The following is a 55,495-nucleotide window of genomic DNA, read 5'->3' on the forward strand; positions in this document are numbered from 1 at the left end:
CGTCCGGCGTTTGAGGACGAGCGCGTTCAGCGCGATACGGGGGTTCGGGGGCGGAGCCCCCGAGGATGGGACGGGTAGGGGCGGCGGGGGCGAGAAAAGCCTGGTCACGCAGTCGCCGACACCCGCACACTCCGCGCCGCCCGCGACCCCAGCACCGTGATCCCCACAACCCCGAGCACCGCCAGCAGCCCCATCCCCACGGTCCCCGACCAGCCCCCCGCGTGGAACGCCACCGCGCCCACCGCACTGCCGATGCTGGAGCCCAGGTAGTACGCCGACTGATACAGCGCCGAAGCCTGCGCCCGCCCCTCCTTCGCCGTATGGCTCACCGCAGACGACGCCACCGCGTGCCCCGCGAAGAACCCCGCCGTGATCAGCACCAGGCCCAGCAGAACCAGCCCGAGCGAGTCGGACAGAGACAACAGCAGGCCCGCCGTCGTCGTGCCGCCCGCCAGGTACAGCGCACCTCGCCGCCCCAGCCGAGCCACCAGCTTCCCCGCCGTCGACGCCGACACCGTACCCACCAGGTACACCAGGAAGATCGACCCGACCACACCCTGCGGCAGGCTGAACGGGGCCTCCGTCAGGCGGTACCCGATCACCGTGTAGACCCCGCCGAACACCGTCATGAACAGCGCGCCGATCGCGTACAGCCGCCGCAGCAACGGGTTCGCCAGATGCGTACGGACCGTGCGCACCAGCACCCGGGGCCGCAGCGAACCCGTACGGAAGTGACGCGGCGCAGGCAGCAGCAGCCGGAAGGCCACCGCACAGCCAAGGGCCACCACACCGATCACAGCCACCGCCGCCCGCCAGCCCCACTCCTGCGCGACCCAGCCGGTGATGACCCGCCCGCTCATCCCGCCCACGCTGTTGCCGGCCACGAACAGACCGATGGCCGTGATCAGCGCCTTCGGGCGGACCTCCTCGGCCAGATACGCCGTCGCCGACGCCGGCAGTCCCGCCAGCGCCGCGCCCTGCACCGCCCGCAGCGCGATCAGCGCGCCCAGCGACGGGGCGAACGGCACCAGCAGCCCGACCGTCACCGCCACGACCAGGGACGCCGTCATCAACGTACGCCGCCCGAACCGTTCCGACAGCGCGCTCATCGGGAGGACGAACAGGGCCAGCCCACCGGTCGCCGCCGACACCGTCCAGCTCGCGTCGCTCGCCGCCACCCCGAACTCGCCTGAGATCAGCGGCAGCAGTGCCTGCGTGGAGTAGAGGAGGGCGAAGGTCGCGACGCCCGCGAGGAAGAGCGCGAAGCTCATCCGGCGGTAGCCGGGCCCACCCGGGGCCATACGGGAGTCGGAGACGGGGCGTGAAGGAGAGGCGGCACCCACAAGCATGGGCGCCCCGGTACTGGCAGCAGGCATGCCTCGAAGTTACGTACGCCCCCGTTCATCCGTCCAATGCACGGAAACCCCATAATCGTTCCCATGGTGCATCAGCAGAGGTCAGCAGCCCGCCTGTCACCGTCCAGTGACACAGAAGACATCGTCACCCTCCTCGCCCCACGGCTCTCCTACTTCGCCGGAGTCGCCCGCACGGAGCACGTCACGCGCGCCGCCCAGGAGATGCAGGTCCCGCAGTCGACGCTCTCCCGCGCGATGGTCCGCCTGGAGCAGGATCTGGGCGTCGACCTGTTCGCGCGCAGGGGCCGGACGGTCTCCCTCACCCCGGCAGGCCGCACCTTCCTGGCCTCCGTCGAGCGGGCCCTCGCCGAGATCGAACGGGCCGCCGACGAGGTACGCGCCGACGCCGACCCCGCCACCGGCAAGGTCGCCTTCGGCTTTCTGCACACCATGGGCGCCGAGACCGTACCCGGCCTGCTGCACGCCTTCCGCGCCGACCATCCCCGCGTCCGCTTCACCCTCGTACAGAACTACGGCGAAGCGATGATCGAACGCCTCCGCTCCGGCGAACTCGACCTCTGCCTCACCTCCCCCGTCCCCGACGCCCCCGACCTGGTCGCCCGCCGCCTCGACGAACAGAAGCTCCGCCTCGTCGTCCCCGCCGACCACCGCCTCGCCACCCGCAGACGAGTCCGCCTGGCGGAGGCAGCCGACGAAACCTTCGTCACCCTCGAACCCGGCTACGGCCTCCGCCGCATCACAGACGACCTCTGCAAGGAGGCAGGCTTCCGCCCGCGCATCGCCTTCGAGGGCGAGGAGGCCGAGACGTTGAGGGGCTTGGTCGCGGCCGGGCTGGGCGTGGCGCTCCTGCCTCCACCGGCCGTCCCCCGCCCGGGAGTTGCAGAACTGACGGTCACATCGCCACGAGCGGCAAGGGAAATCGGAGTGGCTTGGCTCGACGGCCACCCGGACACTCCGCCAGTGGCCGCCTTCAAGCGCTTCCTCTTGGCAAGAAAGGGCAACCTGCTATCCGGCTGAGGGGCATTCCCCAGGGGCGCGGGGAACTGCGCGACAAGCCCCCACCGGCCGGCACCCCGAACACAACCCGAACCACCCCAAACCTACCGCCGCAGAGACCTACCGAACCCCGCAGCCAACGGCATCCTCAACCCCAACGGCGGCGGAGCCACCAGCGCATCCTCCACCGGCCGAGAAAACCCCCGCCCGAACAAAACCCCCATCACGAAATCCTCCGCCAACGCATGCACCTCCTGCCGGTACTGATGCAACCCGTGCCCATCCGCATGCACTTCGAACCGACAGATGTCCCGATTCGCCTTCTTCGCCCGCGCCGCGAACCGGAACGACAGTTCAGGATCGGTCCGTTCGTCGTTCGTGCCGTGCACGATCAGCACGCGTCGCCCGCTCAGCTGCCGTACCGGCTCCGGCGGCGCCGCCATGTCGTCCTCGGGGAGCCAAGGCGCCAGCGCCAGTACGGAGTTGACGGCCTCGTGATCCGCCGCGCGCAGCGCCGCCCGGCCGCCCATGTCGACGCCGGCGAGGCACACGGAGACATCGCCGTACCGCCGGACGATCTCGTCGGTGGCCCAGCGCGCGTCGTGCGCGAGCTGCGCCTCGCTGCCGTTCCAGCCGCGGTAGCGGTAGTGGACGACGTGCACGGCCAGTCCGTCCGTACGGCCCGCGCGGGCGAGTCGGCGGCCCAACGCCCGTACGGAGGCCGCCGCCAGCAGCGGTGACGGCCTGCGCGTCGATACCTCGTCACCGCCGGGAAGCAGCAGAACCGCGCCGCTCACCGATGTCGGCTCCGGTCCCAGTGCCCTCCCCAGCCGGGCCTGTCGCACCGGCGTCACTTGGTGTGCCATGACAGAACAGTGTCAGAAGCAACGGTGTACGAGACCTGTCGGCGCGGTCACCATTACGTATCGGCGGAAACGTACAGGCGAAGAAACGGGAAACAGGACAGGCGATCTACGCGCGTAGGAGTTAGAGTGCGGAAATGACGAGCGAGAGTGATCGGACGACGAGTCAGCAGACGCAACAGACGACCCAGAGCGCCGGCGCGAACCCCGGTCCCGGGCCCAGCCCCACCCCGGACCAGATCCGCCGCGCCCCCAAGGTCCTCCTCCACGACCACCTCGACGGCGGCCTGCGCCCCGGCACCATCGTCGACCTGGCCCTGGAGACGGGTTACTCCCAACTCCCCGAGACCGACCCCGACAAGCTCGGCGCCTGGTTCCGGGACGCCGCCGACTCCGGTTCCCTGGAGCGGTACTTGGAGACCTTCGCCCACACCTGCGCCGTCATGCAGACCCGTGACGCCCTCGTCCGGGTCGCCGCCGAGTGTGCCGAGGACCTCGCCGAGGACGGTGTCGTCTACGCCGAGGTGCGGTACGCGCCCGAGCAGCACCTCGAAGCCGGGCTCACCCTCGAAGAGGTCGTCGAGGCCGTCAACGAGGGCTTCCGGGAGGGGGAAAGGCGGGCTCGCGAGAACGGCCACCGGATTCGGGTCGGAGCGCTGCTCACCGCCATGCGGCATGCCGCCCGCTCCCTGGAGATCGCCGAACTCGCCAACCGCTACCGCGACTTGGGCGTCGTCGGGTTCGACATCGCCGGTGCCGAGGCCGGCTTCCCGCCCACCCGGCATCTCGACGCCTTCGAGTACCTCAAGCGCGAGAACAACCACTTCACCATCCACGCCGGTGAGGCCTTCGGGCTCCCCTCCATCTGGCAGGCCCTCCAGTGGTGCGGCGCCGACCGGCTCGGCCACGGGGTGCGCATCATCGACGACATCCAGGTCCAGGACGACGGCACGGTGAAGCTCGGCCGCCTGGCCTCCTATGTACGGGACAAGCGCATCCCCCTCGAACTGTGCCCCAGCTCCAACCTCCAGACCGGTGCCGCCGCCTCCTACGCCGAACACCCCATCGGGCTGCTCCGGCGGCTGCATTTTCGCGCGACCGTAAATACCGATAATCGGCTGATGTCAGGTACCGGAATGAGCCGTGAATTCGAGCATCTTGTCGAGGCGTTCGGTTACACGCTCGACGACCTGCAATGGTTCTCGGTCAATGCTATGAAGTCAGCATTCATTCCTTTCGATGAACGACTCGCGATGATCAATGACGTCATCAAGCCCGGCTACGCCGAGCTGAAATCCGAATGGTTGTTCCGGCAGACCGCCTCCACCAGCGGTTCTGTCGAGGAGCAGGACTGATCGAGGGCGGGCGGAAAGCGGTCGGTCGGTGCGACTCGGCCGCTTTCCGCTGTTTGCGGCGGACCGCCGGGCATGTTTACGGTCTTGGACCGCTCACATCCCCGTCATCGCATTCAAGGACGCATTCACTATGAAGCAGTCTGCTGCCAAGACCCTCGGTGTCGCCGCTCTCGGTGCCGCCTTCGCCGCGGCGGGTGCGGGTGCCGCCAACGCCGCCCCGGCCCTCCCCGCCCTCCCGGACTCCGCCGCGCTGGGCACCGTGACCCAGACGCTGCCCGTGGAGAGCGTGTCGCAGGCGCTGCCGGGTGCCGCCGAGGCCGTGGCGCAGGGTCAGAGCGCGCTCGGCGCTGGTGTGGCCGCCGCACAGCCTGCCGTCGCGAAGCTGGCGTCCGAGGGCCCGACCGCGCCGGTCGCCGGTCTGCTCGGCGGCCTCCCGCTGCAGGGTCTGCCCACGCACGGCCTCCCCGTGAACGGGATTCCGCTGGGCTGAACCGTCCCGTGAACGCGCCGATGGGGCGCACCTCCGTAGCCCGGGGGTGCGCCCCATCGGCGTGTGTGCGGGACGACTACCAGGCGGCGCGGGCCTTGTCCTCGTACTTCTCGGAGGGGAGCAGGATCCACAGGGCTATGTAGAGCAGGAACTGCGGGCCGGGCAGCAGACACGAGAGCACGAAGATCACGCGCATCGTCGTCGCGGACATCCCGAAGCGCCGTGCCAGCGCGGCACACACTCCGCCGATCATGCGGCCGTTGGTGGGGCGGGCAAGGCGGGCCATAACGTCTCCTATGCGAGGTCGGGTCCGAGTTCGAGTTCGGTGAGTCACCGGGCCTGCCCGGCTTGTCCGGGCGGCTCATCTGCACTCAACGTTACGGACGCACAGGGGACGAAGCGTCGCTCTACGGGGCGATCCCGACCCTGGGAATCGTCGGGGTACGACCCTGAGTCGCTTCCTCCGTACGGATGGTCGCCCGGCGCCTGCGGTCGCTCCTGCGGCGCAGCCAGGACCGTACGAGGGGCACCACGGCGACATGGGCGAGGCCCACGCCCACCGTGTTCAGGAGCAGCGAGTCGACGTCCACGACCTGGCCGGGTACGCCGGTCTGCAGCAGCTCGATGCCGAGCGACAGCATGGCGCCCGCCATGACCGTACGGAACAGGGACGCGAGCGGGGAGACGTCGAGACGGCCGCCCGCCATCGGGAGCAGCACACCCAGTGGGGCCAGCAGTGCGAGCCCCTCCGCGATGCGCCGGGCCGCCTCCGGCCAGCCGAGGGCCAGGTCGGCCCGTATGCCCGCGAAGGGGCGCAGGTTGGCGGGCAGTTGCCACGGGACGTCGAGGGGGCGCAGCGTGAGCCAGGCGACGAGCGCGAGATGGGCGACGAGGAGGACACCTCCCGCCGCGCGGATGCGGATCGCGGCGCTTTTGCCGCCCGAGCGTTGACGCTGCACGTCCCCCAAGACGCGGGGGTCGGCACGATCGGTTCCGGGGTGTGCTCGTGCAGGGGGGTGAGTTGTGTGCCACACGGGGATCGGTGCGTTCGTTGGCTGCGGGTCGGTGGGGGCTGGTCGCGCAGTTCCCCGCGCCCCTCAGGTCAGCTGCCGTTGACGTCCGACGATGGCGGAACCTGGGCTCCCGGGCGTGAGCGGACCTCCGGCGTGCACGCGTATCGACGCAGTGGAGTGGTGTCCGGGCCGCCCAGGACCACGGAGCCGTCTCCCTCGGCTGCTGCCGAGTCGGAGAAGGTGCAGACGATCTGGGCGAGGGCGTAGGAGGCGAGGTCGTTCGGGGACGTGCTCAGGCGGAGGGTGTCCTCGGGGTCCCGCGGGCCGGGGCCGCTCACGCTCATGCCGCCGCGTACGTCCGTCGTGTAGCCCGCCTCGGTCTCGTCGGCCGACGGGGTCTCCGCCAGTTCGTCCAGGAGGCCCTGGGCCACCAGGACGCGCCGCTCGGCCTCCCCCGTACCGTCCGGGACGCGCACCGAGCGGTCGACGGTGACCAGCTGGGAGGCGCACAGGAGGAACACCTGGACGGGGACGCCCCCGGCCGACTGCGCGGCGGCGTCCGACGCGGAGGGTGCGGCGACGTCGGAGAGGGAGCACGGGACCCGGGAGGGCGCCGGGCCGAAGTCCGTCGGGACCTCGGTGGCGCGGATCCCGCAGCCGGTGAGCAGCGCGGCGAGCAGCGGCACGGCCAGCCCCCGGCGCACGCCCCGCGCGGACGGTACGCCCAGCGCGCTCTCCAGGCCCCGCGCGCCCTGTCCACCCCGTACGCTCCGTACGTTCCTCACGCGCCCTCCCCGTTGCCGTTCGCGCCGTTCGGGTCGGGTGGGGGCTCCGTCAGGGTTGACGGGTCCCTCGGCAGCCGCAGGGTGAACACCGCGCCGCCCTTCGGGGAGTTGGCGGCGGTGATCTCGCCGCCGTGGATGTGGGCGTTCTCCAGGGCGATGGACAGGCCGAGGCCGCTGCCCTCGGAGCGGGGGCGGGAGGCGCTCGCCTTGTAGAAGCGGTCGAAGACGTGCGGCAACACGTCCTCGGGGATGCCCGGACCGTGGTCCTGTACCTCGATCAGCAGGTCGTCATCGGCGGCGTCGTCGTCGGACACACTCACCGACACCCGTACCGGCGAGCCGCCGTGCTTGAGGGCGTTGCCGATGAGGTTGGCCAGGATGACGTCCAGGCGGCGCGGGTCGAGCCGGGACATGATGCCGCGCTCGGCGTCCAGGTCGACCGCGTCCAGCCAGGCGCGGGCGTCGATGCAGGCGGTGATCTGGTCGGCGATGTCGACGTAGTCGAGGACGAGGCGGGCGGTGCCCGCGTCGAAGCGGGTGACCTCCATCAGGTTCTCCACCAGGGAGTTGAGCCGCCGTGTCTCGCTGACCACCAGCTTCACCGCCGGTTCGATCATCGGGTCGATGCTGCCGGTCTCCGCGTCCAGTTCCTCTTCGAGGATCTCCGTCACGGCGGTGATCGCGGTGAGCGGCGTACGCAGTTCGTGGGACATGTCCGCCACGAACCGCCGCGAGGCCTCGTCCCGGGCGCTCATGTCGGCCACCCGGGTCTCCAGCGCCTCCGCCGTGTGGTTGAACGTCCGGGCCAGGTCGGCCAGTTCGTCCGTGCCCGACACTCGGAGGCGTGTGTCCAGTTTGCCCTCGCCGAGTCGGCGGGCCGCGATGCCGAGGCGGTGCACCGGCTTCAGTACGGTCGTCGCGGCGGCCTGCGCGAGCAGTGCCGAGCCGATCAGCGCGAGGCCGGTGGCGATGCCCAGCGACCAGGCAAGCGAGTTGAGGTCCTTCTCCTCGGGCTCCAGCGACTTCAGCATGTACCCGGCCGGACCCCCGCCGATCACCTTCGTGCCCGCGACCAGGTACGGCTTGTCGCCGTCGATGATCCGCTGCCAGTACAGGTGGTACGGGTACTTGTTGCTCGACGTGATCGACTGCTCCTTGCCGACCGCCGTACGCAGCGACTTGGGCACGTCCGTCAGCGAAAAGGTGTCCAGCGCCCCGGAGTTGCCGACGACCGTCCGCCCACTGCCGTCCTCGGCGACCAGCAGCACACTGAACCGCTGGCTGCTGGCGGCCATCTGGCCCGCCGTGTGCTGGAGTTCGTCCTGCGTGGGGTGGGCCGGCAGCGCGCCCGCGCGGTTCTGCATCTCCTGCTGGAAGTCGCGCAGCACCGCGTCCTGCGTACGCGTGAGCACCGCCTCGCGGTTCAGCCAGTACGCGATCCCGGACGCCGACACGGCCGCCGTCAGTGCCACCAGGCCGAACACCACGACCAGCCGCAGCCGCAGGCTGGTGAAGCGCAGCCCGGAAAGTATCGCCTTGCGTGCCGCGGCCCAGCCACGGAGCTTGTCCTGCGGTTTCGTCACTGAGGCGAGTCCAGCCGGTAGCCGACGCCACGGACGGTACGGATCAGCGTGGGCGACGACGGGACGTCCTCGACCTTCGCGCGCAGCCGCTGCACACACGCGTCGACCAGCCGGGAGTCGCCCAGGTAGTCGTGCTCCCAGACCAGCCGCAGCAACTGCTGCCGGGACAGCGCCTGACCGGGCCGCCGGCTCAGCTCAAGGAGCAGCCGCAGCTCGGTGGGCGTCAGCTGCAGATCCTCGCCGTTCTTCGTCACCGTCATCGCCGAGCGGTCGATGACCAGCGAACCGAAGGACGCCGAGTCGTTGGACTCACGCTCCCCGCGCCGCAGCACCGCACGGATACGGGCGTCGAGCACCCGCCCCTGCACGGGTTTGACGACATAGTCGTCGGCGCCGGACTCCAGCCCGACCACCACGTCGATGTCGTCGCTGCGCGCGGTGAGCAGGATGATCGGCAGCTGGTCGGTGCGCCGGATGCGCCGGCACACCTCGAATCCGTCGATTCCGGGCAGCATCACATCCAGGACGATCAGATCCGGCCGCTGCTCACGCAGCAGTTTCAGACCGTCCTCACCGGTGGCAGCGGTGGCTACCCGGTGGCCCTGGCGCGTCAAAGACAGCTCCAGTGCCGTACGGATGGCGTCGTCGTCCTCGATCAGCAACAGGGAAGGCACGGATGCATTCTGGCCCATGGCCGGGCCGGGCTGCGACTGCCAGGCGATTGTCGGGTCATTGTCCGGCGATTGTCGGGTGATTTCGGGGCACCGCGGGTACATATCGCCCCTCACTGTGGACTCGCTGTGGGTGTGCTGAGCCGTTCCTGCGGAAGGGGCCCTGTTGCACGCCTGTGACAGTCGGCGGACACCGTCATGAAGTGGCTTGGGCAAGCTTCTCGGCACAGGCAAGGAAGCACCACGAACCAAGCCGAAGTCCGGGTAAGTCCACGACGGGGGGCGCGAGATGAACACGCTGCACAGCACGAGCGCGAACGCAGTGATCACGCGTCTGCACGACGTCACCCGGGTCACTGAGAAGTCCGGTGCCGTGAACGGGCGGGGGTGCGTTCGCGGCACCGGGCGTCAGCACACGACGTACATGTCGGTGGTTGACGCACACACGGGGGGAAGCGGCAGCGGTACCACGGGGGGTACGGGGGCCGCGTACAGGGAGGAATCCACGGGGGAGCGCCGTTCGCTGTCGGAGGCGGAGTTCACCGCCTACGTCCAGGAGCGCCGCGCCTCCCTGTACGCAACCGCCTACCACCTCACCGGTGACCGCTTCGAGGCCGAGGACCTGCTCCAGAGCGCGCTGTTCTCGACGTACCGCGCCTGGGACCGGATCAGTGACAAGGCAGCGGTCGGGGGCTACCTCCGCCGCACCATGACGAACCTGCACATCAGCGCGTGGCGCCGCCGCAAGCTGAACGAGTACCCGACCGAGGAACTGCCGGAGACGCCCGGCGACACGGACGCGATGCGCGGCACCGAACTGCGCGCCGTCCTGTGGCAGGCGCTGGCCCGGCTGCCCGAACTCCAGCGCACGATGCTGGTCCTCCGTTACTACGAGGGCCGCACCGACCCGGAGATCGCGGAGATCCTCGACATCAGTGTCGGCACGGTGAAGTCCAGCATCTGGCGGTCGCTCCGCCGGATGCGCGAGGACGAGGTCCTCAGCTTCGGCCGTGACGAGGAGGAGTCCTTCGGGGAGCTTGTCGCCTGAAGGTCCGGGGGGGGCACCGCTCGGGGGAGCGGTGAAGACGGGGGAGCGGTAGACGGGGGAAGCACGGGGGAGCACCACCAGGGGGGAACCACCGGGGTCGGGGGGCCGCGGGGGAGCACCAAAAAAGGAGCGGGGCTGGAGGGCCGGGGGGTCCATCCAGTCCCGCTTCGGTGTGTGTCCGCGCGTTCCCGGTTGTCTATGTGGTGCGTACGTAGGTCCTGGTGCCCGCCGCCGCGTCCGCGAGCCTGCCCATCGCCTCGTCCCGGTCGCACGCGTACGCGCCCAGGGCCGTCTGGCGGGCCACGATGGAACGCTCGGCGCGCATCAGGCGCCAGCCGCGGCGCAGCAGGAACGGCACCGACTTGCGGCCCTCGCGCAGATCCCGCAGGAAGCGCCGGCGGAACGTCTTGACCGGGCCCCGGCTCAGGCAGAGCGCGTCCGCGAGGACACCCTCCTCCTGGCAGCGCTCCACGATCTCGGCGGCGAAGATGCCCTCCGCGATGAACAGCGGAGTGCGGCCGATGTCGACGCGCTCCTCGCCGGTACGGGCGCTCAGCGAGATGTCGTACACCGGCACGTCCGTACGACCCGTGCGGCACAGCTCGGTGATCGCGGCGACCGCCGTGTCCGCGTCCCACGACTCGGGGTGGTCCCAGTCGATGTCGGTGCTTCCCAGAACCTGCGGCAGCGTCGGGTCGGTGCCCTCTTTGTAGAAGTCGTCGAGCCGCAGGACCGGGAGGCCGGAGCGGGCGGCGACGAGGGACTTGCCGGAGCCGGAAGGGCCGCAGAGCAGCACGACTCGGGTGGGTATGGGCGGGTGGGAGGTCACGAGACACCAGTGTGGGGCATCGGGGGCCCCGCTGCCGACCCCGCGGGTCGGCTTTGAAAGGTGCGTCACACCTCAACTACCCTTCGTGTCGACCTGATTACCCGGCGTACCAGAAGGTGGCAACCAGTCATGGCACGACACGCGTCCTCCCAGAACCAGACCGCCCAGACCGCCCAGCGTGCCCTGATCGCCCTCGCGGCCACGGGCGTTGCCCTGGGGGCGGGTGCGGCGACGGCCGCCGCGGCCGAGGGGGGACCTGCGGTGGACGTCATGCGGGCCAACCCCAGCACCTCGCTGGGGCAGATCGACCCGCAGGCGGGGTTGGCTGCGCTCACGGGCTCGGTCGGGTATGTCACGGGGCCGGTTCAGGGGCTCAAGCCGAATCCGCTGGCGGGGACGGGGGTTGACCCGCTGGACAACGGGGTTGCCACGCAGCTGTCCGACTTCCAGCCGGTTGCTTCGCAGATGCTGACTGCGCCTGTTGCTCAGGCGCAGTCGATCGGGAGCATTCCGGTGCTGGGGCAGGCATTGGGGGTCTTGGGGGGTTGATGTGCGGTGCGGGGAAGGGGTGGGGAGGTGCTGACCGTTGCCGGGTGCGAGTGCGTCGTGGCCGGTCGCGCAGTTCCCCGCGCCCCTAAGGGGCGGCCTCCGGCCGCCTCCTGGGGGGACGGCCGGAGGTTGTTTCTAATACGACGAGCCCGATGCGCCCAGCGCGCCCGTGGGGTGCCAGACCGTCTTCGTCTCCAGGAAGGCGGTCATGCGTTCGGTGCCCGGGGTGGCGAACCACTCCGCGTTGTCCACAGTCTGTGGACGGAGGACGCGTTTGAGGTTGTCGGCTGCCGCGATCTCCAGTTCCTTGGCCAGTGCCTCGTCCGCGCCCGCCAGGTCGATCGCGTTGACGTCCTGGTGTGCGGCGAGGGACGGGGTGATCTCCGACGTACGGCCGGAGAGGATGTTGACGACTCCGCCGGGTACGTCCGAGGTGGCCAGGACCTCGCCGAGGGAGAGGGCCGGGAGCGGGGACTTCTCGCTGGCGACGACGATCGCCGTGTTGCCGGTGGCGATCACGGGGGCCAGGACCGACACCAGGCCCAGGAACGAGGACTCCTGGGGGGCGAGGACGACGACCACGCCGGTCGGTTCGGGGGAGGAGAGGTTGAAGTAGGGCCCTGCGACCGGGTTTCCGCCCCCTACCACCTGGGCGATCTTGTCGGTCCAGCCCGCGTACCAGACCCAGCGGTCGATCGCCGCGTCGACCTGGGCGGTCGCCTTCGGCTTCGACAGGCTCTCCGCGTCGGCCACCTCGCGGACGAACTGCTCCTTGCGGCCCTCCAGCATCTCGGCGACGCGGTAGAGGATCTGGCCGCGGTTGTACGCCGTGGCCCCGGACCAGCCGCCGAACGCCTTGCGCGCGGCGACGACCGCGTCACGGGCGTCCTTGCGGGAGGAGAGGGGGGCGTTCGCCAGCCACTTGCCCTTCGCGTCGCTCACCTCGTACACCCGGCCGCTCTCGGAACGCGGGAACTTCCCGCCCACGTACAGCTTGTAGGTCTTGAAGACGGACAGACGCGGGTCCGGCCGTGTGTCCACTCGGGGGTCAGACATCGAGGTACGCCTCCAGGCCGTGGCGACCGCCCTCGCGGCCGAAGCCCGACTCCTTGTAGCCGCCGAACGGCGAGGTGGGGTCGAACTTGTTGAACGTGTTGGACCAGACGACACCGGCGCGCAGCTTGTTCGCGACGGCGAGGATCCGTGAACCCTTCTCCGTCCAGATGCCCGCCGACAGGCCGTACTGGGTGTTGTTGGCCTTGGCGACGGCCTCGTCCGGGGTGCGGAAGGTGAGGACCGAGAGCACCGGGCCGAAGATCTCGTCGCGGGCGATGGTGTGCGCCTGGGTGACGTTCGTGAAGAGCGTCGGGGCGAACCAGTAGCCGGAGGAGGGGAGTTCACAGGCCGGGGACCAGCGTTCGGCGCCCTCCGCCTCGCCCGCCGCGACGAGCGAGGTGATCCGGGCGAGCTGCTCGGCGGAGTTGATCGCGCCGATGTCCGTGTTCTTGTCCAGCGGGTCGCCGAGGCGGAGCGTGGACAGGCGGCGCTTGAGCGAGTCGAGCAACTCTTCCTGGATCGACTCCTGGACGAGGAGTCGGGAGCCCGCGCAGCAGACCTGGCCCTGGTTGAAGAAGATCCCGGTGACGATCCCTTCCACCGCCTGGTCGATGGGGGCGTCGTCGAAGACGATGTTGGCGCCCTTGCCGCCCAGTTCGAGGGTGACCTTCTTGCGGGTGCCGGCGACGGTCCGCGCGATCTCCTTGCCTACGGCCGTGGAGCCGGTGAAGGCGACCTTGTTGACGTCCGGGTGCGCGATGAGCGCGGCGCCCGTGTCGCCGTACCCGGGAAGGATGTTGACGACGCCCTTCGGCAGGCCCGCCTGACGGCAGACGTCCGCGAAGAACAGGGCGGAGAGGGGGGTCGTCTCGGCGGGCTTCAGGACCACCGTGTTGCCGGTGGCGAGCGCCGGGGCGATCTTCCACGCCAGCATCAGGAGGGGGAAGTTCCAGGGGATGACCTGGCCCGCGACGCCCAGGGGCTTGGGGTTCGCGCCGAAGCCCGCGTGGCCGAGCTTGTCGGCCCAGCCCGCGTAGTAGAAGAAGTGGGCCGCCACCAGGGGGAGGTCCGCGTCGCGCGTCTCCTTGATCGGCTTGCCGTTGTCCAGGGTCTCCAGGACGGCCAGTTCGCGGCTGCGCTCCTGGATGATGCGGGCGATACGGAAGAGGTACTTGGCGCGCTCGGCGCCCGGCAGCGCCGACCACTTCGCGAAGGCCTTGCGGGCGGCCTGCACGGCACGGTCGACGTCCGCCTCGCCCGCCTGGGCGACCTCGGAGAGGACCTCTTCGGTGGACGGGGAGACCGTCTTGAAGACCCTGCCGTCGGCGGCCTCCACGAACTCGCCGTCGATGAACAGGCCGTAGGAGGGGGCGATGTCGACGACGGAACGGGATTCGGGCGCGGGCGCGTACTCGAATGCGGACGACCGCTTTTCGATCTTTTCGATGGTCATGGTGATCAGTCCACCGTCACGTAGTCGGGGCCGGAGTAGCGGCCCGTGGTCAGCTTCTGGCGCTGCATCAGCAGGTCGTTGAGGAGCGAGGACGCGCCGAAGCGGAACCAGTGGTTGTCGAGCCAGTCCTCGCCGACGGTCTCGTTGACCAGGACCAGGAACTTCACCGCGTCCTTCGTCGTACGGATCCCGCCGGCCGGCTTCACGCCCACCTGGACGCCGGTCTGCGCGCGGAAGTCCCGGACGGCCTCCAGCATGAGGAGGGTGTTCGCGGGCGTCGCGTTGACGGCGACCTTGCCGGTGGACGTCTTGATGAAGTCCGCCCCGGCGATCATGCCGAGCCAGGAGGCGCGCCGGATGTTGTCGTACGTCGACAGCTCGCCGGTCTCGAAGATGACCTTGAGCCGGGCGGACGCCCCGCAGGCCTCCTTCACGGCGACGATCTCCTCGTACACCTTCAGGTAGTTGCCCGCGAGGAACGCGCCCCGGTCGATGACCATGTCGATCTCGTCGGCACCGGCGGCGACGGCGTCCCGTACGTCGGCCAGCTTGACGGGGAGGGCGGCGCGGCCGGCGGGGAAGGCGGTGGCGACGGAGGCGACCTTGACGGTCGAACCGGCGACGGCCTCCTTCGCGACGGCCACCATGTCGGGGTAGACGCAGACCGCGGCCGTGGCGGGGGCCGTGCGGTCGGTCGGGTCGGGGCGGACCGCCTTGGCGCCGAGGGCCCGGACCTTGCCGGCGGTGTCCGCGCCTTCGAGCGTCGTCAGGTCGACCATCGAGATGGCGAGGTCGATGGCGTATGCCTTCGCGGTCGTCTTGATGGAACGCGTACCTAGGGAGGCGGCACGGGCCTCCAGGCCGACCGCGTCGACGCCGGGCAGCCCGTGAAGGTAGCGGCGCAGCGTGCTGTCGGACGCGGTCACGTCCTTGAGCGGGAGTGCGGTTGATGCAGTGGTGGGCATGGTCACAAGCCGAGCATATCTACGCGCGTAGCGGCTGTACAGCCCGAGGAAATGGGTGCGAGTGCGGGCTGGGATCGGTGGGGGATTCGAAACATTCGGGAAAATGGGTCTGGAGCATTTGCTTCGGATTCTGGGGTGGGGTGATGTGAATTTGCGGTGGTGGGTCTCTCTGCTGTTCAGTGGTGTGTTTCACTCTATCTCGGGGTTCGAATGTTTCGAAGTGAATACCGAAACTATTGACACATGACATGGTCCGGCCAACACTCCGCGCATGGACAACGCACCCGCATCCGTATCCGCATCCCGGCTCAGGCTGCTCCTCAGCGGCGTCTGCACCATGCTGCTGGTCGCCGTGGCCGCACTGGCCCTGCCGGGCACCGCTCAGGCCGCGACGGTCGTCACCACCAACCAGACCGGTACCAACGGCGGCTACTACTACTCGTTCTGGACCGACGCCCCGGGCACCGTCTCCATGACCCTCAACTCCGGCGGCAACTACAGCACCGCGTGGAGCAACACCGGGAACTTCGTGGCAGGCAAGGGCTGGAGCAACGGCTCGCGCAGGACGGTGAGCTACTCGGGCAGCTTCAACCCGTCCGGGAACGCCTATCTGACGCTGTACGGCTGGACGTCCAACCCGCTGGTCGAGTACTACGTCGTCGACAACTGGGGCACCTATCGGCCCACGGGGACGTACAAGGGGACCGTCACCAGTGACGGCGGGACGTACGACATCTACCAGACGACCCGTTACAACGCCCCGTCCGTGGAAGGCACCCGGACCTTCAACCAGTACTGGAGCGTCCGGCAGTCGAAGCGGACCGGCGGCACCATCACCACCGGCAATCACTTCGACGCGTGGGCTCGCGCTGGGATGCCTCTGGGGGGCTTCAGTTACTACATGATCCTCGCGACCGAGGGTTATCGGAGCAGCGGCAACTCCAACATCACGGTGGGTTAGCCATGACCTTCAGGAACTCAAGGCGTCTTTCGTTACTGGCTGTCGCTGCTCTGGCTGTTGCCACCGCCCTCACTGCATCTCCCGCGCGGGCCGCCGTCTGCAACGGGTATGTCGGGCTCACGTTCGACGACGGTCCCTCCAGCAGTACGACGGCTCTGCTGGGTGCCCTCACGGGGAACGGGTTGCGGGCCACGATGTTCAACCAGGGGCAGTACGCCGCCGCCAGTCCGGCGCTGGTGCGTGCGCAGGTGAGCGCCGGGATGTGGGTGGGGAATCACAGCTACACGCATCCGCATCTGACCCAGCTCGGGCAGGCGCAGATCGACTCCGAGATCGCTCGGACCCAGCAGGCTGTCGTGGGGGCGGGGGGTAGTACTCCGGTGCTGTTCCGGCCGCCGTACGGGGAGACCAATGCGGTGGTGAAGGCGGTCGCCGCGAAGTACGGGTTGACCCAGATCATCTGGGATGTGGACTCGCAGGACTGGAACGGGGCGAGTGTTGATGCGATCGTGCAGGCCGCTGCGCGGCTTGTCGGTGGGCAGGTGATCCTTATGCACGACTGGTCCGCGAATACGCGTGCCGCGGTGCCGCGTATCGCGCAGGGGCTGGCCGCGCGGGGTCTGTGTGCGGGGAGGATCTCCGCGACGACGGGTCGGGCGGTGGCTCCGTAGCGGGCTGCTGGGTCTGGGTTTTCTCGCCCCCGCCGCCCCTACCCGTTCCCATCCCTGGGGGCTGCGCCCCCAGACCCCCGCTCCGGCCCTGAAGGGGCCTTGTCCTCAAACGCCGGACGGGCTGGATGGTCAGCCCGTCCGGCGTTTGAGGACAAAGGGGGGTCTGGGGGCGCAGCCCCCAGGGATGGGACGGGTAGGGGCGGCGGGGGCGAGGGAAGGTGCCTCCGTGCGTCGGGCAGAATCGGGGGCATGACCACCCCGGACCATCCGTCGCCCGCGCAGGGGCCCGCCGCGCCCGAGTCTCCTGACCGGGTCTACCGGTCACCCTCCTCGATCGTGGCCGGCGTGCTGCTGCTCGGGCTCGCGGGCTGGCTCGGCGGCGACGCCGTGATCGTCGGGCACGGGCGGACCCCGTGGCTCGCGCTCGCCGCGCTGCTCTGCGCCGTACCGCTCGTGATCGCCTTCACCCTGCGCCCCGGTGTCTTCGCCAACGACCATCGGATGCGCGTGCGTAATCCCTTCCGAGTCATCGTGCTCCCCTGGGGGCAGGTCGCCGGGTTCCGGTCCAGCTTCTCGAACGAGGTCCTCGTCGAGTCCGGCGACAAGTACCAGCTCTGGGCCGTACCGGTCTCGCTGCGCGCCCGCAAGCGTGCCAACCGCGCCAAGATGCGTGAGGCACGAGAAGCGGGCGGCGGCCGGCCCGGACTGTCCATCGTGCCGCCGGGGCCCACCCGGGCCCAGACCGACCAGATCATGGACGACCTGTCGCAGTTGTGGGAGGCCCGGGAGAAGGCCGCCACCTCGCAGGGCGAGGTGACCGTGAAGTGGGCGTACGAGATCATGGCGCCCGCCGTCGCGGGCGCCGTTCTGCTGGCGATCCTGCTCGCGGTCGGCTGAGCCGCGTGACCTTCCCCGACGAGCCGCTGCGGCTGCCCCTCACCGCCATACCCGACGGCTGCCAGGACTGGACCACCGTCCGCGCGGCCCGCTGGTCGGCCGCCCTGCCCCCGCGCTGGACCTTCCTGCGGGTGCGCCGCTCGGTCGCGGCCGGTCTTGCCACCCTCGTGCTGTGCGTGGGCGCCCTGGTGGCGATGGCCGGCGGTCTGTGGCCGTTCGTCGCGGCCGGGTTCGCCGTGTACGTGCTGTGGGTGCTCGCCCGGCCCGAACTGGTGTGGGCCGGCGCACCCCTGCTGCTGCTCGCCCTCGCCGTCGAGGCGTCCTCGATGGCCTGGGCGTTGACCGGCTTCGGTGTGGTGGTCGTGCTGGGCTCCTGGGCGGTTGTGGCGGTACGGCTGCGGGCGCGGAGCGAGCAGTTGGAACGGGCCGTGGCCGCCGCCGGGGGCGTCGCCGTGCCCGTGCCGGGTGCCGGGGCTCCCGTACGGCGGGGGCGGGTGCTGTTCGCGCTGGGGTTCGTCGTGCTCGCGCTCGGTGCGCTGAGCGGGGGCACCGCCGGTCTCTGGGGCTCGGCCCAGGACCAGCAGGGCGCCTGGGTCGTCACCGTCTTCCTGGCCGGCCTCGGGGTGACCGCGCTGGCCTCGGCCTGGCTCGGCCGGCAGCGGGCGGGTGCCCTACGCGGGGCCCCGGTCCCGGTGCTGCGCGTGCTCGTACGGGACGACGCGCAGGGCGGTACGGAGGTGTACGCCGCCGACGATCCCGCCGCCGAGCGGCCCCTGTTCACCGTCGACCTCGCCTCCTTCGACGAGGACGACGAGGACACCGACGAGGACGAGGAACAGGACGGTGACGACTCTCTTCAACGTGTGCTTCTCGGGCTCGACGACGACACCTTCGGGCCCGTCCGCGAAGCCGTTCTCTACGGTGCTCCCTTCGACGGCGCCGAGGTGCTCGTCGTCAGCGCCGACGAGGATCCCGAGCAGCCGCCGCTGACCGAGTGGTCGGAGGGGCCCGTACGGCCGCTGTCACCGGACGCGGGCCGCCGGCGTGCCGCCCGGCAGCGCGAACTGGCCGCCGACAGTCTCCAAATGGAGCTTCAGGGGCGGGAGCTGGCCGAGCAGCAGGCGGCCGTCAGCAAGGTGCGGCACTGGCGGGCGGGGTGGCTCGACTGGGTGGCCACCGCGCTTCTCGTGCTGTGGGGCCTGTGGCTGGGCTGGCTCTGGTTCGACGAGTCCGGCTTCTCGATGTGGAAGCTGGCGCTTCTCACCCTGCTCGGGCTGTACGGGGCCGTCCGCGTCCCCCAGAAGCTCGCCTGGCGTATCACCGCCGACCGGTCCGGGCTCTGGATCGCGGGACTGCGCGGGCCCCGCCATGTGTCCTGGGACGACCTCCGGTTCGTACGGCGGCGGTCCCATCAGCTGAAGATCGACTGGCAGGACGGCGACTGGGCGGTCTCCGCACCCCGCTGGGGCTGGCTCCAGAGACGCCGGGGGCTGACCCATCCGTACGACGCCCTCGCCGCCGAACTCACCGCCATGCGCCTCGACGCCGAGCTGCGGCCGACCGGGGAGAGCGGCGCGGCGGAGCGGGGGCGGCCGGTGTGGCCGATGGCCGCGGTGCTGGCGGGCGTGTGGGTGGTGGCGTTGGTGGCGGTGCGCTGAGGGGGGCACCGGGCGGGGCAGGGCACGGCCCGTCGGCCAGTCGGCCAGTCGGCCCGTCGGCCCGTCCGGCCGCCGGTCGGCCCGCCTGCCGGTGGGCCGGTCAGCCCGCCCGCCGGTCAACTGGTCGGCCCGTCCGCCTGCCGGTCGGCCTCCCTGCCGGTCAGTCCACCCGCCCGCCCGTCCGCCCGCCCGTCGGTCGGCCCGCCCGCCCGTCCGCCCGCCCGTCGGTCGGCCCGTCCGTCTGCCCGTCGGCCGGCCCGTCCGCCCGCCCGTCGGTCGGCCCTTCCGTCCGCCCGCCCGCCCGTCCGTCCGCCGGTTGGCCCGCCCGCCCGCCCGCCCGTCCGCCTGTCCGCCCGTCAGTTCGGAGAGGCAGTCGCTGCGCCGAACGGGCGCAAGTGGGCAGGGCGATCAGGGTCCCCGTGCGGGGTTGTACGGCGGTGGCCACGGTGACCCCGGTGGGGCGGGTCGGCCGGGGAGGGCCGCGTGTGGGGTCGGCCGTGGTCGGGCGCCAGGCCCCGCCTCTGTGGGAGACCCGGCGCCGTTCGTACGGGGGTCAGCCCACCACGTTGACGAAGGCGGCCGGGGAGAGCGCGGCCGAGGTGGTGGTCGTACCGGCGTAGGACCAGCGGTAGTAGCCGTCCGTGTACGCGCGGACCGTGGTGGAGAGGGTGCCGTCCGAGGCCGTCTGGACGGTCTTGACCGTGCAGTAGGTGCTGCTGCCCCTCGGGCGGAACTCCAGGGTCGCGGGCAGGCCCGCCTCGGCGCCGACGGACGTGCCGGTCGCCCAGTTCGCGTTGGTCACACCGCCCGTGACGGTGAGCGTGCGGCCCCACTTCACCGGCTTGGGGGAGGTGGCGACGGTCACGTCGGTGGCGCGCTGCAGGGTGAACGAGGCCGCGTTGTCCCGGAAGACGGCGTCGCTGTCGGGCGCGATCGCGTAGGCGCTGACGCTCCAGCCACCGGCCAGCGAACTGGTCGCCGGGACCGTGCCGGGGGTGAGGGTGAAGGTCAGGGTGCAGGTGGTCGTCGTGGCGGCCGTCGGACCGCAGGTCGCCGCCGGGGCCACGCTGCTGTCCGGGGCGCCGAAGGAGCCGTGGTAGAGCCTCGCGCTGATCTGTTCGAGACCCGACGGGTCGGTCGCGGTGACCTCGACGGTCACGGTTCTCGCACCGGTGCCGACGACGACGGGGTCGCCGTCGTTGACGACCACACCGGTGATCTCGGTGTCGCCGAACTGCTCGTCCGCGTGCGCGGCCGGAACGGCGAGGGCGGTCAGGGCCACGACGCCACAGGCCGCGGCGACAGCTGAGTTCATACGCATGCGAATTCCCCAATGTGAATGCCATGGCCTGTCAATTTCCCACCGGCAGGCCCGAATTGACGTGTGCCGTGCGCAGCGTACTCGCCTTCGCGGGACTCAATAGGGGCCGATATCGGGTGCGCGAATTTCAAGGAAAGCCGAAGGGGAAATTCGGTTCAAATTTCAGCGGACCTGGCGAACCCCTACGCGTACCACGCCAAGGGTGGCGTTCCGGCCATTTATGGTCCAGGGGTCCGGCGTATGAACGAGGGGCAACTTCCGGGTGAAACATCCCCCACGAGTGGATCAAGTTCCTCTCCCGTCTCAGTAACCTGCGGATGCCGCATGGCCGACGAACCAGCGCCGATTCATGCGGCTTCCTGATATGGGGAAACAGGAGTGGGGATGGATGGCGACAAGGATGGGGGGCGCGGCCGCACCGGGCACGCGCTGCCACATAGACATAGGTGCAGATGGCACTTACTCGTGGCGGCTGACCGCCACGAACGGGCGGGTGATCGCCGTGGCCGCGAGGGCGTACCGGGACTACGGGGGATGTCGCGCCGCCTTCGACCGGATGTGTACCGACATCGGGGAATTACCGGGCGCGGTGCACCACACATCGGAAGGCAGTGGCTGGGTCTGGCGGTTGCGTGATCGTGCGGGGGGTGCGGTGGCCGTCTCCGCACGCTCCTATGAGCGTCATTCGACCTGCCAGGCCGCTTATGAGCGTTTTCGGATGCTGTTGGCCGTACTCGGGTCGGGTGGGGTGATTTCGTGGGACGACGCAGAATGACCCGGATGAGGGGGCCGAGCTGACGGGTAGGTCAGCTCGTATCAATTCGCGTCGAGCAGGAATTCCACGCCAAGGGGTCGGGGCCCGCCATGCCGGCGAGCGTCGGCCCTCACGTGTTTCTGGTCGCCGCGTTCACGTCAACATTGGAAGTTGCCTCGCGGGAGCGTCTCGTTCATGTTCGCGTGAACGGGCGTCCACCACGCCTCAGGAGTGTCGTCCTGTGTGACGACCCGAATGTTTGAGCGATCTGTGGCTCCGGCGGACGACCCGCCGAGACGCCTGCACCCCGACAGGGGTGTGCCCGACCGTGTGTTCAGGGGCATCCTGCGCGGCGGTGGCGGCCTGGTCCTCGCGATCATGCTGCTCGTCGGCGGCTTTCTGACGTACCGGGCCTGGCAGGCGCTGTCGCTCGTGAAGTGGGACTTCGTCACCACCGAGGTGTGGGAGCCCGAATCGGGCAACTTCGGGATCGCGGCGGTGATCGTCGGGACGGTGCTGATCGCCGGGGTCGCCATCGTGTTCGCCGTACCGCTGGCGCTCGGCACCGCGCTCTACATCTCCGAGTACGCGCCGCCGCGCCTCCGTCAGACCATGATCAGCATCGTCGACCTGATGGCGGCCGTGCCGTCGGTCGTCTACGGACTGTGGGGCCTGTTCTACTTCCAGGGGCATGTGGTCACCCTGTCGCGCTGGATCTCGACCTACTTCGGGTGGATCCCGCTCTTCAAGGTCGACGGCACCGACCCGGACGACCCGCTCGCCACCGCCACGGTCTACACCTCCTCCACCTTCATCGCGGGCATGGTCGTGTCCCTGATGGTCGCGCCGATCATCTGCTCGGTGGTCCGTGAGGTGTTCTCGCAGGCCCCGGTCGGCGAGCGCGAGGGGGCGTACGCGCTCGGCGCCAACCGCTGGGGCATGATCCGCAGCGTCGTCCTGCCCTTCGGCAAGGGCGGCATGATCGGCGGCACCATGCTGGGCCTGGGCCGGGCGCTCGGCGAGACCATCGCCGTCTATCTGATCATCTCGCCGGTGTTCGTGATCCAGCCGCACATCCTGCAGAACGGCACCAGCTCGGTCTCGTCCCTGATCGCCCTGCGCTACGGCGAGGCGAAACCCCTGGGCATGTCGGCGCTGATGGCCGCGGGCCTCGCGCTCTTCCTGATGACCCTCGTCGTCAACTTCGCCGCTTCGTCGATCGTCGCCCGCAGCCGTTCCGGCGCGACGAGCGACTCCTGAGGAGACCGCGCCCGATGACCGTCACCACTCCACAGAGCCACGTGGGTCCGACCGAAGAACCGGCCCCGGCCACCGAACTTCCCGGACGCCGGTCCGCAGGCAGGTCGACGCGCGGAGAATCGCGTCGGAACCTGTCCACCCTGCGCGCCACCGACGTCTACGCCATGACCGGCGCGGCCGCCGCGTCCCTCGCCGCCACCTGGGTGATGTTCGACCGGCTGCTGCCCTTCAACGGCGCCCTGGGCTTTCTCGTCATCGCGTACGTCCTCTTCCTCGGCCTGTACGCGCTGCTGGTCTCCTTCGACGAGGACGGCCCCGCGGTCCGCGACCGGCTGGCGGCCGCGGTCGTCCAGAGTCTCGGCCTGGTGATGCTGGCCGTCCTCGGATTCGTGGTCGTCTACACCCTCTACGAGGGCCGTGAGGCGCTGGTGCACCTGAACTTCTACACCGACTCCCTGGCCGCCGCGGGTCCGCTCGATCCGCTCACCGCCGGCGGCATCGTGCACGCGATCGTCGGCACGCTGTGGCAGATCTCCATCGCGCTGATCCTCTGCATACCGGCCGGGATCGTGTGCGCGGTCTTTCTCAACGAAGTCCCGGGCGCCTTCAGCCGGTTCGTGCGCACGATCGTCGAGGCGATGACAGCGTTGCCGTCCATCGTGGCGGGCCTGTTCATCTACGCGACCTTCATCCTGACCCTCGGCTTCGGACTCTCCGGCCTCGCCGCCGCGCTCGCGATCTCCGTGATGATGCTGCCGATCATCATCCGCGCGGCGGACGTGGTGATCAGGCTGGTCCCCGGCACGCTGCGCGAGGCGTCGTACGCGCTCGGCACCTCGCGCTGGCGCACGGTGTGGCACGTGGTGCTCCCCACCTCCCGGTCCGGGCTGACCACGGCGATCATCCTGGGCACGGCACGTGGTGTGGGCGAGACCTCGCCGGTCCTGCTGACCGCCGGCTACACCGCGGACCTCAACGCCAACCCGATCGACGGCCCGATGGTGTCGCTGCCCCTGGCAGCCTTCAAGCTCGTCGAGAACCCCGAGCCCACCTACATCGCCCGCGGTTTCGGCGCCGCGGCGGTCCTGCTGCTGGTGGTGCTCATCCTGTTCGTCGCCGCCCGCATCGCCGGCGGCCGCGGACCGGGCAAGCTGACCCGCCGTCAGGAACACCGCCGGGTCAGGGCCTCCCACCGTGACGCGCGGCGCTTCGCGGCGCGCACGGACTCCGGCCGGCCCACCGCCGGCCCCGCCTCGACCAGTCCCGCATCGACGAGGAGCACCACGTGATACGCCGGTCTGCCGCGCGACGTCCGCGCCGGTCACCTGAGCCGACCCGCCCTTCTGCCGGGGGTCCGGAGGTTGTCCCCCGGGAAGACACAGTCGCACCCGTCCGTCGTTCACGCGGCCCACGTGTGTACCAGGCCTCGATGCTGGTCGTCGCACTGGTCTGCGCGCTGCTGGCGATCCACCCGCCGGGTGCCGACGCCGCCACCTACACGAAGATCAGCGGCTCCGGCTCGACATGGAGCGCCAACGCGATCGAGCAGTGGCGCCGCAACGTCCGTCAGCAGGGCATGACCGTGAACTACGCGTCGGTCGGCTCGTCGGTCGGCCGTACCCAGTTCGCGAACGGCACCTCGGACTTCGGCGTCTCCGAAATCCCGTACGGCCTCACCGAGTTCGGCCAGCAGGACCCGCCGCCCGCGCGCAAGTTCGCCTACATGCCGATCGTCGCCGGCGGTACGTCGTTCATGTACAACCTGAACATCGGCGGCAAGCGGGTCACCAACCTCCGGCTGTCCGGGGACGTCCTGACCAAGATCTTCACCGGGAAGCTCAAGCAGTGGAACGCCCCGGAGATCAAGGCGGACAACCCCAAGCTGGCGCTCCCGGCCCGCCGGATCGTCCCGGTCGTCCGCTCCGACGGCTCCGGTACGACCGCCCAGTTCACCCTGTGGATGTCCAAGCAGCACGGCGCCCTGTGGAACGACTACTGCAAGCGGGCCGGCAAGCCCACGCCCTGCGGTCTGACCTCGTACTTCCCGAACATCCCGGGCTCCGGCTTCGTCGCCCAGTCCGGTTCGCTCGGCGTCGCGGGCTACACCAAGCAGTCGCAGGCCGACGGGGCCATCACGTACGTCGAGTACTCGTACGCCCGTAACGCGGGCTTCCCGGTGGCCAAGCTCCTCAACAAGTCCGGCTACTACGTCGAGCCGACCGCCTCCGCCGTGGCCGTCGCGCTGACCAAGGCCGCGATCAACAACGACCCGCGCTCCGCGAACTACCTGACCCAGAACCTGGACGGGGTCTACACGTACGGCGACCGCCGGACCTATCCGATGTCCAGCTACAGCTACATGATCGTCCCGACCAAGGTGGAAGGGAACTTCAACACCGACAAGGGCAAGACGCTCAGCGCGTTCAACAACTACTTCCTCTGCGAGGGCCAGCAGCAGGCCGACCGGCTCGGCTACTCGCCGCTGCCGAAGAACCTGGTCGAGGCCGCGATGGCCCAGACGAAGAAGATCCCCGGTGCCGTGAGCGCGAACATCGACATCAACAAGTGCAACAACCCGACGTTCTCCGGCGGCAGGAACCTGCTGATCGAGAACGCCCCCTACCCGGCGGCGTGCGACAAGAAGGGCTCGGACCAGTGCTCCACGGGCACCGGCGGAGCCAAGACGCCGACCGCCCCGAGCGGAGGCGGATCGGGGACCACCGGCGGCACCGGCTCGGGCGGCTCCGGCACGACGGGCGGCACGGGGACGACGGGCGGTACGACCGGGGGCACCACGGGCGCCGGGACGGCGGGCACGACGGGCGGCACCACCGGCACGACCGGTGCCGCCGGCACGGCGAGCACGACCGGGGGCGCGACGGGCACCACGACCGGCGGAACCGTAGTCGACCCCGACACCGGTGAGGTGGTCGGCACCGGGCAGGGCACCGGTGACACCTCGATCGTCGCCAGCCCCGTCGCCCTCGGCTCCGGCAACGAACTGGGCCTGCGCACCGCGCTGATGACACTGTCGGCCCTGCTCCTGCTCGGCGTGGTCGTCGGACCACCCCTGGTCGGGCGCCTGCTGGCCAACCGCGCGCGCCGCAGGGGAGGCGTCGCATGACCGCCACGACCGGATCCCGGCCCCGCGTCGTCGCGGCCGTGGGCGCCCTGCTGGCCGGACTCGTCCTCGCCCTGCTCCCCATGGCCCCCGCCACCACGCCCGCAGCGGCGGCGGACGGGACGGAGGACTCCGCGCTGACACTGACCGGGCGGAAGGGCGCGTACGACGACTTCTCCGACCTGAAGGTGACCGTCCACCAGACCAGGAACCTGCGCTCCCAGGGCGTGCGGGTCAGCTGGGAGGGCGCGGCGCCGACACTGCCGGACACCGGCTTCAACGCCAACTACCTGCAGATCATGCAGTGCTGGGGCGACGATCCGACCGGTCCCACCCGCGACCAGTGCGAGTACGGGACGGGGCTCGTCCCGGGCACCTACACCGGTACGCGGAGAGTGGACGACGGGGCGGCCTACGACCCGGGGGAGAAGCAGTACACGGGCGCGGGCGCCTTCGTCCCGTTCCGCCCCGCCACCGGGAAGCCGGCCACCACCCGCTCGGACGACTACACCTACTTCAGCCCGCTCGACAGCAACGAGCAGGCGGCCACCCGTACGTTCGCCAACGGCACCGGCGAGGTGGAGTTCGAACTGCAGGACGGGGTCCAGTCGGACTACCTCGGCTGTGGAGTGAACACGGCGCCCGAGGGCAGCACCCCGAAGCCGCGGCCCTGCTGGCTGGTGGTCGTGCCCCGGGGCACCCACGAGGCGAACGGCCGGGAGGTCGTCAACCCCAGCAGCAACAGCCTCAACACCTCGCCGCTCTCCGCGACGAACTGGGCCCAACGGCTCGTCTTCCGGCTGGAGTTCCTGCCGGTCGACCAGTTCTGCCCGGAGGGCCAGCCCGAGCGGCCCACGGTCGGCTCCGAACTGGTGACGGACGCCGTCACCTCGTGGCAGCCCAAGCTGTGCGCGTCCACGGCGAGCACCTACAGCTTCAACTCGGCCGGCGAGGAGGACGCCAGGGGCCAGGTGGCGAACACGTCGAGTGAGACACCCCTGCTGGGCTTCACCGTCGACCCGGTGCCCGGGGCGGAGGGTGCGCCGGCCGTCGTACACGCGCCGGTGGCCGTGTCCGCCCTCGCGATCGCGTTCTTCGTGGAGGGCCCGTCCGGCGTGGTGCAGGAAATGAGACTGAACCCCCGGCTCGTCGCCAAGATGCTCACCCATTCCTACGTGGGGGACGTACCGCAGGCCGTCCCCACGCCGGCGCATGTGAAAGGGAACCCGCAGTACTACACCCAGGATCCGGAATTCCAGAAACTGAACCCGGATTTCCCGAAGCAGTTGCCGGGTGAACCCATGAGCCTCGTGGTCCCGCTGGGGAGCTCCGACACCGCACGGCTGGTCTGGAACTGGCTACAGTCGGACACGGACGCCCGTGAATTCCTCGCCGGGAAGAAAGATCCATGGGGAATGCGGCTGAACTCCTATTTCACGGGTCTGGACAAGAACACGATCCTGAACAGCTACCCCAAGAGCGACGAGACGCGGGCGCAGGCCCTGGCCGCGGGCGGGGCCCATCCTCTGGACTACGGAATCCTCGACCTCGCCCCGTACTCGGCCGACCTCCACGACGGCGCCGTGCGGGCCCGCCGGGGGTCCAACGGCCGCACCATCATGCAGAACGAACAGCAGTCACCGACCCCGAAACTCATCGAGGAACAGATCTACCCGGGCCGGCACGCCGTCATGGCCTTCGTCGAAGCCGCGTCGGCGGAGCGCTACGGACTGAACGTGGCCGCCCTGCCCAACGCGGACGGCCGTTTCGTGAAGCCCTCGACCGACACCCTGCTGGCCGGCGTCGCCGCCATGCGCCCGTCGTCCGAGAACGCCTCGGTGCTCAAGCCCGATCCCGCGCGGGCCAAGGGCCAGGCGTATCCGCTCACGGTGGTCACCTATGCGGCGGCCTCCGTGAACCAGGACGCCGAATCCCGCAAGGCCTACGCGCAGTTCATCAGGTTCGCCGCGGGCTCGGGCCAGACGCCCGGCCTTTCCGCGGGTCAACTGCCGCCCGGTTACGCGCCGTTGCCGACGAAACTGCGGCAGCAGGCCGAGACCGCCGCCGACGACCTGGTGCGCGGAGCGGTCTCGGAGGACCCGCCGGCCGACGATCCCGGCTCGGGCGATCCCGGGGGAGTCACGGGCGGGGCGAACACCGGAGGAGACACCTCCGGTGGGGCGGCGGCCTCCGGCGGGACGACCGGCGGCTCGACGGCGGGCGGTGGTGACGGCAGCCCGACGCCGTCGCAGTCCGTCGCCGCCAATGGTTCCCCACCACCTTCCTCGGGGCCGCAACAGAATGTTGCGGAATCCCGGGAAGGTGTCACTCCGGGAGAGATTCTCGGAATTATCCGCTGGGTTCTTCTCGTCGTCCTATTGGTGGGCGGGGCGGCGGGGCTTTCAGGCCCGATCATGCTGTATTTCGCTCAGCGCCGGACTCCCTAGGAGACATCTAGGAAGCCTGCCCGTAACCTTTCCCTCTTCGGGAATTGGTGGTCATCGCACGGAACCTTTGGAAATGTGTGCGGTGACCGGTCGACGGGTCGGTCGCAGAAAAATCCGGATTCAGGTTGAGCGTCCAGTCTTCGAAATTCCGAAAACGAGGAGTTCAGAAGTGAACGTCAAGTCTCGCGCCAAGGTCGGCGCCGCGGTTCTCGGTGCTGCCGCCCTGGGTGTCGGCGTCATGTCCACCCCTGCCTCTGCGGACTACTCGACTCCCCCGTGGCGTGCCCTGGCGGGCGTCGGCTCGGACACCACGCAGTACGTGGTGAACGGTCTCGGCGAGGTCGCCGTCGACGCCGCCGGCAACAAGATCATCGGATCGTGGGACGCCGTGCCGCCCACCGGCGCCACCACCACGATCACCCCCAAGGACCCGGCGACGAGCCCGCACTGTGCGAACATCGTCCGCCCGAACGGTTCCTCGGCCGGCATCGACAGGCTGAACGCCGAGGTCGCCGACACGACGACGTCGGACTGTGTCGACTTCGCCCGTTCCTCGCGCGGTCCGTCCACCGCCGGTACGAACCTCACCTTCATCCCGTTCGGCAAGGACGCGGTCACCTACGCGACCGACCTGGGCAGCACCCTGCCGACGAACCTCACGACGGCCCAGCTGGCGTCCATCTACAAGACGTGCACCTACCTGGACGCCGCCGGCGCCACCCAGACCGTCTCCAAGGCCCTGCTGCCGCAGAGCGGTTCGGGCACCCGGACGTACTGGCTGACCTCCATCGGCGTGACCGAGGCGCAGATCGCCACGGCCAAGGCCGCCGGCTGTGTCGACGACACGGTGCAGGAGCACGACGGTACGGCCATCGCCAGCGGCACCCAGATCATGCCGATGTCGGTCGCCCAGTGGCTCGCGCAGGGCAAGGGCCTCACGAACGTCCCGAACCGTCGCGGCGAGTCCCGGCTGCGCAGCATCGAGGGCACGGCCCCGACCACCGGTACGGGTACGGCCATCGAGCTCAACCCGAACTTCTTCTTCTCCCGCGACGTGTACAACGTCGTCCCGACCACCAAGATCACCGGAGCGACCGCCGACGCGACCCTCGTCCGCGCCTTCGTCGGTGCCACCTCCCAGGTCTGCGCCAACATCGCCACGACCAAGACCTACGGCTTCGGCGACCTCAGCGCCGACACCGGGGCGTCCAGCTGCGGTGACACCAACCTCACGGGCAACCGGTAGTCGTTGATCACCACCTGACCTCCGCGTGACGGCCGGGCACCCCTCCAGGTGCCCGGCTCCACGCGCTGTCCCGTTCTCCGTCCGTCAACCGTCCCTCGGGGGGCAACCGCAATGACAGTGCTACGTCCGTTCCGCAGAGTCGCCGCGATCGTGGCCGCCTGCGCCCTGCTCGCCCTGGGGGTCGTGACCCTGGTCGCGGTCCAGAGCGAGCCCGCCCGGGCGGCGTCCGTCGGGGAGTTCACCCTGGAGCCCGCCGGCGGGAAGCTGAGCGATCCGCAGCCCTTCGCCGGTTCCATCGGGCTCCCCGGCGCGTGCCCCGCCGTCACGGTCGAGGAGCTCAACTGGAACAACTTCCTCAACCTGTACCTGGTCAAGGCCGACGACACCCAGGTGACGGCGCTGAAGGGGATCAGCGCGGGGGCGCCCTTCACCGAAGCGACGTCGACGGTCTCGCTGAAGCCGGCCGACAACCCGGGGATGGCCGTGTCCAGCCTGGCGGGAGCCATCACGGGCGACGGCACGTACGAGCTGCGCGTACGGTGCGTGGACCCCTTCGACCTGAGCCCCGCCCCCGAGGCGTGGGTACCGGGCGACCCGTACTGGACCCAGAAGATCACCGTCACCGGCGACAACTGGGTGGTCGGTGAGGGCGCCCAGGCCACCACCGCCGAGCTGACGTACAGCCCCTCCGTCCCAGAGCCCGGCCAGCAGGTGACGCTCAGCGCGACCGTCACCCCCACCGACGCGGCGGGCACCGTGGCCTTCCTGGACGGCGAGACCTCGCTGGGACAGGCCACGGTCGCCGACGGCAAGGCCGAGCTCAAGACGACGGCGCTGACCGAGGGACCGCACAAGATCGTCGCCCGCTTCACGCCCACGGACACCACCAAGTGGGCGGTCTCCGAGTCCGCGTCCAAGGACGTGACCGTACAGGCGCCGCGCTTCGAGATGCAGAACGCCTCCGGAGAGCGGCTGGCCGTCAACCCCGAGCTGGAGCGCGGCCAGGAGATCAAGCTCATCCTCCGCGGCTGCGTGGTGGGCACGTCGTACGCCCTCGCCCTGAACGGCAACGACACCGCGTTCCCGGCCGCCACGGCCGACGCGAACGGTACGGCGACCTGGGCGTCCCTGAAGATTCCGGACGACGCGGTCGGCGGGAACAACGCGTGGAAGCTGACCCCGAAGTGCGGCGAGGTCGACACGGTCTCCTTCACCGTCCCCGAGCCGTCCGGGTCCCCGTCGCCGTCGTCGACGACCACCGACGACCCGACCGGTGATCCGACGGACGATCCCACGGACGACCCGACCGGTGACCCGACCGACGACGGTTCGGGCGACACCTCCGGTACGACGTCCGGCACCACCGGCGGCACGACCGGCGGCGACGGTACGACCGGCGGGTCCGGCACGACCGGGGGCAGCTCGCCGCAGGGCGGCCTAGCCTCCACCGGCAGCCAGATCGCGCTGTTCTCCGGCATCGGCGCCGTCGTCCTCGTCACGGCGGGCTTCGTCGCCATCAGGTTCGGCCGCCGCAACGGGCTGCTGACCTTCGGCGAGCCCCGCCCCTAGGGCCTGTCCGGCGGATCATGCCGGGGACGCGGGGCTTGGCACGCACTCCCCCAGAGGGGGGACCCCAGCGGCGTTGTCGCTGCACGCACCAAGCCCCGCTCCCGTCCGCCGAAGAGGCACCGTTGTTTCCCTCCGACCTGATCCGCCGGACAGGCCCTGACAGCGGACCGGACGGAGCACGGGCGGCGGGCCACCACCCGCCGCCCGCTCCTGCCGTCCCTCCACCCCACCCCTCTCACAGGAGCGCAGCCCGTGACCGTGTTGTCCCCGCCCCCGCCGGCCGCCGCGCCGCCGGTGCCGGCGCCCGCACCCGAGCCCCGGCCCGCCTCCGGGCCGCCACGGGCCGAGCGCCCCGGCTTCGCGTTCGCCGGGGCGGCGATGTGCCTGCTCGCGGCCCTGCTGCTCGGCTTCGCGGCCAACCTCACCCTCGTGGGCCACCTCCAGCACGCCCGCGACCAGCAGACCGCCTACGACGAGCTCCGGCTTCAACTCGCCCTCGGCACCGCACCGGTGGGCCAGCAGACGTACGACGGCAAGATGCTGCAGCCGGGCGCGCCCGTCGCGCTGCTGCGCATCCCCGCGCTGGGCCTGAAGGAGGTCGTCGGGGAGGGCACCACGTCCGGGGTGCTGATGTCCGGCCCCGGCCACCGCCGGGACACCCCGCTGCCGGGACAGGCCGGCACCAGCCTGATCATGGGCCGCCAGTGGGCGTACGGCAGCCCGTTCAACGGACTGGGCAAGCTGCCCGTCGGCACCGAGATCCGGGTGACGACCGGTCAGGGCACGGCCGTCTACGAGGTCTCGGGCATCCGCCGCGAGGGCGACCCGCTGCCGCCCGTCCTCAAGGAGGGCGAGGGCCGGCTCACCCTCGTCACGGCCGACGGGTCGCCCTACACACCCTCGGGCGTCCTGCGCGTCGACGCCACCCTGACGAGCGACGCCCAGCCGAGCCCGCCCCGCCCGCTGACGCTCGCCTGGATCGGCGAGGCGGAGCAGGCCATGGGCACCGAGGACGGGGCCTGGCTCCCGGTCTTCCTCTGGTCGCAGGCGCTGCTCGCCGCGGCCCTGCTCACCATGGCCGCGTACCGCGTGTGGGGCCGCTGGCAGACCTGGGTCGTCGGCGTGCCCGTCCTGGCCGCCCTCGGCCTCGCGGTCTCCGGCGCCGCCACCCGTCTGCTGCCCAACCTGCTCTGACCGACGAGGAGTCCAACCACCATGTCCGACACCAACGACACGCTCGTCGACGCGGTCCCCGCCCAGACGGTGAAGCTGGAGACCGTGAGGGCGAGCAGGCCCGCCGGGGCCCCGTCGAGCAACCCGGCATCCCTGGAGGCCGACTCCATCTCGGCCTGGTTCGGCGACCACAAGGTCCTCGAACAGGTGTCGCTCGCCATGCCCGCCCGCAAGGTGACCGCGCTCATCGGCCCCTCCGGCTGCGGCAAGTCCACCTTCCTGCGGATCCTCAACCGCATGCACGAACTGATCGGCTCCGCCTCCCTCGCGGGCCGCGTGCTGCTCGACGGCGAGGACATCTACGACCGTGGCCGCCGCATCACCCACGCCCGCCGCCAGATCGGCATGGTCTTCCAGAAGCCCAACCCCTTCCCGGCGATGTCGATCTACGACAACGTCACCGCGGGCCTGAAGCTCGGCGGCATCAGGGCGGGCCGCGACGAGAAGGACGTACTCGTCGAGGAGTGCCTGACCAAGGCGGGCCTGTGGAAGGAGGTCCGCGACCGCCTCCGCCAGCCCGGCGGCGCACTCTCCGGCGGCCAGCAGCAGCGCCTGTGCATCGCACGCTCGCTCGCGGTCCGCCCCCGTGTCCTCCTCATGGACGAGCCGTGCTCGGCCCTGGACCCGACCTCGACCCGCCGCATCGAGGAGACGATCCACGAACTCTCCGAAGAGGTCACGATCGTGATCGTCACCCACAACATGCAGCAGGCGGCCCGCGTCTCCGACCAGTGCGCGTTCTTCCTCGCCGAGCAGGGCACCCCCGGCCTCATCGTCGAACACGGCACCACGGACGCGATGTTCAACAACCCCCAGGACCCGCGCACGACGGACTACGTCAACGGACGCTTCGGGTAAGGGCGTCCGAGCCGCGGCCCAGCAGACGAGGAGTTCACCCATGAACGTCAGGTCCCGCTCCAGAACGGCCGCCGCACCTCTCGGCGCCGCGGCTCCCTGTCTCGGCGTGCTGTCCACCCCGGCGTCCGCCGACCACCAGTCCCCTCCGTGGCGTCCGCAGGCGGGTGTCGGCAAGGCGGACAGGGTGAGCGGGCCCGCGATCCACGAGGCGTTCGTGGGCAGCGGATCGGACGCCACGCTCATGGGCGGCCCGTGGTCGTGACGGACTCGTCCCGCGCCCGCACGGGCGCTGCCCGGGCAACCGCCGCGGCCGTCCTGGGAGTTGTCGCGGCCGTCGCCCTCGCGGGCTGTGCCGTCCCCGGCGGGTCCGACGAGCCGCCGGCGGTCCCGCCCGCGTCCGCCCCGCCCGTACGCCCGTCCTCCGACGGCGAGTCGGCGGACGCGGCCGGGCGGCCGACCGGGGCCGCCACCGCCGTGGAGCCGACCCCCGAGGCGCTGCCGGCCGACCCCACACCCACGGCGGCCACTCCCCGCCCCACACCGTCCAGGAGCGCGCCGGCCGCGTCGCCGAAGGCGAAACTCCCGGACCTGTCGCTCAACACCTCGTCCCCGTCCCCCTCGTCGAGCCCTCGCGCCACACCTCCCGAACCGTCGTCCACCACGCCCCGCGCCGAGACGTCCGACGGGCGCAGCCTGGACGGTTCGACGACCCTCCGGATCGGCTCCTGGTCGGCGCGTGTCGTGCGGGGCGGGCAGGAGGCGGTGGACGAGTGCCGGGACGCCGTGCTGTGGACGGGTCCTGACCTCGGGACGACGGAGGACGGCTTCGCGCTGCGGACCGCCGTCGTCGTGGGCCACGACTACTGCGGGTTCGACCGGTTCGCCGAACTGCCCGTGGGCACGGTCGTCACGGCCACGACACCGCGCGGCACCTTCGCGTACCGGGTGTACGCCCGCCATGTCTCACCCGGCCGCGGCACTCCCTCCCACGGCCTCTACTGGGGCGACCTCACCCTCCAGTCCTGCGTCGGCCCGGACACGGGCTTCAGCTATCTCATGCGCGTGTGAAACACGACCGTCACCATCACCGTCACCGGATGGAGAACGCGATGTCAGCGCAGAAGAAGAACCACGAGGGCGGCCCGCCGAACAGTTTCGGCATGGGCATGGGCGGCCCGCTGCTGGCCGGCGGGTCATGGACGGTGTGGAAGAGCGGGTTCATCGGGCTCATCGGTGTCGGCGGCCTCTGGCTCGGCCTCGGGATCGGGTCGTGGGCGATCGCGGCCTTCTCCGGTCTCGTGACGCTGGTGGCGGCGGTGTGGCTGCGCGGCGCGCTGAGAAGCCACCGGGACGCGCGGCGCCTGGAGCGACGAGCGGCGGCCCGCGCCTCCGACGAATGACGACGGCGGCGCCACCAGCCACCCGTCACCTGTCACCGAACCGGCCACGGGGTGCAGTTGACTCATGTGTGACTGCACCCCGTGACCGGCCCGTGCACGGCATCGGCAGCCCGCCAGGGTGAGAGGGGCGGCGGGTGCCTGGGGGCGGATGCCCTCCAAGGGGGGCGAGGAATGCATCCGAACCGCCGTTCCAGGATGGAACGGGCGGGAAGGGGAAGGGCAGCCGGGGAGCATGCGACAGCCCAACACCCGGTGAACCAGGGCCGGACGGAGTCGGTTCGGCGGCTCAGATGCCCGCCGCCGAGGACAGGTCCCGCTTGATCGTCTCCAGCAGGCCGGCCGCCTTCGCCCGGGCCGCCGGGAGATCCGCGTGCACGGGCACGGGGATGACGACCTCCAGGTAGCACTTCAGCTTCGGCTCGGTACCGCTCGGCCGGACGATGACCCGGGCGCCGTCGAGCGTGTAGCGCAGACCGTCCGTGGGCGGGAGCGTCTCCGTGCCCTTGGTGAGGTCCTCGGCCTTGGTGATCGCCAGGCCCGCGAGCCGGGTCGGGGGCTGTTCGCGCAGCCGGCGCATGGCGTCGGCGATGACCGACAGATCCTCGACGCGCACCGACAACTGGTCCGTGGCGTGCAGCCCGTGCTCGACGGCGATGTCGTCGAGCAGATCGAGGAGCGTACGGCCCTCCTCCTTCAGCTCGGAGGCGAGCTCCGTGATGAGGAGCGCGGCCGTGATCCCGTCCTTGTCCCGTACGCCGTCCGGGTCCACGCAGTAGCCGAGGGCCTCCTCGTAGCCGTAGCGCAGGCCCTCGACGCGGGCGATCCACTTGAAGCCGGTGAGGGTCTCCTCGTAGGGGAGGTTCGCCTTCTCGGCGATCCGGCCGAGGAGGGAGGAGGAGACGATCGACTCGGCGAAGGTTCCCCGCGCGCCGCGCCGGACGAGGTGGGTGGCGAGGAGGGCGCCGACCTCGTCACCGCGCAGCATGCGCCAGCCGTCGCCGGGCACGGGTACGGCCGCCGCGCAGCGGTCCGCGTCGGGGTCGTTCGCGATGATGAGATCGGGGTTGGTCTCGCGGGCCTTGGCGAAGGCGAGGTCCATCGCGCCGGGCTCTTCCGGGTTGGGGAAGGCGACGGTCGGGAAGTCCGGGTCGGGGTCGGCCTGTTCGGCGACCAGGGTGGGGGCCGGGAAGCCCGCACGGGCGAAGGCGGCGAGGAGGGTGTCCTTGCCGACGCCGTGCATCGGCGTGTAGACCGTGCGGGCGGTACGGGGGGAGCCGGGGGAGAGGACGGCGTCCGTACGGGCCAGGTAGGCGTTCAGGACGGTGTCGTCGAGGGTTTCCCAGCCGGTGGAGGGGCGAGGGACGTCGGCGAGGGCGTGTACGGCGTCGATCTCGGCGGCGATCTCCGCGTCCGCGGGCGGGACGATCTGCGACCCGTCCCCCAGGTACACCTTGTAGCCGTTGTCGCGGGGCGGGTTGTGGCTGGCGGTGACCTCTACGCCCGCTACCGCGCCGAGGTGCCTTATTGCGAACGCCAGTACGGGGGTGGGGAGGGGGCGGGGGAGGACCGCTGCCCTGAGGCCGGCGCCGGTCATCACGGCGGCTGTGTCCTGGGCGAAGTCGGCGGACTTGTGGCGGGCGTCGTAGCCGATGACGACGAGGCCGTCGGTCTGGCCCTTCGCCTTCAGGTACGCGGCGAGGCCGGCGGCGGCGCGGATGACGACGGAGCGGTTCATACGCATGGGGCCGGCGCCGAGTTCGCCTCGGAGGCCCGCGGTGCCGAACTGGAGGGTGCCTGAGAAGCGGGCGGTGAGTTCGGGGAGGTCGTGGGCGTCGATGAGCTTGGCGAGTTCGTCGCGGGTCTCCGCGTCGGGGTCCTCGGCCAGCCACGCCTTGGCCCGTGCGATCAGCTCGTCGTCGTGCACGTCGGTGCCTCTCGGTGTGGTGGTGGTGCGGTTACGTGGTCGGGCGCGGGCCCATTGTTTCTCGCCCCCGCCGCCCCTACCCGTCCCATCCTTCTGGGGGCTGCGCCCCCAGACCCCCCTTTCGGCCTGAACGGCCTCGTCCTCAAACGCCGGACGGGCTGGATGGTGGCCCCTCGTCCTCAAGCGCCGGACGGGCTGGAGGGTGGCCCCCCGTCCTCAAGCGCCGGACGGGCTGGAATGCCTGGGGCTGGGCTGAATGATCAAGCCCCGACGGCCACCATCCAGCCTCGACGGCCACCCTCCAGCCTCGGTCGGCACCATCCAGCCCGTCCGGCGTTTGAGGACGAGCGCGTTCAGCGCGACAGAGGGGGGTCTGGGGGCGCAGCCCCCAGGGATGGGAACGGGTAGGGGCGGCGGGGGCGAGAAATGACCTACAGGCGGTCCAGGACCTGGGCCAGTAGTGAGCCCATGCGGGTTGCGCTGTCGCGGCCCGCCTGGAGTACCTCCTCGTGGTTCAACGGTTCCCCCGTCATCCCCGCCGCCAGGTTCGTCACCAGCGAGATGCCCAGGATCTCGGCCCCGGCCTCACGCGCCGCGATCGCCTCCAGAACCGTCGACATGCCCACCAGGTCCGCCCCGATCACCCGCGCCATCCGGATCTCGGCAGGGGTTTCGTAGTGCGGGCCCGTGAACTGGGCGTACACGCCCTCCTCCAGGCTCGGGTCGATCTCCTTGCACAGCGCCCGCAGCCGAGGCGAGTACAGATCCGTCAGATCCACGAAGTTCGCGCCGACGATCGGCGACGTCGCCGTGAGGTTGATGTGGTCGCTGATCAGGACCGGCTGGCCGGGACGCATGTCGGGGCGCAGGCCGCCGCAGCCGTTGGTCAGGACGATGGTCTTGCAGCCGGCGGCCACGGCGGTACGGACACCGTGCGCCACGGACGCGACGCCCCGCCCCTCGTAGTAGTGCGTGCGCCCCAGGAAGACCAGCGCGCGCTTGTCACCGATCCGGTACGAGCGGATCCTGCCGCCGTGGCCCTCGACCGCCGGCGGCGGGAATCCGGGCAGCTCGGTGACCGGGAGGTCGGCCTCGGGGGAGCCCAGGGCGTCCACTGCCGGTGCCCAGCCGGAGCCCATCACGAGGGCGACGTCGTGGGTCTCGGCGCCCGTCAGCTCCCGCAGGCGGGTGGCGGCGGCGTCGGCGGCGGCGTGGGGGTCGCCCTGGATGTCGTCCGGAAGAAGAGATGCGTTCACGCGCAAGAGCGTATCCGGTCGGAGCCTACGCGCGTAGATGACAGAGGCCACGGGATGGCGATCGTTGTCTTGTCGTTTCCAACCAAACGCGATGCGCGCTCGGCTCAACAGGGACGTTTTCTCAGTTCCATCACATAGTCGTGCGGAGCCCCCGCAGACTCCGCCGCGTCGGCGATCTCGCCCAGGTACCGCGCCGACGGCAGCCCGCCCTCGTACCCGTTGAGGACGTACACCCACGCCGGCTCCTCGCCCTCCAGTGTGTGGACGCGCAGCCGCATCCGGCGGTAGATGTCGAGGCCCACGCCCTCCCAGCGGTCCAGCGACTCCTCGTCGGGCGGGGCGATGTCGTACAGGGCGACGAAGACCTGGGAGCGGGGGGCCTCGACGATCGTCGGGAGGGCGCCCTCCCAGCCCATGTGCTCGCCGCCGAACGTCAGCCGCCAACCGGTCAGCCACCCGGTGGCGCGCAGCGGCGAGTGCGGTGCGCGGCGCGTCATGAGCCGCGCGTCGAGATTGCCGGCGTAGGCGGCGTAGAGCGACATGGGTCGAGAGTACGGCAGCGGACACGGCCGTCACTCCGACAGCACAGGCCCCTCCCGCACCCGTACAACCGTGCGCCCGCACCGGTCCCGTACGGCCACGCATGCCCCGGGGCGCGGGCACCTCCGGGCATGCGGGACAATGGAGCATGTGACTCGGATCGTGATCATTGGTGGCGGACCCGGCGGGTATGAAGCTGCGCTGGTGGCAGCGCAGCTCGGCGCGGAGGTGACCGTCGTCGACTGCGACGGTCTGGGCGGGGCGTCGGTGCTCACCGACTGCGTACCGTCGAAGACCCTGATCGCCACGGCCGAGGTGATGACCACCTTCGACTCGTCGTACGAGGAACTGGGGATCATCGTCGCCGACGACACCCCACCCGACCAGCAGGCCGCCCGCGTCGTGGGTGTCGACCTCGACAAGGTCAACCGACGGGTGAAGCGGCTCGCCCTCGCCCAGTCGCACGACATCACCGCCTCCGTCACCCGGGCCGGCGCCCGTGTCCTGCGCGGCCGTGGCCGGCTCGACGGCATGCAGGCCATCGACGGCTCCCGGAAGGTCGTCGTACGGGCCGCGGACGGCACCGAGGAGACCCTCGTCGCCGACGCCGTACTGATCGCCACCGGCGGCCACCCGCGCGAGCTGGCCGACGCGCAGCCCGACGGCGAGCGCATCCTCAACTGGACCCAGGTCTACGACCTCACCGAGCTGCCCGAAGAGCTGATCGTGGTCGGGTCCGGTGTCACCGGTGCCGAGTTCGCCGGTGCCTATCAGGCCTTGGGTTCGAAGGTCACCCTCGTCTCCTCCCGCGACCGTGTGCTGCCGGGTGAGGACCCGGACGCCGCCGCCGTCCTCGAAGAGGTCTTCCGGCGCCGTGGCATGAACGTCATGGCCCGCTCCCGCGCCGAGTCCGCCAAGCGCGTCGGCGACCGCGTCGAGGTCACCCTCTCCGACGGGCGTGTCATCACCGGCTCGCACTGTCTGATGGCCGTCGGCGCCATTCCCAACAGTGCCGGAATGGGCCTTGAGGAGGCCGGGGTCAAGCTGCGCGACTCCGGGCACATCTGGACCGACAAGGTGTCCAGGACGACCGCCCCGGGCGTGTACGCCGCCGGTGACGTGACCGGTGTCTTCGCCCTCGCGTCCGTCGCCGCCATGCAGGGCCGGATCGCCATGTACCACTTCCTCGGCGACGCGGTGGCCCCGCTCAACCTCAAGACCGTCTCCTCCAACGTCTTCACCGACCCCGAGATCGCCACCGTCGGCTACACCCAGGCCGACGTCGACGCCGACAAGATCGACGCCGTGGTCGTCAAGCTCCCGTTGCTGCGCAATCCGCGCGCGAAGATGCAGGGCATCCGCGACGGCTTCGTCAAGCTCATGTGCCGTCCTGGTACGGGGATTGTCGTCGGCGGGTGTGTCGTGTCGCCGCGTGCCTCCGAACTCATCCACCCGATCTCGATCGCGGTCGACAACAATCTGACGGTCGAGCAGATCGCGAACGCGTTCACCGTCTATCCGTCCCTTTCCGGATCGATCGCAGAGGTCGCCCGGCAGCTCCACACGCGCAAGGCGGCGGGCGAGGCCTGAGCCTCCGAGCGGAACTTCCCGCTGGTCACGGGGAGTTGCGGCCCATTCGTACGGCATAGGCGGAGCGGATAGGCGCGTATACCACTTCCCGTACCCCCATGCGAACAACTTCTGTTATTCGGCGCAAACTGCTGAAAGCAGACGGTCGTTGGGGTTACTGTCAGTTTCGTGTTCGCTGCAGAACGTCGTCAATTGATCCTCGAAATGGTGCGAGCGAATGGGGCCGTGTCGCTCCGTGAGCTCGCCCGCGTCGTCCAGACCTCCGAAGTGACCGTACGGCGGGACGTGCGCGCACTGGAGGCAGAAGGACTCCTCGACCGCCGGCACGGCGGTGCGGTATTGCCGGGCGGCTTCACGCGGGAGTCCGGCTTTCCGCAGAAATCCCATCTCGCGACCGCCGAGAAGACGGCCATCGCCGACCTCGCCGCGAGCTTCGTCGAAGAGGGCGAGGCCATCGTGGTCGGGGCGGGGACCACCACGCAGGAGCTGGCACGCCGGCTCGCGCGGGTCCCCGGGCTGACCGTCGTCACCAACTCCCTGTTGGTGGCCCAGGCGCTGGCCCACGCAAACCGGGTGGAGGTCGTGATGACCGGCGGCACTCTGCGCGGTTCCAACTACGCCCTGGTCGGCAGTGGCGCCGAGCAGTCCCTGCACGGGCTGCGGGTGTCCAAGGCCTTCCTCTCCGGAAGCGGGCTCACCGCCGAACGCGGACTGTCGACCTCCAACATGCTGTCGGCGTCCGTCGACCGCGCGCTGGTGCAGGCCGCCGCCGAGGTCGTCGTGCTCGCCGATCACACCAAGCTCGGTACGGACACCATGTTCCAGACCGTGCCCACGGACGTGATCACCCGCCTCGTCACCGACGAACCGCCCGTCCACGACGACCGCGCGGGTACGGAACTCCAGGCCCTGGCCGACCAGGGGGTACAGATCGCCGTCGCCGGATCGTCCGGCTCGGGGAACGGCTCCCAGGCGACCGGACCGGGCGGCGGTGATCAGGTCCCGGCGCGCCAGCAGCGCCGGGACGTGCCGCTGCCCAACCCACGCCGGGGCCAGCTGCCCGGCGGCGCGGCGGGTCATCCGCTGCGCGGCACGATGCTGGGCGAGCAGCCCGGCGGACCCGGTGAGCGCGAACGGGAGCGGGAGCGGGCCCGGGTGGCGGATCTTCGCCGCCGCTGACCGCCGTACCGGCTCTCAGGCCTTCACGCCCCGCAGTGTCAGGGTCAGGAGGCGGTCGGCCAGGCCCGGGTCGTCCGGGGTCTCCTCGGCTGCCAGCGCGATGGCGTTGGTGAGCTGGAGCAGGTCGCCGATGGAGACGTCGGTGCGCAGGGTGCCGGCCTGCTGGGCGCGGGTGAGCAGGGCCGCGCCCGCCTCCCGCATCGGGTTGCTGCACCTGGCCAGCGCCGAGTCGGCGTCGTACGACACCGACATGAGCGCCCGTGCCAGGCCGCGGTACTCGCCGGCGTGCGTGACGATCTCGCGCAGCCAGGTGACCAGGGCGGTGCACGGGTCCGGGGCGGTGAGCAGCTCGCGGGAGCGGGCGAGCAGGTCGTTCACCGCGTCCTCGAAGACCGCGCTCATCAGGGCGTGGCGGTTGGGGAAGTGGCGGTAGAGGGTGCCGATGCCTACGCCTGCGCGGCGGGCGACGTCTTCGAGGGAGGTGTCTGTGCCGTGCTCTGCGAAGGCGGAGCGGGCTTCTGTGAGCAGGCGCTCGTAGTTGCGGCGGGCGTCCGCGCGGAGGCCTGCCGGCGGGTGGGCCATGGTTCACCTGCCCTTCGTTTGCTTGGTCTGTGGGGTCAGCATGCCATCGGTTGTCTTTTGGCTGCGGGCCGGTGGGGGCTTGTCGCGCAGTTCCCCGCGCCCCTAAAAGAGCTGCCCGCACCGTTTGTCAGAAAGTGAAGCGCCCGGTGGCTGATCGCTCAGCCTGCCGGGCGCCTCGTAATTTCGTGCTGTCAGTCCTTGATTTCGCAGATGGGGGCGCCGGAGGTGAGGGAGGCGCCGACCTCTGCCGCGAGGCCCTTGATGGTGCCGGCCTTGTGGGCGTTGAGGGGCTGTTCCATCTTCATGGCCTCCAGGACGACGACCAGGTCGCCTTCCTTGACCTCCTGGCCCTCCTCCACGGCCACCTTGACGATGGTGCCCTGCATCGGGGAGGCGAGGGTGTCGCCGGAGGCCACCGGGCCCGACTTCTTGGCCGCGCGGCGCTTGGGCTTGGCGCCCGCCGCCAGGCCGGTGCGGGCCAGGGACATGCCCAGCGAGGACGGGAGGGAGACCTCCAGGCGCTTGCCGCCGACCTCGACGACGATCGTCTCCCGGTCGCTCTCGTCCTCCGCCTCGGCATCCGTCGGAGCGGCGAAGGGCTTGATCTCGTTGACGAACTCGGTCTCGATCCACCGGGTGTGGACCGTGAACGGGTCCTGACTGCCCGTGAGTTCGGGGGCGAAAGCCGGGTCGGTGACGACCGCGCGGTGGAACGGGATGGCGGTGGCCATGCCCTCGACCTGGAACTCGGCCAGCGCACGGGCCGCGCGCTGGAGGGCCTGCTCGCGGGTGGCGCCGGTGACGATCAGCTTGGCGAGCAGGGAGTCCCAGGCGGGGCCGATGACGCTGCCGGACTCGACGCCCGCGTCCAGGCGCACCCCGGGGCCCGACGGCGGGGCGAAGGTGGTGACGGTGCCGGGGGCGGGCAGGAAGCCGCGGCCCGGGTCCTCGCCGTTGATCCGGAACTCGAAGGAATGACCGCGCAGCTCCGGGTCGCCGTACCCGAGTTCCTCGCCGTCGGCGATACGGAACATCTCGCGCACCAGGTCGATGCCGGCGACCTCCTCGGTGACCGGGTGCTCGACCTGGAGGCGGGTGTTGACCTCCAGGAAGGAGATCGTGCCGTCCATGCCGACCAGGAACTCCACCGTGCCGGCGCCGACGTAGCCGGCCTCCTTCAGGATCGCCTTCGAGGAGGCGTACAGCTCGGCGGTCTGTGCCTCGGACAGGAAGGGCGCCGGGGCCTCCTCCACCAGCTTCTGGTGGCGGCGCTGCAGCGAGCAGTCACGGGTGGAGACGACGACCACGTTGCCGTGGGAGTCGGCCAGGCACTGGGTCTCCACATGCCGCGGTTTGTCGAGGTAGCGCTCGACGAAGCACTCCCCGCGCCCGAACGCGGCCACCGCCTCACGGACCGCGGAGTCGTACAGCTCCGGGACCTCTTCGAGGGTGCGGGCGACTTTCAGGCCGCGTCCGCCGCCGCCGAAGGCGGCCTTGATGGCGATGGGCAGGCCGTGCTCCTGGGCGAAGGCGACGACCTCGTCCGCGCCGGAGACCGGGTCGGGCGTGCCGGCGACCAGTGGGGCACCGGCGCGCTGGGCGATATGACGGGCGGCGACCTTGTCACCGAGGTCACGGATGGCCTGCGGCGGCGGGCCGATCCAGGTCAGACCCGCGTCGAGGACGGCCTGGGCGAAGTCGGCGTTCTCCGAGAGGAAGCCGTATCCGGGATGGATCGCGTCCGCCCCGGAGTCCTTGGCGGCCTGGAGCACCTTGGCGATGTCGAGATAACTGGTCGCCGGGGTGTCACCGCCCAGGGCGAACGCCTCATCCGCGGCGCGGACATGCAGAGCGTCCCGGTCCGGGTCGGCGTACACGGCCACGCTCGCGATTCCGGCATCCCGGCAGGCCCGGGCAACGCGGACAGCGATTTCGCCACGGTTGGCGATGAGCACCTTGCGCACGATTGAGGCTCCCTCCTTGAAACAAGCCGAGTTTAGGGACTGCCGACACGGCGCATCGACCCGTCCCCACTGGTGAGCTTGCCCACACGGAGCGTGATACGAGGCTCGCTCGACCCGCGAAATCCCTTGTCGCACCTACTTATGCAGGACTCCTGCGGGAAACCCTAGCCCCCTCATGTGGTCAAGGTCTCTGTGAGAGCGTGCTGCGGCCCACTCCGTTTCTTTGTGGAGTCCCTACGAACGGCCCAATGATTCTTTGCCCGTCGAGCAACCTCGGACGAACCCTTGTCCGCGCGTTTACCCGTTAGTAGCGTTCACGTTGTACCGAACGTAGTGCCAACCGAACGTAGTACTGGCCGCATGAGCGGCAGTCGAAAGTGGGTGGGGGCCAGTGGTCCGCAGACCGGTGGCTTGGATCGTCGCGGTCATCTTGTTCGTGGAGGCGTTCGGCGTCGCCGCGCTGAACTGGCTCCTGGGGACCGTCGTCGACAACCAGCAGATGTCCCTCGCCGGTCTCGACCCGGACATGATGTCCGTGTCCTCGAAGATCGGCGGCCTGGTCTTCGGCGCCTACTTCGCGCTCTGCGGGGTGGTGGCCCTGCTCGTCGCCCTCCGCGACCGCTCCCCGGCCGGCCTCGGCCGCATCCTGCTGATCAGCGTGGCCGTGGTGCACGCGCTGCTGGGGGCGTTCGCCTGGGGCCTGGTGGGCTGGACGGCGTTCCTGACCATGGTCGTGGTGATGGCGCTGGTGGTGCTCCTGCTGATGACGTATGACCGGCAGAACGGCACGGCGGCCTCTCAGAGCCCTGAGGACGGTACGGGCGGTACGGGCGAGAGCGGCTCGCCGGCCAAGGGGAACGGCGGCGGCTCGCCGCTCACCCCTCCGCCGACGCCCAGCACCCCCTGACCGCTACTTCTCCCCGGGCGTCCACAACTCCGTGATCCCGACGCCCAGTTCGGCGAGCAGCCTGCGTACGAGGGGAAGGCTGATGCCGATGACGTTGCCGTGGCCGCCGTCGATGCCGTCGATGAACGGTGCCGAGCGGCCGTCGAGCGTGAACGCCCCGGCGACATGGAGGGGCTCGCCGGAGGCGACGTACGCGGCGATCTCGTCGTCGGTCGGCTCGCCGAACCGCACGACCGTGGACGCGGTGGCCGACACATGGCGGTTGTTCGCCGTGTCCCAGACGCAGTGGCCCGTCTGGAGCGTGCCCGCCCGGCCGCGCATCGCCTTCCAGCGGGCGGTGGCCTCCTCGGCGTCTGCGGGCTTGCCGTACGCCTCGCCGTCCAGGTCGAGGACGCTGTCGCAGCCGATCACCAGCGCGCCCCGCACCTCGGGCTTCGCGGCCACCACGGAGGCCTTGGCCTCGGCGAGGGCGAGGGCCAGGTCGGCGGGGGTCGGCGCCGTCACGGCGTCCTCGTCGAAGCCGCTGACGATCACCTCGGGGTCGAGTCCGGCCTGCCTGAGGAGGTTGAGCCGGGCGGGTGACTGGGAGGCGAGTACGAGGCGGCGGCGTGGCTGATCGGTCATGTGGTCAGGGTATCGGCGGGGGTTGGCCTACAACACGCCGAGGACGATCATCGCGAGGAGCATGGCCAGTGCCATGAGAAACCCGAGCCGCCGAAGCATCTGCTGCGCTTCGCGCAGTTCCTTCGGCGGCTCGTTCTCTGGGTCGGACCACAACATGCCATCCAGCGTGACGCTCTGCGGGTTGGGGCGCCTGAGTACGCGTACTTAACTTGCGGCTGCGATGTGCAGTTCGCTTGCTGCGGGCCCGGTGGGGGCTGGTCGCGCAGTTCCCCGCGCCCCTTTCGGGGCGCGGCTGCTCAGCTCGGCCAGTAGGTGCGGGTCCAGGACGATGGGCCCGGGTGGGGCAGGCGCTGGGCGGCGATTCCTGCCGGGTCCGCCCAGGCGTCCTTGGTGCCTGGTGCGCCGGGTGCCGTGGAGGACGCTGCCACGGCTCGGGCGCGGACCACTGCCAGGGCGGCGGCCAGCTCCTCGGGGGTCGGGTTGCCCCGTACGACCTTGATGTTCACAACGGCTCCTGAACGGTCTAGAGGGGGATGTTGCCGTGCTTCTTCGGGGGCAGGGACTCGCGCTTGGTGCGGAGCTGGCGCAGGCCCCGTACGACCTGGCGGCGGGTGTCGGACGGGAGGATCACCGCGTCGACGTAGCCGCGTTCGGCCGCGATGTAGGGGTTGAGGAGGGTGTCCTCGTACTCCTGGATCAGGCGGGCGCGGACCACGTCCAGGTCCTCCCCGTTCGCCTCCGCCTCGGCGATCGTGCGGCGGTGCAGGATGTTGACCGCGCCCTGGGCGCCCATGACGGCGATCTGGGCGGTCGGCCAGGCCAGGTTGAGGTCGGCACCCAGGTGCTTGGAGCCCATGACGTCGTAGGCGCCGCCGAAGGCCTTGCGGGTGATGACCGTGATGAGGGGGACGGTGGCCTCGGCGTAGGCGTAGATCAGCTTGGCGCCGCGCCGGATGATGCCGTCGTGCTCCTGGTCGACGCCCGGGAGGAAGCCGGGGACGTCCACGAAGGTGAGGACCGGGACGTTGAAGGCGTCGCAGGTGCGGACGAAGCGGGCGGCCTTCTCGCTCGCGGCGATGTCGAGGCAGCCCGCGAACTGCATCGGCTGGTTGGCGACCACGCCGACCGGACGGCCCTCCACCCGGCCGAAGCCGGTGAGGATGTTGGGCGCGAACAGGGACTGCGTCTCGAAGAACTCGGCGTCGTCCAGGACGTGTTCGATCACCGTGTGCATGTCGTACGGCTGGTTCGCGCTGTCCGGGATCAGGACGTCCAGCTCGCGGTCCTCGTCCGTGACGGCGAGGTCCGCCTCCTCGGGGAAGAGCGGGGGCTCGGAGAGGTTGTTGGACGGCAGGTACGACAGCAGCTGCTTGACGTACTCGATGGCGTCCTTCTCGTCGCCGGCCATGTGATGGGCCACGCCCGAGGCGGAGTTGTGGGTGCGCGCGCCGCCCAGCTCCTCCATGCCGACGTCCTCGCCGGTGACCGTCTTGATGACGTCCGGGCCGGTGATGAACATGTGCGAGGTCTGGTCGACCATGACCGTGAAGTCGGTGATGGCCGGGGAGTAGACGGCCCCGCCCGCGCACGGCCCGACGACGAGTGAGATCTGCGGGATGACGCCGGACGCGTGGGTGTTGCGGCGGAAGATCTCGCCGTACGCGCCCAGCGAGGCGACACCCTCCTGGATACGGGCGCCGCCCGAGTCGTTGATGCCGATCACCGGACAGCCGGTCTTCAGCGCGAAGTCCATGACCTTGACGATCTTCTGGCCGTACACCTCGCCGAGTGCGCCGCCGAAGACGGTGAAGTCCTGGGAGAACACGGCGATCGGACGCCCGTCGACGGTCCCGTAGCCGGTGACGACACCGTCGCCGTAGGGGCGGTTGTTCTCCAGGCCGAAGTTGGTCGAGCGGTGGGTGGCGAACTCGTCGAGCTCGACGAACGAGTCGTCGTCGAGGAGCAGTTCGATCCGCTCACGGGCCGTCAGTTTGCCCTTGGCGTGCTGCTTCTCGACCGCCCGTGCCGATCCGGCGTGCGTCGCCGCGTCGACGCGGCGCTGCAGGTCCGCGAGCTTGCCAGCGGTGGTGTGGATGTCGATCTGCTGCGGCTTTACCGGCTCGGCCATCGGGATGCGGCTCCCTGCAAAGAGTGACGTGCTCAGAAGGGGGATTGGCTACTCATCCGTAGCGTAGTGGGGTGCCTACCCATCGGCAGTGCGGCGTTTACCACATCTAGTGTGGCTTGCATGACGCCGCGAGATGACTCAGCCGACGGCCGCTGGTCCGACCTGGACCGCCCGCCCCTCAACGCCGGTGCCCTGCGCCGGGCCCTGGTCCGGGAAGGGGACGGGCTCTGGTCCGGGGTGGAGGTTGTCCGGAGTACGGGGTCCACGAACGCCGATCTCGTCGCCCTCGCGACTGCGGGCAAGGCGGAGGAGGGGCTCGTCCTGGTCGCCGAGGAGCAGACCGCCGGGCGCGGGCGGCTCGACCGGCAGTGGACGGCGCCCGCCCGCTCCGGGCTGTTCTTCTCCGTCCTGCTGAAGCCGACGGAGGTGCCTGTGGCCCGCTGGGGCTGGCTGCCGCTGCTCACCGGGGTCGCGGTGGCGACGGGGCTGTCGCGGGCCGCGGGCGTCGATACGTCACTCAAATGGCCCAACGACCTGCTGGTGAGCGTGGGGGGCGCGGAGCGCAAGGCGGGCGGGATCCTCGCGGAGCGGGCCGGTACGGACGCGGTGGTGATCGGCATCGGCATCAACGTCACCCTGCGCGAGGACGAGCTGCCGGTGCCGACGGCGGGGTCGTTGGCGTTGGCGGGGGCGGTGGGGACGGACCGGGATCCGTTGCTGCGGGCGGTGCTGCGGTCGTTGGAGCAGTGGTATGTGCGGTGGCGGACGGTGGAGGGGGATCCGGTGTTGTCCGGGTTGCAGGAGACGTATGCGGCGGGGTGCGCGACGTTGGGGCGGACTGTGCGGGCGGAGTTGCCGGGGGAGAGGTCTGTGGTGGGGGAGGCGGTTGCCGTGGACGGGGACGGGCGGTTGGTGCTTGCCACGGGGGAGGGGGTGCAGGAGCCGGTGGGGGCGGGGGATGTGGTGCATCTGCGGCCTGCGTGAGTTTTTCGCCCCCGCCGCCCTTACCCGTCCCATCCCTGGGGGCTGCGCCCCCAGACCCCCCTATCGCGCTGAACGCGCTCGTCCTCAAACGCCGGACGGGCTGGAGGGTGGCGGCCGGGGTTGATTTCTTAGCCCGTCCGGCGTTTGAGGACGAGGCCGTCCAGGCCGACAGCGGGGGTCTGGGGGCGGCAGCCCCCAGGGGGTCACACCAACACCGGGTGCGTTGTCACTGCTGGACCTAGCGGAGCGAGGCCGTATCGTGGAGGGCGGTCGATATCTGACCGTGACAGATCGGAAGGGCAGCAGGCGTGACCGTCGACGACACGGGCTCCGACGCGGCGGGCAGCCGGGTGGACGGGCAGGACGCCGACCCCGGTGAGGACCCGCTCGCCCTGCGTCTCGAACAGCTCATCCTCGGGGCCGAGCGGCGCTACACCCCCTTTCAGGCCGCCCGCAGCGCAGGCGTCTCCATGGAGCTGGCCTCCCGTTTCTGGCGGGCCATGGGCTTCGCCGACATCGGGCAGGCCAAGGCGCTGACCGAGGCGGACGTCCTCGCGCTGCGCCGGCTCGCCGGTCTCGTCGAGGCGGGGCTGCTGAGCGAGGCGATGGCCGTGCAGGTGGCGCGTTCCACGGGGCAGACCACCGCCCGGCTGGCGGAATGGCAGATCGACTCCTTCCTGGAGGGGCTGACCGAGCCGCCCGAGCCCGGAATGACCCGCACAGAAGTCACGTATCCGCTGATCGAACTGCTCCTGCCCGAGCTGGAGGAGTTCATCGTGTACGTCTGGCGGCGCCAGCTCGCCGCCGCGACCGGACGGGTCGTCCAGGCCGCCGACGACGAGGAGATGGTCGACCGGCGGCTTGCTGTCTGCTTCGCCGACCTTGTCGGCTTTACGCGGCTTACCCGTCGTATGGAGGAGGAGGAACTCGGCGAACTCGTCGAGGCCTTCGAGACCACGGCCGCCGACCTGGTCGCCGCGAACGGCGGGCGGCTCGTCAAGACGCTCGGCGACGAGGTGCTGTACGCGGCGGACGACGCCGGTGTCGCCGCCGAGATCGCGCTGCGGCTGATCGAGACGATGGCGCACGACGAGACGATGCCCGAGCTGCGCGTCGGGATGGCCTTCGGCACGGTGACCACCCGTATGGGTGATGTGTTCGGGTCGACGGTGAACCTGGCCTCCCGGTTGACGTCGATAGCGCCACGGGACGCCGTGCTCGTCGACGGGGCCTTCGCTCAGGAGCTGATCCGGACCGGGGACGCGCCCGCCTCCGAGGCGGAGGCGGCCGAGGCCGCTGCCGCCGCGGAGAAGGAGGGCGAGGAGCCGCCGGTGTACCGCTTCGCGCTCCAGCCGATGTGGCAGCGGCCGGTGCGCGGCCTCGGCGTGGTGGAGCCCTGGCTGCTGACCCGGCGGGCCGGGCCTGTGGCGTAGGACCGCCCGTTCGTCCATCTCCCTCCGCTCAGTGGCGGTGGTTCAGCGCGTCCACGCACAGACCGATCAGCGGTACGCAGACTCCGCCGGGCGCGGAGGGCTGCGGGGCCGGTGCGGGGGCCTGGGGCGGCGCCGGGGCCACCTGCTGTGGGGGTTCGGGCGCGAGGGGTGCTGGGGCCGGTGTCGTAGCCGGCGGCTGTTCAGGGGTGGCGACCGGCGCCGGTGTGTCGGGCCGCTGCGGGATCGTGGTGGCGTCGGGGGCGGTTCCGGGGGTTGTGGGGTACGGGCCCAGGGGCTGAGGGCGCAGGGGGCCGGTCGCGCTCGGGAGAGTCGTCGGCAGTGCTGTCGTCGGGGCCGGGGCGGGGGTCGCGCCGCCCATCGGGGCGCTCGCCGACGGGGTTGCCGTGGGGGTCGTCCCGACGGTGGCGGCCGTGTTGTCGGTGCGGTCGGTGTCCCCGTACGTGTCGCCGCCCGTGTCCGTGCCCGCGTCCGTGCCTGTGTCCGTGTCCAGGTCGGACTGGGCCTGGGTGTTGCCGACGCCGCCCACTCCGCCGTCGGGCGCCAGCCGTACGAGGCTCAGGACGCCGGCGGCCAGCGCGAAACCGCCCGCCGCGAGCAGGACCTTGCGGGGGCGGGGTTTGCGGTGCCGGCCCCTGGGGCGGGTGACGGGCGGCTCGGGGGCGGGCGGCGGGGGAGGCGTCCAGGTTCGGGCGGGGCCCGTGAACTGGCGCGGGACCTGGGCATGCCTCGGTGTGCCTGTCTCGACCGGCCTGGTCGTCGTGTCCGTCATCGCGATCCCTCCCCGTTGCGCTCGTGCCCCCGATGCGCCGAGGCGGTGCGCACGTTATGCGCTCCCCGGGGCGGGATTTCGGGAGATCGCTGCCGTGTCACCCGAACGGGGAGAGGGATCCCTTCTGCGGCCGTTCTTCCCTTGCGTGTACGTGGGCTGCGATGATCGGGGTGGTCGTAGTTAACCCACGTTAACCGGGAGGGTGTCATGGGTGAGGAGCGGTTCGGGGAGTTCGTCGTGGTGCGGCGGCACGAGTACGTCGCCGAGCTGGTCCTCGACCGGCCGAAGGCCATGAACGCGGTCTCCTCGGCCATGGCCCGGTCCATCGCGGGCGCGTGTGCCGCGCTGGCCGCCGACCGTGACGTACGCGCGGTGGTGCTGACCTCCACCCATGAGCGGGCGTTCTGCGTCGGGGCCGACCTCAAGGAGCGGAACTCGATGACCGACGCCGAGCTCGTTCGGCAGCGGCCGGTGGCGCGGGGGGCGTACACCGGCGTACTGGATCTGCCGATGCCCACGGTCGCGGCGGTGCACGGGTTCGCGCTGGGGGGCGGGTTCGAGCTGGCGCTGTCCTGCGATCTGATCGTGGCGGACGGTACGGCGGTGGTGGGGCTGCCCGAGGTGTCCGTGGGCGTGATTCCCGGGGGCGGTGGTACGCAGTTGCTGCCCCGGCGGGTGGGCGCCGCCCGGGCCGCCGAGCTGATCTTCACGGCGCGGCGGGTGGAGGCGGCCGAGGCGCGGGAGCTGGGCCTGGTGGACGTACTGGTGGAGGAGGGGCGGGACCGTGAGGAGGCGCTGGCGCTGGCGTCCCGGATCGCGGCGAACTCCCCTGTGGGGGTACGGGCGGCCAAGCGGGCCTTGCGGGTGGGGTTCGGGCTGGACCTGCGGGCCGGGCTTGAGGTGGAGGACGCCGCATGGCGTGCCGTTGCCTTCTCGGGCGATCGGGCGGAGGGGGTGGCGGCGTTCGCGGAGAAGCGGACGCCTGCCTGGCCGGGGGAGTAACCGTCACGCCTCTGGCGGGCCGGGTCGTACGGCGCTCCGCGCCGCCTCCCCTCCGGCCTCCCCTGTTCGCCCTCCCAATGTCTCAATTCACTACAAACCTTCCTAACCTGGATCAATGGGTGAGGAAAGCCGGCTCAGCGCCGTCGTGACGCTCGCGCAGGGCATGGCCGCCGCGCACAGCCCCCGCGACTCCTGGCGTGCCGCCGCGCTCGGTGCCTGTCATGCCCTGACCGGGAACTTCGCCGCGCTGTCGGTCTGGGAGCGGGAGCTGGGGCGGTTGCGGGTCCTCGCGAACGTGGGGGAGCTGGCCGTCGACGAGGAGGAGTTCCCGGAGGGGGAGGCGTACCCCGTGCACCAGTTCCCGGAGATCACCGAGTTCCTGCACGAGCGGTGGGCGGGCGGTGGTGAGCCCAACGCCTGGGTCGAGACCGCCGAGGGGCCCGCCGACGGGGCCTTCGAGGGGCGCGCCGGGTACTGCCATCAGCGTGTCGCCGCGCTACGGCGCCGGGGGCGCGGCTGCTGTGTCGTCGCCCCCGTCGTGCTGCACGGACGGGCCTGGGGCGAGCTGTACGTCGCCCGCCCGGTCGGTGCGCCCGTCTTCGACCGTGCCGACGCCGACTTCGCCACCGTCCTGGCGTCCGTCGTCGCCGCCGGGATCGCCCAGACCGAGCGGCTGGAGGAGGCCCGGCGGCTCGCCTTCACCGATGCGCTCACCGGGCTTGCGAATCGGCGTGCGGTGGACGCGCATCTCGACGAGGCGATCGAGCGGCATCGGCGGGACGGGGCGGTGGTCAGTCTCGTCGTCTGCGATCTGAACGGGCTCAAGCGGGTCAACGACACCCTGGGGCATGCCGTCGGTGACCGGTTTCTCGAGCGGTTCGGGTCTGTGCTGTCGCTGTGCGGGGCGATGTTGCCGGGGGCGTTGGCCGGGCGGCTGGGGGGTGACGAGTTCTGCCTGTTGGTGGTCGGTGCGCCGGCCGATGACGTGGTCCGGGCGGCGGACGAACTCTGCCGTCGTGCGGCCGGGTTGGAGTTGGGGGAGGGGGTTGCCTGTGGGGTGGCCTCGACGGCCGATCCGATCGGGGTGGTGCGGACGGCTCGGCGGTTGTTCCGGCTGGCGGATGCGGCGCAGTATCGGGCGAAGGCGGTGCATGCGGATCGGCCGGTGGTCGCGGGGCGCGAGGGTCCCGACGATCCGGTGGTACGCCTCGCCGACGCGAGGCCGTCCCGGGAGGGGGCTGTTGAGCGGCGAAGGTTCCGCGGGCGCAGGCCGTGAGGCGGGGCATTTGTTTTCGCCCCCGCCGCCCCTACCCGTTCCCATCCCTGGGGGCTGCGCCCCCAGACCCCCCTTTGTCCTCAAACGCCGGACGGGCTGAAAGATCCAGCCCGTCCGGCGTTTGAGGACGAGGCCGTTCAGGCCGACAGCGGGGGTCTGGGGGCGGCAGCCCCCAGGGATGGGAACGGGTAGGGGCGGCGGGGGCGAGTAATCGCTGTAAGGGGTGTACCGCCCACCCGGTAGTGACATCCTTGAATTCACTGCGTACGCTCCTGAATATGGATATGCACACTGTGGTGGTGGGGACGTCCGGGGTGACCGCGGGCGACGTGCTCGCCGTGGCGCGTGGCGGGGCCCGGATCGAGCTGTCCGGGGAGGCCCTCGCCGCCCTCGCGAAGGCCCGCGGCGTCATCGACGCGCTGGCCGCCAAGCCCGAGCCCGTGTACGGCGTGAGCACCGGGTTCGGTGCCCTCGCGACCCGGCACATCAGCCCCGAACTCCGCGCCCGGCTCCAGCGCAACATCGTCCGCTCGCACGCCGCCGGCATGGGCCCGCGCGTCGAGCGCGAGGTCGTACGGGCCCTGATGTTCCTGCGGCTCAAGACGGTCTGCTCGGGACACACCGGCGTACGCCCCGAGGTCGCCCAGGCCATGGCCGACCTGCTCAACGCCGGCATCACCCCCGTCGTCCACGAGTACGGCTCCCTCGGCTGCTCCGGCGACCTCGCGCCCCTCTCCCACTGCGCCCTCACCCTCATGGGCGAGGGGGACGCCGAGGGGAGCGATGGGGTTGTGCGGCCTGCCGCCGAACTGCTCGCCGAGCACGGCCTCGTCCCCGTCGAACTCCGCGAGAAAGAAGGCCTCGCCCTTCTCAACGGCACCGACGGCATGCTCGGCATGCTGGTCATGGCCCTCGCCGACCTCGACACCCTCTACAAGTCCGCCGACGTCACCGCAGCGCTGAGCCTTGAGGCGCTGCTCGGTACCGACAAAGTGCTCGCGCCCGAGCTGCACGCCATCCGGCCGCATCCGGGGCAGGGAGCCAGTGCCGCCAACATGCTCGCCGTGCTCAAGGGGTCCGAGCTGACCGGGCATCACCAGGACGGCGCGCCGCGCGTCCAGGACGCCTACTCCGTGCGCTGCGCCCCGCAGGTCGCCGGCGCCGGACGGGACACGTTGGCGCACGCGCGGCTCGTCGCCGAGCGGGAACTCGCCTCCTCCGTCGACAATCCGGTCGTACTCGCCGACGGGCGGGTCGAGTCCAACGGGAACTTCCACGGGGCCCCGGTGGCGTACGTCCTGGACTTCCTCGCCATCGCCGTCGCCGATCTCGGGTCCATCGCCGAGCGGCGTACCGACCGGCTCCTCGACAAGAACCGCTCGCACGGGCTGCCGCCGTTCCTCGCCGACGACCCCGGTGTGGACAGCGGGCTGATGATCGCCCAGTACACCCAGGCCGCCCTGGTGAGTGAGTTGAAGCGGCTCGCCGTGCCCGCCTCGGCGGATTCCATTCCCTCCTCCGCGATGCAGGAGGACCATGTCTCGATGGGCTGGTCGGCGGCGCGCAAGCTCCGTACGGCCGTCGACAACCTCGCCCGGATCATCGCCGTCGAGCTGTACGCGGCCACGCGCGCCATCGAGTTGAGGGAAGGGCTGACGCCCGCGCCCGCCTCCCGGGCCGTCATCGACGCCGTACGGGCGGCCGGTGTCGAGGGTCCCGGTCCCGACCGGTTCCTGTCGCCCGACCTCGCCGCGGCGGACGCCTTCGTGCGGGGCGGGCACCTGGTCGCCGCGGTGGAGCCGGTGACCGGCCCGCTGCAGTAGGCGGACTCGGGGCCTGCCGGGGCGAACGTCAAGTTTCTCAAAAAACTGGCGCCCCGGCGGTCCCCGCCGTCTCGTTCGGAGGTCTCGGAGGTCCTGGGGGGGCTTGGGGGTCTCAGAATCCCAGGCGTTCCCGTCGCAGCGAATACACCACGAAACCCGCGCCCAGGCCGAGGCAGAGCGTGCCGCCCACGACGTACGGGGTGGTGTTGAAGCTGCCGGTGTCGGCGAGGCGGGTGCCGTCGCCGGTACCCGAGTCCGCGGAATTCGAGGAGTCCGAGGTCGTCGTGGCCGCCGTACCGCTGCTCGTACTCGTGCTTGTTGTGGAGATCTGGCGGGTGAAGTCCGACATCGTGGACAGGGACGTATCCGCTCTGTGCTGCTGCTCCACCGACTTCTCCACCGGCTTGTCTCCCGTCGCGTTGGCGGACGGGACGAACCACAGGGCACCCAGGAGGGTCCCCGCTGCGGTGGCGGTCAGCAACGACCGACGTGCGGATGACACGGAATATCGATCCCCTTGTGGCTCTGGCGAATTGGCCGTGGACCCGATGCTAATGACAGGCGCGGGTCGTGGGAAAGTTGTGGGAGCTGTGAGCCGTACGCTCTCCGACCATGAGTACTTCAGAGACATCACGTTTTGTACGGCTTCGGGTGGAACTGGTCGTCGAGGTCGACGACCCGGCCTCCCTCACGAAGGCCGCGTTGCGGCGGATCGCCGAGGACACCGAGATGCCCGCCGACGAGCGGGTGCACGCCGAGGACGCTGTGACGGAAGACACTGCGGAGGCGCTCGCGTACCTCGTGGACCCGTTCGACCTGGTCGGCGAGGTGCCGGGGATCGAACTGGCGCAGGCCTCCTGGAGCAGCGAGGAGATCGACTACGACCCGGATTCGCCGGACTGGGATCTCGACGAGGATGATGAGGTGGACGGCGACGAGATGGTCGGGGAGCGGGTCGGCGGCTGAGGGTCTTGGAAAAATCGTGACCCCGGGTGGCAACCGCGGCCCGGGGTTTCTTCGTCTCAGGGGGAGCAGTGACCGGCAGTGGCACCACGCGACCCGGTG

At 70.7% G+C, this 55,495-nt stretch carries 52 protein-coding genes and 1 pseudogene; 30 read left to right on the top strand and 23 right to left on the bottom strand.

What is annotated here, in order from left to right:
- Positions 1-104: 104 nt before the first annotated feature.
- Positions 105-1,376 carry an MFS transporter gene (locus tag ACFYXF_RS44410; RefSeq protein ID WP_389358665.1) on the bottom strand — a complete coding sequence of 424 codons (1,272 nt, stop codon included), beginning with the start codon at positions 1,374-1,376 and terminating at the stop codon, positions 105-107.
- A gap of 63 nt (positions 1,377-1,439) precedes the next feature.
- Between ACFYXF_RS44410 and ACFYXF_RS44415 the strand changes: the two genes are divergently transcribed.
- Positions 1,440-2,393: a LysR substrate-binding domain-containing protein gene (locus tag ACFYXF_RS44415; RefSeq protein WP_389358667.1), complete on the top strand. Its 954-nt coding sequence runs from the start codon at positions 1,440-1,442 to the stop codon at positions 2,391-2,393.
- A gap of 83 nt (positions 2,394-2,476) precedes the next feature.
- Here ACFYXF_RS44415 and ACFYXF_RS44420 read toward each other — a convergent pair whose 3' ends face one another.
- Positions 2,477-3,238 carry an alpha/beta hydrolase gene (locus ACFYXF_RS44420; protein WP_389358669.1) on the bottom strand — a complete coding sequence of 254 codons (762 nt, stop codon included), beginning with the start codon at positions 3,236-3,238 and terminating at the stop codon, positions 2,477-2,479.
- Between the two features lie 134 nt (positions 3,239-3,372).
- Here ACFYXF_RS44420 and ACFYXF_RS44425 point away from each other — a divergent pair, with 134 nt between their 5' ends.
- Complete coding sequence (locus ACFYXF_RS44425; protein ID WP_389358671.1) at positions 3,373-4,590, top strand: adenosine deaminase; 1,218 nt, start codon at positions 3,373-3,375, stop codon at positions 4,588-4,590.
- A 130-nt stretch (positions 4,591-4,720) separates the two neighbouring features.
- Positions 4,721-5,080 carry an ATP-binding protein gene (locus ACFYXF_RS44430; RefSeq protein WP_389358673.1) on the top strand — a complete coding sequence of 120 codons (360 nt, stop codon included), beginning with the start codon at positions 4,721-4,723 and terminating at the stop codon, positions 5,078-5,080.
- A gap of 76 nt (positions 5,081-5,156) precedes the next feature.
- Here the strand turns inward: ACFYXF_RS44430 and ACFYXF_RS44435 are convergent, their stop codons facing one another.
- From ACFYXF_RS44435 to afsQ1, 5 genes are all read right to left on the bottom strand, one after another.
- Positions 5,157-5,366, bottom strand: coding sequence for a PspC domain-containing protein (locus ACFYXF_RS44435; protein ID WP_389358675.1), 210 nt, complete (start codon positions 5,364-5,366; stop codon positions 5,157-5,159).
- A gap of 121 nt (positions 5,367-5,487) precedes the next feature.
- Positions 5,488-6,039: a VanZ family protein gene (locus tag ACFYXF_RS44440; protein WP_389359007.1), complete on the bottom strand. Its 552-nt coding sequence runs from the start codon at positions 6,037-6,039 to the stop codon at positions 5,488-5,490.
- A 143-nt stretch (positions 6,040-6,182) separates the two neighbouring features.
- A complete protein-coding gene (locus ACFYXF_RS44445) occupies positions 6,183-6,821 on the bottom strand; it encodes a hypothetical protein (RefSeq protein WP_389359009.1) in 639 nt (212 codons plus the stop codon).
- Positions 6,822-6,874: 53 nt separating this feature from the next.
- Complete coding sequence (locus tag ACFYXF_RS44450) at positions 6,875-8,461, bottom strand: ATP-binding protein (protein WP_389358677.1); 1,587 nt, start codon at positions 8,459-8,461, stop codon at positions 6,875-6,877.
- Positions 8,458-9,135 (bottom strand): two-component system response regulator AfsQ1, encoded by a 678-nt coding sequence (gene afsQ1, locus ACFYXF_RS44455; RefSeq protein ID WP_198655456.1) that lies wholly within the window; start codon positions 9,133-9,135, stop codon positions 8,458-8,460. The genes ACFYXF_RS44450 and afsQ1 overlap by 4 nt, the downstream gene beginning before the upstream one ends.
- Before the next feature lie 286 nt (positions 9,136-9,421).
- Between afsQ1 and ACFYXF_RS44460 the strand changes: the two genes are divergently transcribed.
- Positions 9,422-10,180 carry a SigE family RNA polymerase sigma factor gene (locus tag ACFYXF_RS44460; protein ID WP_369037533.1) on the top strand — a complete coding sequence of 253 codons (759 nt, stop codon included), beginning with the start codon at positions 9,422-9,424 and terminating at the stop codon, positions 10,178-10,180.
- 196 nt (positions 10,181-10,376) lie between these two features.
- Here ACFYXF_RS44460 and ACFYXF_RS44465 read toward each other — a convergent pair whose 3' ends face one another.
- Entirely contained in the window at positions 10,377-11,078 is a 702-nt protein-coding gene (locus ACFYXF_RS44465; protein WP_389358680.1) for a uridine kinase, read from the bottom strand.
- Between the two features lie 60 nt (positions 11,079-11,138).
- Between ACFYXF_RS44465 and ACFYXF_RS44470 the strand changes: the two genes are divergently transcribed.
- Positions 11,139-11,558, top strand: coding sequence for a hypothetical protein (locus ACFYXF_RS44470; RefSeq protein WP_389358682.1), 420 nt, complete (start codon positions 11,139-11,141; stop codon positions 11,556-11,558).
- Between the two features lie 135 nt (positions 11,559-11,693).
- Here the strand turns inward: ACFYXF_RS44470 and ACFYXF_RS44475 are convergent, their stop codons facing one another.
- The 3 genes from ACFYXF_RS44475 to deoC are packed head-to-tail and all read right to left on the bottom strand — an operon-like array spanning position 11,694 to position 15,032.
- Positions 11,694-12,614 carry an aldehyde dehydrogenase family protein gene (locus ACFYXF_RS44475; RefSeq protein ID WP_389358684.1) on the bottom strand — a complete coding sequence of 307 codons (921 nt, stop codon included), beginning with the start codon at positions 12,612-12,614 and terminating at the stop codon, positions 11,694-11,696.
- On the bottom strand, positions 12,607-14,067 hold the full coding sequence (locus ACFYXF_RS44480; RefSeq protein ID WP_389358686.1) for an aldehyde dehydrogenase family protein: 1,461 nt from the start codon (positions 14,065-14,067) through the stop codon (positions 12,607-12,609). Before ACFYXF_RS44480 ends, ACFYXF_RS44475 begins: the two co-directional genes overlap by 8 nt.
- Positions 14,068-14,072: 5 nt before the next feature.
- Positions 14,073-15,032 carry a deoxyribose-phosphate aldolase gene (gene deoC, locus ACFYXF_RS44485; RefSeq protein ID WP_389358689.1) on the bottom strand — a complete coding sequence of 320 codons (960 nt, stop codon included), beginning with the start codon at positions 15,030-15,032 and terminating at the stop codon, positions 14,073-14,075.
- Between the two features lie 271 nt (positions 15,033-15,303).
- On the opposite strand from deoC, the gene ACFYXF_RS44490 reads away from it, so the two are divergent.
- The 4 genes from ACFYXF_RS44490 (at position 15,304) to ACFYXF_RS44505 (ending at position 19,219) form a co-directional block, all read left to right on the top strand.
- Positions 15,304-15,993, top strand: a complete 690-nt coding sequence (locus tag ACFYXF_RS44490) for a glycoside hydrolase family 11 protein (RefSeq protein WP_389358691.1) — start codon at positions 15,304-15,306, stop codon at positions 15,991-15,993.
- A gap of 2 nt (positions 15,994-15,995) precedes the next feature.
- A complete protein-coding gene (locus tag ACFYXF_RS44495; RefSeq protein ID WP_389358693.1) occupies positions 15,996-16,664 on the top strand; it encodes a polysaccharide deacetylase family protein in 669 nt (222 codons plus the stop codon).
- Positions 16,665-16,913: 249 nt separating this feature from the next.
- On the top strand, positions 16,914-17,561 hold the full coding sequence (locus tag ACFYXF_RS44500) for a PH domain-containing protein (protein WP_389358695.1): 648 nt from the start codon (positions 16,914-16,916) through the stop codon (positions 17,559-17,561).
- Positions 17,562-17,566: 5 nt separating this feature from the next.
- Positions 17,567-19,219, top strand: a complete 1,653-nt coding sequence (locus ACFYXF_RS44505) for a hypothetical protein (RefSeq protein ID WP_389358697.1) — start codon at positions 17,567-17,569, stop codon at positions 19,217-19,219.
- A gap of 553 nt (positions 19,220-19,772) precedes the next feature.
- On the opposite strand, the gene ACFYXF_RS44510 is transcribed toward ACFYXF_RS44505, so the two are convergent.
- Positions 19,773-20,540: a calcium-binding protein gene (locus ACFYXF_RS44510; RefSeq protein WP_389358699.1), complete on the bottom strand. Its 768-nt coding sequence runs from the start codon at positions 20,538-20,540 to the stop codon at positions 19,773-19,775.
- A 1,084-nt stretch (positions 20,541-21,624) separates the two neighbouring features.
- On the opposite strand from ACFYXF_RS44510, the gene pstC reads away from it, so the two are divergent.
- The 11 genes from pstC (at position 21,625) to ACFYXF_RS44565 (ending at position 34,428) form a co-directional block, all read left to right on the top strand.
- A complete protein-coding gene (gene pstC, locus ACFYXF_RS44515) occupies positions 21,625-22,554 on the top strand; it encodes a phosphate ABC transporter permease subunit PstC (RefSeq protein ID WP_389358701.1) in 930 nt (309 codons plus the stop codon).
- A gap of 14 nt (positions 22,555-22,568) precedes the next feature.
- Positions 22,569-23,843, top strand: a complete 1,275-nt coding sequence (pstA, locus tag ACFYXF_RS44520; RefSeq protein WP_389358703.1) for a phosphate ABC transporter permease PstA — start codon at positions 22,569-22,571, stop codon at positions 23,841-23,843.
- Between the two features lie 140 nt (positions 23,844-23,983).
- Entirely contained in the window at positions 23,984-25,678 is a 1,695-nt protein-coding gene (gene pstS / locus ACFYXF_RS44525) for a phosphate ABC transporter substrate-binding protein PstS (protein ID WP_389358705.1), read from the top strand.
- On the top strand, positions 25,675-28,122 hold the full coding sequence (locus ACFYXF_RS44530) for a hypothetical protein (RefSeq protein WP_389358707.1): 2,448 nt from the start codon (positions 25,675-25,677) through the stop codon (positions 28,120-28,122). Before pstS ends, ACFYXF_RS44530 begins: the two co-directional genes overlap by 4 nt.
- Positions 28,123-28,291: 169 nt before the next feature.
- Positions 28,292-29,368: a hypothetical protein gene (locus ACFYXF_RS44535; RefSeq protein ID WP_389358709.1), complete on the top strand. Its 1,077-nt coding sequence runs from the start codon at positions 28,292-28,294 to the stop codon at positions 29,366-29,368.
- Positions 29,369-29,479: 111 nt separating this feature from the next.
- Positions 29,480-30,937 carry an Ig-like domain-containing protein gene (locus tag ACFYXF_RS44540; protein WP_389358711.1) on the top strand — a complete coding sequence of 486 codons (1,458 nt, stop codon included), beginning with the start codon at positions 29,480-29,482 and terminating at the stop codon, positions 30,935-30,937.
- Positions 30,938-31,189: 252 nt separating this feature from the next.
- Positions 31,190-32,131 (top strand): sortase, encoded by a 942-nt coding sequence (locus ACFYXF_RS44545; RefSeq protein ID WP_389358713.1) that lies wholly within the window; start codon positions 31,190-31,192, stop codon positions 32,129-32,131.
- 21 nt (positions 32,132-32,152) lie between these two features.
- On the top strand, positions 32,153-33,028 hold the full coding sequence (locus ACFYXF_RS44550; RefSeq protein ID WP_389358715.1) for a phosphate ABC transporter ATP-binding protein: 876 nt from the start codon (positions 32,153-32,155) through the stop codon (positions 33,026-33,028).
- Positions 33,029-33,068: 40 nt separating this feature from the next.
- On the top strand, positions 33,069-33,290 hold the full coding sequence (locus tag ACFYXF_RS44555) for a hypothetical protein (protein WP_389358717.1): 222 nt from the start codon (positions 33,069-33,071) through the stop codon (positions 33,288-33,290).
- Positions 33,287-34,096 (top strand): hypothetical protein, encoded by an 810-nt coding sequence (locus ACFYXF_RS44560; protein ID WP_389358719.1) that lies wholly within the window; start codon positions 33,287-33,289, stop codon positions 34,094-34,096. The genes ACFYXF_RS44555 and ACFYXF_RS44560 overlap by 4 nt, the downstream gene beginning before the upstream one ends.
- A 41-nt stretch (positions 34,097-34,137) precedes the next feature.
- Positions 34,138-34,428 carry a hypothetical protein gene (locus ACFYXF_RS44565; protein ID WP_389358721.1) on the top strand — a complete coding sequence of 97 codons (291 nt, stop codon included), beginning with the start codon at positions 34,138-34,140 and terminating at the stop codon, positions 34,426-34,428.
- A 286-nt stretch (positions 34,429-34,714) separates the two neighbouring features.
- Here ACFYXF_RS44565 and ACFYXF_RS44570 read toward each other — a convergent pair whose 3' ends face one another.
- A complete protein-coding gene (locus ACFYXF_RS44570) occupies positions 34,715-36,352 on the bottom strand; it encodes a phospho-sugar mutase (protein WP_389358723.1) in 1,638 nt (545 codons plus the stop codon).
- On the opposite strand from ACFYXF_RS44570, the pseudogene ACFYXF_RS44575 reads away from it, so the two are divergent.
- Positions 36,321-36,513 (top strand): annotated as a pseudogene (locus ACFYXF_RS44575) (hypothetical protein); the annotation flags it as partial. The gene ACFYXF_RS44570 and the pseudogene ACFYXF_RS44575 sit on opposite strands and share 32 nt — an antisense overlap.
- Positions 36,514-36,783: 270 nt before the next feature.
- Here the strand turns inward: ACFYXF_RS44575 and ACFYXF_RS44580 are convergent.
- Positions 36,784-37,608, bottom strand: a complete 825-nt coding sequence (locus tag ACFYXF_RS44580) for a purine-nucleoside phosphorylase (RefSeq protein ID WP_389358725.1) — start codon at positions 37,606-37,608, stop codon at positions 36,784-36,786.
- Between the two features lie 104 nt (positions 37,609-37,712).
- Positions 37,713-38,150 carry a gamma-glutamylcyclotransferase gene (locus ACFYXF_RS44585; RefSeq protein WP_369037808.1) on the bottom strand — a complete coding sequence of 146 codons (438 nt, stop codon included), beginning with the start codon at positions 38,148-38,150 and terminating at the stop codon, positions 37,713-37,715.
- Between ACFYXF_RS44585 and ACFYXF_RS44590 the strand changes: the two genes are divergently transcribed.
- Together ACFYXF_RS44590 and ACFYXF_RS44595 are read left to right on the top strand one after the other, a co-directional pair.
- The gene (locus ACFYXF_RS44590; protein ID WP_389358727.1) at positions 38,149-39,738 is read left to right on the top strand and encodes an NAD(P)H-quinone dehydrogenase; all 1,590 of its coding nucleotides are present in this window, start codon (positions 38,149-38,151) and stop codon (positions 39,736-39,738) included. The two genes, ACFYXF_RS44585 and ACFYXF_RS44590, sit on opposite strands and share 2 nt — an antisense overlap.
- 168 nt (positions 39,739-39,906) lie before the next feature.
- Complete coding sequence (locus ACFYXF_RS44595) at positions 39,907-40,917, top strand: DeoR/GlpR family DNA-binding transcription regulator (RefSeq protein ID WP_389358730.1); 1,011 nt, start codon at positions 39,907-39,909, stop codon at positions 40,915-40,917.
- A gap of 15 nt (positions 40,918-40,932) precedes the next feature.
- On the opposite strand, the gene ACFYXF_RS44600 is transcribed toward ACFYXF_RS44595, so the two are convergent.
- A complete protein-coding gene (locus ACFYXF_RS44600; RefSeq protein WP_389358732.1) occupies positions 40,933-41,499 on the bottom strand; it encodes a TetR/AcrR family transcriptional regulator in 567 nt (188 codons plus the stop codon).
- Positions 41,500-41,690: 191 nt separating this feature from the next.
- Positions 41,691-43,463 carry an acetyl/propionyl/methylcrotonyl-CoA carboxylase subunit alpha gene (locus ACFYXF_RS44605; protein ID WP_389358734.1) on the bottom strand — a complete coding sequence of 591 codons (1,773 nt, stop codon included), beginning with the start codon at positions 43,461-43,463 and terminating at the stop codon, positions 41,691-41,693.
- A 391-nt stretch (positions 43,464-43,854) separates the two neighbouring features.
- Here ACFYXF_RS44605 and ACFYXF_RS44610 point away from each other — a divergent pair, with 391 nt between their 5' ends.
- Entirely contained in the window at positions 43,855-44,370 is a 516-nt protein-coding gene (locus tag ACFYXF_RS44610; protein WP_389358736.1) for a hypothetical protein, read from the top strand.
- Between the two features lie 3 nt (positions 44,371-44,373).
- Here ACFYXF_RS44610 and ACFYXF_RS44615 read toward each other — a convergent pair whose 3' ends face one another.
- The 4 genes from ACFYXF_RS44615 to ACFYXF_RS44630 all read right to left on the bottom strand — a co-directional run bounded on the left by ACFYXF_RS44615 (position 44,374) and on the right by ACFYXF_RS44630 (position 47,122).
- A complete protein-coding gene (locus ACFYXF_RS44615; protein WP_389358738.1) occupies positions 44,374-44,994 on the bottom strand; it encodes a Maf family protein in 621 nt (206 codons plus the stop codon).
- A 27-nt stretch (positions 44,995-45,021) separates the two neighbouring features.
- Complete coding sequence (gene mmpB, locus ACFYXF_RS44620; protein ID WP_268828153.1) at positions 45,022-45,150, bottom strand: morphogenic membrane protein MmpB; 129 nt, start codon at positions 45,148-45,150, stop codon at positions 45,022-45,024.
- Positions 45,151-45,290: 140 nt separating this feature from the next.
- Positions 45,291-45,500: an acyl-CoA carboxylase epsilon subunit gene (locus tag ACFYXF_RS44625; RefSeq protein ID WP_389358740.1), complete on the bottom strand. Its 210-nt coding sequence runs from the start codon at positions 45,498-45,500 to the stop codon at positions 45,291-45,293.
- Positions 45,501-45,517: 17 nt separating this feature from the next.
- Positions 45,518-47,122, bottom strand: coding sequence for an acyl-CoA carboxylase subunit beta (locus tag ACFYXF_RS44630; protein WP_389358743.1), 1,605 nt, complete (start codon positions 47,120-47,122; stop codon positions 45,518-45,520).
- A gap of 120 nt (positions 47,123-47,242) precedes the next feature.
- Here ACFYXF_RS44630 and ACFYXF_RS44635 point away from each other — a divergent pair, with 120 nt between their 5' ends.
- Together ACFYXF_RS44635 and ACFYXF_RS44640 are read left to right on the top strand one after the other, a co-directional pair.
- Entirely contained in the window at positions 47,243-48,106 is an 864-nt protein-coding gene (locus ACFYXF_RS44635) for a biotin--[acetyl-CoA-carboxylase] ligase (RefSeq protein WP_389358745.1), read from the top strand.
- A 308-nt stretch (positions 48,107-48,414) separates the two neighbouring features.
- A complete protein-coding gene (locus ACFYXF_RS44640; protein WP_389358747.1) occupies positions 48,415-49,539 on the top strand; it encodes an adenylate/guanylate cyclase domain-containing protein in 1,125 nt (374 codons plus the stop codon).
- Positions 49,540-49,567: 28 nt separating this feature from the next.
- On the opposite strand, the gene ACFYXF_RS44645 is transcribed toward ACFYXF_RS44640, so the two are convergent.
- The gene (locus tag ACFYXF_RS44645; RefSeq protein WP_389358749.1) at positions 49,568-50,329 is read right to left on the bottom strand and encodes a hypothetical protein; all 762 of its coding nucleotides are present in this window, start codon (positions 50,327-50,329) and stop codon (positions 49,568-49,570) included.
- Between the two features lie 207 nt (positions 50,330-50,536).
- Between ACFYXF_RS44645 and ACFYXF_RS44650 the strand changes: the two genes are divergently transcribed.
- From ACFYXF_RS44650 to hutH, 3 genes are all read left to right on the top strand, one after another.
- The gene (locus ACFYXF_RS44650) at positions 50,537-51,331 is read left to right on the top strand and encodes an enoyl-CoA hydratase/isomerase family protein (protein ID WP_389358751.1); all 795 of its coding nucleotides are present in this window, start codon (positions 50,537-50,539) and stop codon (positions 51,329-51,331) included.
- Between the two features lie 115 nt (positions 51,332-51,446).
- Positions 51,447-52,607: a diguanylate cyclase domain-containing protein gene (locus ACFYXF_RS44655; protein WP_389358753.1), complete on the top strand. Its 1,161-nt coding sequence runs from the start codon at positions 51,447-51,449 to the stop codon at positions 52,605-52,607.
- A gap of 284 nt (positions 52,608-52,891) precedes the next feature.
- The gene (hutH, locus tag ACFYXF_RS44660) at positions 52,892-54,430 is read left to right on the top strand and encodes a histidine ammonia-lyase (protein WP_389359011.1); all 1,539 of its coding nucleotides are present in this window, start codon (positions 52,892-52,894) and stop codon (positions 54,428-54,430) included.
- A gap of 112 nt (positions 54,431-54,542) precedes the next feature.
- On the opposite strand, the gene ACFYXF_RS44665 is transcribed toward hutH, so the two are convergent.
- A complete protein-coding gene (locus ACFYXF_RS44665; protein ID WP_389358755.1) occupies positions 54,543-54,932 on the bottom strand; it encodes an LPXTG cell wall anchor domain-containing protein in 390 nt (129 codons plus the stop codon).
- 110 nt (positions 54,933-55,042) lie between these two features.
- On the opposite strand from ACFYXF_RS44665, the gene ACFYXF_RS44670 reads away from it, so the two are divergent.
- Complete coding sequence (locus tag ACFYXF_RS44670; RefSeq protein ID WP_369037273.1) at positions 55,043-55,396, top strand: hypothetical protein; 354 nt, start codon at positions 55,043-55,045, stop codon at positions 55,394-55,396.
- The last annotated feature ends 99 nt before the right edge of the window (positions 55,397-55,495 follow it).

It is taken from the genome of Streptomyces sp. NPDC002680, from assembly GCF_042889145.1.
Lineage (GTDB): Bacteria > Actinomycetota > Actinomycetes > Streptomycetales > Streptomycetaceae > Streptomyces > Streptomyces adonidis.

What these genes read in the sequence shown, in the direction of transcription:
- ACFYXF_RS44410 (WP_389358665.1), bottom strand. Translation starts at nt 1,376, where the DNA reads ATGCCTGCTGCCAGTACCGGGGCGCCCATGCTTGTGGGTGCCGCCTCT.
- ACFYXF_RS44415 (WP_389358667.1), top strand. Translation starts at nt 1,440, where the DNA reads ATGGTGCATCAGCAGAGGTCAGCAGCCCGCCTGTCACCGTCCAGTGAC.
- ACFYXF_RS44420 (WP_389358669.1), bottom strand. Translation starts at nt 3,238, where the DNA reads ATGGCACACCAAGTGACGCCGGTGCGACAGGCCCGGCTGGGGAGGGCA.
- ACFYXF_RS44425 (WP_389358671.1), top strand. Translation starts at nt 3,373, where the DNA reads ATGACGAGCGAGAGTGATCGGACGACGAGTCAGCAGACGCAACAGACG.
- ACFYXF_RS44430 (WP_389358673.1), top strand. Translation starts at nt 4,721, where the DNA reads ATGAAGCAGTCTGCTGCCAAGACCCTCGGTGTCGCCGCTCTCGGTGCC.
- ACFYXF_RS44435 (WP_389358675.1), bottom strand. Translation starts at nt 5,366, where the DNA reads ATGGCCCGCCTTGCCCGCCCCACCAACGGCCGCATGATCGGCGGAGTG.
- ACFYXF_RS44460 (WP_369037533.1), top strand. Translation starts at nt 9,422, where the DNA reads ATGAACACGCTGCACAGCACGAGCGCGAACGCAGTGATCACGCGTCTG.
- ACFYXF_RS44470 (WP_389358682.1), top strand. Translation starts at nt 11,139, where the DNA reads ATGGCACGACACGCGTCCTCCCAGAACCAGACCGCCCAGACCGCCCAG.
- ACFYXF_RS44475 (WP_389358684.1), bottom strand. Translation starts at nt 12,614, where the DNA reads ATGTCTGACCCCCGAGTGGACACACGGCCGGACCCGCGTCTGTCCGTC.
- ACFYXF_RS44480 (WP_389358686.1), bottom strand. Translation starts at nt 14,067, where the DNA reads ATGACCATCGAAAAGATCGAAAAGCGGTCGTCCGCATTCGAGTACGCG.
- deoC (WP_389358689.1), bottom strand. Translation starts at nt 15,032, where the DNA reads ATGCCCACCACTGCATCAACCGCACTCCCGCTCAAGGACGTGACCGCG.
- ACFYXF_RS44490 (WP_389358691.1), top strand. Translation starts at nt 15,304, where the DNA reads ATGGACAACGCACCCGCATCCGTATCCGCATCCCGGCTCAGGCTGCTC.
- ACFYXF_RS44495 (WP_389358693.1), top strand. Translation starts at nt 15,996, where the DNA reads ATGACCTTCAGGAACTCAAGGCGTCTTTCGTTACTGGCTGTCGCTGCT.
- ACFYXF_RS44500 (WP_389358695.1), top strand. Translation starts at nt 16,914, where the DNA reads ATGACCACCCCGGACCATCCGTCGCCCGCGCAGGGGCCCGCCGCGCCC.
- ACFYXF_RS44510 (WP_389358699.1), bottom strand. Translation starts at nt 20,540, where the DNA reads ATGCGTATGAACTCAGCTGTCGCCGCGGCCTGTGGCGTCGTGGCCCTG.
- pstA (WP_389358703.1), top strand. Translation starts at nt 22,569, where the DNA reads ATGACCGTCACCACTCCACAGAGCCACGTGGGTCCGACCGAAGAACCG.
- pstS (WP_389358705.1), top strand. Translation starts at nt 23,984, where the DNA reads ATGCTGGTCGTCGCACTGGTCTGCGCGCTGCTGGCGATCCACCCGCCG.
- ACFYXF_RS44530 (WP_389358707.1), top strand. Translation starts at nt 25,675, where the DNA reads ATGACCGCCACGACCGGATCCCGGCCCCGCGTCGTCGCGGCCGTGGGC.
- ACFYXF_RS44540 (WP_389358711.1), top strand. Translation starts at nt 29,480, where the DNA reads ATGACAGTGCTACGTCCGTTCCGCAGAGTCGCCGCGATCGTGGCCGCC.
- ACFYXF_RS44550 (WP_389358715.1), top strand. Translation starts at nt 32,153, where the DNA reads ATGTCCGACACCAACGACACGCTCGTCGACGCGGTCCCCGCCCAGACG.
- ACFYXF_RS44555 (WP_389358717.1), top strand. Translation starts at nt 33,069, where the DNA reads ATGAACGTCAGGTCCCGCTCCAGAACGGCCGCCGCACCTCTCGGCGCC.
- ACFYXF_RS44565 (WP_389358721.1), top strand. Translation starts at nt 34,138, where the DNA reads ATGTCAGCGCAGAAGAAGAACCACGAGGGCGGCCCGCCGAACAGTTTC.
- ACFYXF_RS44590 (WP_389358727.1), top strand. Translation starts at nt 38,149, where the DNA reads ATGGGTCGAGAGTACGGCAGCGGACACGGCCGTCACTCCGACAGCACA.
- ACFYXF_RS44585 (WP_369037808.1), bottom strand. Translation starts at nt 38,150, where the DNA reads ATGTCGCTCTACGCCGCCTACGCCGGCAATCTCGACGCGCGGCTCATG.
- ACFYXF_RS44600 (WP_389358732.1), bottom strand. Translation starts at nt 41,499, where the DNA reads ATGGCCCACCCGCCGGCAGGCCTCCGCGCGGACGCCCGCCGCAACTAC.
- ACFYXF_RS44615 (WP_389358738.1), bottom strand. Translation starts at nt 44,994, where the DNA reads ATGACCGATCAGCCACGCCGCCGCCTCGTACTCGCCTCCCAGTCACCC.
- mmpB (WP_268828153.1), bottom strand. Translation starts at nt 45,150, where the DNA reads ATGTTGTGGTCCGACCCAGAGAACGAGCCGCCGAAGGAACTGCGCGAA.
- ACFYXF_RS44630 (WP_389358743.1), bottom strand. Translation starts at nt 47,122, where the DNA reads ATGGCCGAGCCGGTAAAGCCGCAGCAGATCGACATCCACACCACCGCT.
- ACFYXF_RS44635 (WP_389358745.1), top strand. Translation starts at nt 47,243, where the DNA reads ATGACGCCGCGAGATGACTCAGCCGACGGCCGCTGGTCCGACCTGGAC.
- ACFYXF_RS44645 (WP_389358749.1), bottom strand. Translation starts at nt 50,329, where the DNA reads ATGACGGACACGACGACCAGGCCGGTCGAGACAGGCACACCGAGGCAT.
- ACFYXF_RS44650 (WP_389358751.1), top strand. Translation starts at nt 50,537, where the DNA reads ATGGGTGAGGAGCGGTTCGGGGAGTTCGTCGTGGTGCGGCGGCACGAG.
- ACFYXF_RS44655 (WP_389358753.1), top strand. Translation starts at nt 51,447, where the DNA reads ATGGGTGAGGAAAGCCGGCTCAGCGCCGTCGTGACGCTCGCGCAGGGC.
- hutH (WP_389359011.1), top strand. Translation starts at nt 52,892, where the DNA reads ATGCACACTGTGGTGGTGGGGACGTCCGGGGTGACCGCGGGCGACGTG.
- ACFYXF_RS44670 (WP_369037273.1), top strand. Translation starts at nt 55,043, where the DNA reads ATGAGTACTTCAGAGACATCACGTTTTGTACGGCTTCGGGTGGAACTG.